General features: G+C 28.1%; 40 protein-coding genes, 2 tRNA genes, 1 other RNA gene and 2 pseudogenes. 36 read left to right on the top strand and 9 right to left on the bottom strand.

Annotated features, from left to right (window positions below; translation table 11 throughout):
- Positions 1-218 precede the first annotated feature (218 nt).
- Positions 219-947, bottom strand: coding sequence for a lysophospholipid acyltransferase family protein (locus tag ACQRD5_RS08945; RefSeq protein WP_294168525.1), 729 nt, complete (start codon positions 945-947; stop codon positions 219-221).
- Between the two features lie 165 nt (positions 948-1,112).
- Here ACQRD5_RS08945 and ACQRD5_RS08940 point away from each other — a divergent pair, with 165 nt between their 5' ends.
- The 8 genes from ACQRD5_RS08940 to ffs all read left to right on the top strand — a co-directional run bounded on the left by ACQRD5_RS08940 (position 1,113) and on the right by ffs (position 6,894).
- Positions 1,113-1,898 (top strand): staygreen family protein, encoded by a 786-nt coding sequence (locus tag ACQRD5_RS08940; RefSeq protein ID WP_294362262.1) that lies wholly within the window; start codon positions 1,113-1,115, stop codon positions 1,896-1,898.
- Between the two features lie 66 nt (positions 1,899-1,964).
- Positions 1,965-2,039: transfer RNA gene (locus tag ACQRD5_RS08935), tRNA-Arg, on the top strand.
- 218 nt (positions 2,040-2,257) lie between these two features.
- On the top strand, positions 2,258-3,625 hold the full coding sequence (locus tag ACQRD5_RS08930) for an MATE family efflux transporter (protein WP_294167477.1): 1,368 nt from the start codon (positions 2,258-2,260) through the stop codon (positions 3,623-3,625).
- A 108-nt stretch (positions 3,626-3,733) separates the two neighbouring features.
- Entirely contained in the window at positions 3,734-4,978 is a 1,245-nt protein-coding gene (locus tag ACQRD5_RS08925; RefSeq protein ID WP_294167474.1) for an HlyC/CorC family transporter, read from the top strand.
- A 175-nt stretch (positions 4,979-5,153) separates the two neighbouring features.
- Entirely contained in the window at positions 5,154-5,600 is a 447-nt protein-coding gene (locus ACQRD5_RS08920; RefSeq protein ID WP_291631028.1) for a nucleoside deaminase, read from the top strand.
- A gap of 13 nt (positions 5,601-5,613) precedes the next feature.
- Positions 5,614-6,378: a prolipoprotein diacylglyceryl transferase gene (gene lgt / locus ACQRD5_RS08915; protein WP_291631026.1), complete on the top strand. Its 765-nt coding sequence runs from the start codon at positions 5,614-5,616 to the stop codon at positions 6,376-6,378.
- Positions 6,379-6,539: 161 nt separating this feature from the next.
- Positions 6,540-6,629 (top strand) — tRNA-Ser (locus ACQRD5_RS08910).
- Positions 6,630-6,632: 3 nt separating this feature from the next.
- An RNA gene (gene ffs / locus ACQRD5_RS08905) (signal recognition particle sRNA large type) lies at positions 6,633-6,894 on the top strand.
- 189 nt (positions 6,895-7,083) lie between these two features.
- On the opposite strand, the gene ACQRD5_RS08900 is transcribed toward ffs, so the two are convergent.
- The 3 genes and pseudogenes from ACQRD5_RS08900 to ACQRD5_RS08890 all read right to left on the bottom strand — a co-directional run.
- Positions 7,084-7,575, bottom strand: coding sequence for a dihydrofolate reductase (locus tag ACQRD5_RS08900; RefSeq protein ID WP_291631024.1), 492 nt, complete (start codon positions 7,573-7,575; stop codon positions 7,084-7,086).
- Positions 7,575-7,877 (bottom strand): annotated as a pseudogene (locus ACQRD5_RS08895) (thymidylate synthase); the annotation flags it as partial. The pseudogene ACQRD5_RS08895 and the gene ACQRD5_RS08900, both read right to left, overlap by 1 nt.
- Positions 7,878-8,226: 349 nt before the next feature.
- Positions 8,227-8,724: pseudogene (locus ACQRD5_RS08890) on the bottom strand (thymidylate synthase); the annotation flags it as partial.
- A gap of 183 nt (positions 8,725-8,907) precedes the next feature.
- Between ACQRD5_RS08890 and ACQRD5_RS08885 the strand changes: the two are divergent.
- The 19 genes from ACQRD5_RS08885 to ACQRD5_RS08795 all read left to right on the top strand — a co-directional run bounded on the left by ACQRD5_RS08885 (position 8,908) and on the right by ACQRD5_RS08795 (position 26,343).
- Positions 8,908-9,183 (top strand): 50S ribosomal protein L7/L12, encoded by a 276-nt coding sequence (locus ACQRD5_RS08885; RefSeq protein ID WP_291629547.1) that lies wholly within the window; start codon positions 8,908-8,910, stop codon positions 9,181-9,183.
- Between the two features lie 320 nt (positions 9,184-9,503).
- Complete coding sequence (locus ACQRD5_RS08880; RefSeq protein WP_291629546.1) at positions 9,504-9,635, top strand: hypothetical protein; 132 nt, start codon at positions 9,504-9,506, stop codon at positions 9,633-9,635.
- Between the two features lie 122 nt (positions 9,636-9,757).
- On the top strand, positions 9,758-10,462 hold the full coding sequence (locus ACQRD5_RS08875) for an MFS transporter (protein ID WP_427746732.1): 705 nt from the start codon (positions 9,758-9,760) through the stop codon (positions 10,460-10,462).
- A 495-nt stretch (positions 10,463-10,957) separates the two neighbouring features.
- Positions 10,958-12,580: a DNA polymerase III subunit gamma/tau gene (gene dnaX / locus ACQRD5_RS08870; RefSeq protein WP_291629544.1), complete on the top strand. Its 1,623-nt coding sequence runs from the start codon at positions 10,958-10,960 to the stop codon at positions 12,578-12,580.
- Between the two features lie 187 nt (positions 12,581-12,767).
- Positions 12,768-13,112 (top strand): YbaB/EbfC family nucleoid-associated protein, encoded by a 345-nt coding sequence (locus ACQRD5_RS08865; protein WP_291629542.1) that lies wholly within the window; start codon positions 12,768-12,770, stop codon positions 13,110-13,112.
- A gap of 66 nt (positions 13,113-13,178) precedes the next feature.
- Positions 13,179-13,775: a recombination mediator RecR gene (gene recR, locus ACQRD5_RS08860; protein ID WP_291629540.1), complete on the top strand. Its 597-nt coding sequence runs from the start codon at positions 13,179-13,181 to the stop codon at positions 13,773-13,775.
- A gap of 13 nt (positions 13,776-13,788) precedes the next feature.
- A complete protein-coding gene (gene cls, locus ACQRD5_RS08855) occupies positions 13,789-15,324 on the top strand; it encodes a cardiolipin synthase (protein WP_291629538.1) in 1,536 nt (511 codons plus the stop codon).
- A 91-nt stretch (positions 15,325-15,415) separates the two neighbouring features.
- The gene (locus tag ACQRD5_RS08850) at positions 15,416-15,673 is read left to right on the top strand and encodes a DUF2508 family protein (RefSeq protein ID WP_291629536.1); all 258 of its coding nucleotides are present in this window, start codon (positions 15,416-15,418) and stop codon (positions 15,671-15,673) included.
- A gap of 40 nt (positions 15,674-15,713) precedes the next feature.
- Complete coding sequence (locus tag ACQRD5_RS08845; RefSeq protein WP_291629534.1) at positions 15,714-15,962, top strand: pro-sigmaK processing inhibitor BofA family protein; 249 nt, start codon at positions 15,714-15,716, stop codon at positions 15,960-15,962.
- A gap of 297 nt (positions 15,963-16,259) precedes the next feature.
- Positions 16,260-16,427, top strand: coding sequence for a hypothetical protein (locus ACQRD5_RS08840; RefSeq protein WP_291629532.1), 168 nt, complete (start codon positions 16,260-16,262; stop codon positions 16,425-16,427).
- A gap of 16 nt (positions 16,428-16,443) precedes the next feature.
- Complete coding sequence (mscL, locus tag ACQRD5_RS08835; RefSeq protein ID WP_294362246.1) at positions 16,444-16,887, top strand: large-conductance mechanosensitive channel protein MscL; 444 nt, start codon at positions 16,444-16,446, stop codon at positions 16,885-16,887.
- A gap of 204 nt (positions 16,888-17,091) precedes the next feature.
- Positions 17,092-18,168, top strand: a complete 1,077-nt coding sequence (locus ACQRD5_RS08830; protein ID WP_294167454.1) for a pyridoxal-phosphate-dependent aminotransferase family protein — start codon at positions 17,092-17,094, stop codon at positions 18,166-18,168.
- Between the two features lie 200 nt (positions 18,169-18,368).
- Positions 18,369-19,274 (top strand): D-2-hydroxyacid dehydrogenase, encoded by a 906-nt coding sequence (locus tag ACQRD5_RS08825; protein ID WP_294167453.1) that lies wholly within the window; start codon positions 18,369-18,371, stop codon positions 19,272-19,274.
- 21 nt (positions 19,275-19,295) lie between these two features.
- Positions 19,296-20,531 (top strand): DUF1015 domain-containing protein, encoded by a 1,236-nt coding sequence (locus ACQRD5_RS08820; protein ID WP_427746730.1) that lies wholly within the window; start codon positions 19,296-19,298, stop codon positions 20,529-20,531.
- A 232-nt stretch (positions 20,532-20,763) separates the two neighbouring features.
- On the top strand, positions 20,764-21,270 hold the full coding sequence (locus tag ACQRD5_RS08815; RefSeq protein ID WP_291629523.1) for a COG2426 family protein: 507 nt from the start codon (positions 20,764-20,766) through the stop codon (positions 21,268-21,270).
- 318 nt (positions 21,271-21,588) lie between these two features.
- Positions 21,589-23,088, top strand: coding sequence for a hypothetical protein (locus tag ACQRD5_RS08810; protein WP_291629521.1), 1,500 nt, complete (start codon positions 21,589-21,591; stop codon positions 23,086-23,088).
- Positions 23,089-23,106: 18 nt separating this feature from the next.
- Positions 23,107-24,957, top strand: coding sequence for an LTA synthase family protein (locus ACQRD5_RS08805; protein WP_291629520.1), 1,851 nt, complete (start codon positions 23,107-23,109; stop codon positions 24,955-24,957).
- 21 nt (positions 24,958-24,978) lie between these two features.
- Positions 24,979-25,935: a glycosyltransferase family 2 protein gene (locus ACQRD5_RS08800; protein ID WP_291629517.1), complete on the top strand. Its 957-nt coding sequence runs from the start codon at positions 24,979-24,981 to the stop codon at positions 25,933-25,935.
- A gap of 3 nt (positions 25,936-25,938) precedes the next feature.
- A complete protein-coding gene (locus tag ACQRD5_RS08795) occupies positions 25,939-26,343 on the top strand; it encodes a GtrA family protein (protein ID WP_291629515.1) in 405 nt (134 codons plus the stop codon).
- A 377-nt stretch (positions 26,344-26,720) separates the two neighbouring features.
- On the opposite strand, the gene ACQRD5_RS08790 is transcribed toward ACQRD5_RS08795, so the two are convergent.
- Complete coding sequence (locus ACQRD5_RS08790) at positions 26,721-27,413, bottom strand: 5'-methylthioadenosine/adenosylhomocysteine nucleosidase (protein ID WP_291629513.1); 693 nt, start codon at positions 27,411-27,413, stop codon at positions 26,721-26,723.
- Between the two features lie 229 nt (positions 27,414-27,642).
- Between ACQRD5_RS08790 and ACQRD5_RS08785 the strand changes: the two genes are divergently transcribed.
- Complete coding sequence (locus tag ACQRD5_RS08785; protein ID WP_291629512.1) at positions 27,643-28,401, top strand: tRNA threonylcarbamoyladenosine dehydratase; 759 nt, start codon at positions 27,643-27,645, stop codon at positions 28,399-28,401.
- 89 nt (positions 28,402-28,490) lie between these two features.
- On the opposite strand, the gene ACQRD5_RS08780 is transcribed toward ACQRD5_RS08785, so the two are convergent.
- Both ACQRD5_RS08780 and ACQRD5_RS08775 read right to left on the bottom strand, forming a co-directional pair.
- Entirely contained in the window at positions 28,491-29,363 is an 873-nt protein-coding gene (locus ACQRD5_RS08780) for an AraC family transcriptional regulator (protein WP_291629510.1), read from the bottom strand.
- A gap of 69 nt (positions 29,364-29,432) precedes the next feature.
- Positions 29,433-30,884 carry an arylsulfatase gene (locus tag ACQRD5_RS08775; protein ID WP_291629509.1) on the bottom strand — a complete coding sequence of 484 codons (1,452 nt, stop codon included), beginning with the start codon at positions 30,882-30,884 and terminating at the stop codon, positions 29,433-29,435.
- A 248-nt stretch (positions 30,885-31,132) separates the two neighbouring features.
- Between ACQRD5_RS08775 and ACQRD5_RS08770 the strand changes: the two genes are divergently transcribed.
- From ACQRD5_RS08770 to ACQRD5_RS08750, 5 genes are all read left to right on the top strand, one after another.
- Positions 31,133-32,473: a carbohydrate ABC transporter substrate-binding protein gene (locus ACQRD5_RS08770; RefSeq protein ID WP_291629507.1), complete on the top strand. Its 1,341-nt coding sequence runs from the start codon at positions 31,133-31,135 to the stop codon at positions 32,471-32,473.
- A gap of 74 nt (positions 32,474-32,547) precedes the next feature.
- Positions 32,548-33,438 carry a carbohydrate ABC transporter permease gene (locus tag ACQRD5_RS08765; RefSeq protein WP_291629505.1) on the top strand — a complete coding sequence of 297 codons (891 nt, stop codon included), beginning with the start codon at positions 32,548-32,550 and terminating at the stop codon, positions 33,436-33,438.
- Between the two features lie 10 nt (positions 33,439-33,448).
- On the top strand, positions 33,449-34,330 hold the full coding sequence (locus tag ACQRD5_RS08760; protein WP_291629503.1) for a carbohydrate ABC transporter permease: 882 nt from the start codon (positions 33,449-33,451) through the stop codon (positions 34,328-34,330).
- Positions 34,331-34,341: 11 nt separating this feature from the next.
- The gene (gene gnpA, locus ACQRD5_RS08755) at positions 34,342-36,504 is read left to right on the top strand and encodes a 1,3-beta-galactosyl-N-acetylhexosamine phosphorylase (RefSeq protein ID WP_291629501.1); all 2,163 of its coding nucleotides are present in this window, start codon (positions 34,342-34,344) and stop codon (positions 36,502-36,504) included.
- Positions 36,505-36,507: 3 nt separating this feature from the next.
- Complete coding sequence (locus ACQRD5_RS08750) at positions 36,508-36,675, top strand: DUF6903 family protein (protein WP_291629500.1); 168 nt, start codon at positions 36,508-36,510, stop codon at positions 36,673-36,675.
- 74 nt (positions 36,676-36,749) lie between these two features.
- On the opposite strand, the gene msrA is transcribed toward ACQRD5_RS08750, so the two are convergent.
- The gene (gene msrA / locus ACQRD5_RS08745) at positions 36,750-37,220 is read right to left on the bottom strand and encodes a peptide-methionine (S)-S-oxide reductase MsrA (RefSeq protein WP_291629548.1); all 471 of its coding nucleotides are present in this window, start codon (positions 37,218-37,220) and stop codon (positions 36,750-36,752) included.
- Between the two features lie 424 nt (positions 37,221-37,644).
- On the opposite strand from msrA, the gene ACQRD5_RS08740 reads away from it, so the two are divergent.
- Both ACQRD5_RS08740 and ACQRD5_RS08735 read left to right on the top strand, forming a co-directional pair.
- On the top strand, positions 37,645-38,583 hold the full coding sequence (locus tag ACQRD5_RS08740; RefSeq protein ID WP_291629498.1) for a GNAT family N-acetyltransferase: 939 nt from the start codon (positions 37,645-37,647) through the stop codon (positions 38,581-38,583).
- 28 nt (positions 38,584-38,611) lie between these two features.
- Positions 38,612-39,472 carry a BglG family transcription antiterminator gene (locus tag ACQRD5_RS08735; RefSeq protein WP_291629495.1) on the top strand — a complete coding sequence of 287 codons (861 nt, stop codon included), beginning with the start codon at positions 38,612-38,614 and terminating at the stop codon, positions 39,470-39,472.
- A gap of 107 nt (positions 39,473-39,579) precedes the next feature.
- Here the strand turns inward: ACQRD5_RS08735 and ACQRD5_RS08730 are convergent, their stop codons facing one another.
- Complete coding sequence (locus ACQRD5_RS08730; RefSeq protein ID WP_291629493.1) at positions 39,580-40,107, bottom strand: PTS sugar transporter subunit IIA; 528 nt, start codon at positions 40,105-40,107, stop codon at positions 39,580-39,582.
- A 478-nt stretch (positions 40,108-40,585) separates the two neighbouring features.
- Between ACQRD5_RS08730 and nagE the strand changes: the two genes are divergently transcribed.
- Positions 40,586-42,001: an N-acetylglucosamine-specific PTS transporter subunit IIBC gene (nagE, locus tag ACQRD5_RS08725; protein ID WP_291629491.1), complete on the top strand. Its 1,416-nt coding sequence runs from the start codon at positions 40,586-40,588 to the stop codon at positions 41,999-42,001.
- Positions 42,002-42,499 lie beyond the last annotated feature (498 nt).

Here is a 42,499-nt window from a genome sequence, read left to right as displayed (position 1 = left end):
AATTTATTTTGTAGGATTATAATAGCTTTATTTATAATGTTAAACAAGAAAACTATGGTTACATTCATGCTACTTATCGTAGCAAAGGCTTTTAAAAGAAATTTATGAGAAATTATAATAGATATTAAAATTTTTTTTGATAAATAAATAGATAAATTATTAAGATAAAAAAGAAGAGATACTTCATTAAGAAGATCTCTTGATGTAATAAGATATTTCTATGATTGTGGAAGTTTACTCTTAATTACATCATAAACCTTTGTAATTAAAGCATCTTGCTCTTCTTTATTTAAGTTAGCTGTTTCAATAGCAGGATGTATATATAAATCAACGTGAGTAGGTTTAACCATCCATTTCTTTTTATTACTTTCCATTATCTTATAAGAGCCATTCATTGTAACTGGAACTATAGGAACCTTTGATTTTGTTGCAAGTTTAAAGCTACCAGCTTTAAATTCTCCCATATTATCACCTTTACTTCTAGTTCCTTCTGGGAATATTACTAAAGAATGACCTTTTTTTAGTATTTTAATACCTTCAATAATAGCTTCACTAGATTTTCTTAAGCTACTTCTATCCATAAATACGCAATACATATATTCCATCCAAGTACGAACTCCAGGAATTTTTTTAACTTCAATTTTAGATACGAAACCTTTTAATCCAGGTATTTCACTCATATATATAGGAATATCAAAGTTTCCTTGATGGTTACCAATATATAATACATTCGTATCTTTAGGTATGTTTTCAACACCATGTACTGTAACTTTAACTCCAGCGATTTTTAATAAGGTTCTTGCCCAAGATGTGGTATTTTTATAAACAAGTTTATCTCTTTCTTCATTTAATCCTTTTTTGGTAAGAGTCTTAGTTCTTATCATAGCCGGAATTTTTAAAATAAGTGAACTAAAGAATACTATATACCAAACAATAGATCTAAGCATGCAAATCAAATCCTTTCGATAATATAAATATATAAATAAAGTATATAACAAAGTATTAACATAGAAAAGTTAAATAAAAATCTTTTACTCTTTATATGTCTAGGGGTAACTATATATAATTAATAAACATATATTGTAAATTATTAGTTAATTGAGGTGTTAATTTTGAATAAGGCAAATCCTTATAAATTAAGTATAGAGAGAATGGAAGATATATTAGATACTGGTCCAATTATACCAAGGTGCTATGAAGTTACTTACTTAAAATCTTCAAAGAAAATGAAAATAAATATAAATAAAGATGAGAATAAAAGCAAGAACATATATAAAGGTGAAGGATTATGTGGAAGATGGTGCTGTGAGAATGAAAAGTACATGCTTTTCTTTCAAATAAATGTAATTTCAAATGAAAATAGTTATGAAAAGGTAAAGGAAAAAGATAAAAAAATAAGAAAAGAGCTTCCACTAATGATTAATTCTATAATTAAATCTGAAGAAAAGTTTCTTAAAAAAAATAAAGATTTAATTGAAGCTGAGATATTTATAAAGTTTAACTCCACCTATGATGATTTTTATAAGGTAGAAAGCTTTGGGGAATTAAAAAATTATATAAATATAGAAGGATATGATGAAAAAGAATTAAAAGAAAAGGAAGTTAATAGTCAGCTAAAAAAAATAAAAAACAATGTGGATATTAATAAAAATCTAATTTTAAATCTAATTAACCCTCATATAGAAATACACTTAGCACCAGTGTATGGAAAGGAAGTTAAGTTTCTAATAAAAGAAATAGAACTACTAAGTATAAAAGAATTAGATAGTATTGATGGATACTCTAAGGAACATGAAATAGTTGTTTTGGTGAAAATATTAAGTGGAAATGATATAGAAGAGTTAATATTAAATATAAGAGTAAAACCAAATGTTTTAATAATTGAAAAGATAGGGTAATTCTAAGTTCTAAATCAAAATATTGACATATGGAAAATGTTATTATACAATTTATTTGGTACTCAAGTCTCCATAGTTCAATGGATAGAACAGTCCCCTCCTAAGGGACAGATACAGGTTCGATCCCTGTTGGGGATACCAGTAAAAACTCGTAAGCCTTTATATCAATAGGTTTACGAGTTTTTTATTTATTAATTGATGTAATAAAGATTTCGTTGTTTTAATATTATTGACAAACTAGTTGAATTATTAGAAAATATTTTATGTTTAAGAGCAGATGGGCAGCTAATTACCCATTGCTCTTTTTTTATGCAAATAAATAATAAAAGTAATCGTACTAATAAATGCAGGAGGATACAATGAAGAAAATATTAAAAGATAAAGCTTTTATTACTACAATGCTTACATTAGCATTACCAATCACATTTCAAAATCTTGTAACATCATCACTAAATCTTGTAGATAATTTGATGATTGGTAGATTAGGAGAAGAAGCAATTGCATCAGTTGGACTAGCTAACCAATATTTCTTTATATTTACTCTATGTCTTTCAGGTATAAATGCAGGGGCTAGTGTGTTTATGTCACAGTATTGGGGAAAGAAAGATGTTAAAAGTATTAAAAAGGTACTTGGATTAGATATATCTATAGGTTTTGTTGCTTCTATAATTTTTGGAGGTGCTGCCTTTTTCTTAGTTAATCCAATAATGTCTGTATTATCAAAAGATGCTAAGGTTATTGAACTTGGAGCACAATACTTAAGAATTGTTGCTATTAGTTGTTTATTTACTAACTTCACTCAAGCTTTTTCATCAGCTCTAAGGAGTTCAGAACAGCCAAAGACACCAATGTATGCAAGTATAATAGGAGTACTTTGTAATGCATTTTTAAACTGGGTATTTATATTTGGTAACCTTGGAGTAACACCAATGGGAGTTGCAGGTGCTGCTCTAGCAACAACTATTGCTAGAACTTTAGAAGTGGCCTATATAATTTTTATGATTTATGCTAAAAATAATATTGTTTCATCAAAGATAAGAGAGCTATTTTCTTTTGATATGAACTTTATAAGAATTTATTTCAATACATCTACTGCAGTTATTGCTAATGAATTATTATGGTCTTTAGGGATGACAGCTTATTCAATAGCCTATGCGCAAATAGGAACTAGTGCAGTTGCTACAATGCAAATTGCAACAACATTAAATAATATGTTTATGGTTTTATGTATAGGATTAGCATCTGCAGCAGCTATAATGGTTGGCAATAAAATAGGTGCCAATGAAGAAGAGGTTGCTATAGATTATTCACATAAGCTTGGGAAAGTTTCTCCTATAATAGGATTAATAATAGGAGTAGTAGTATGGATTTTAGCACCACAAATTGTTAAGCCATTTAATGTTGAATCAAATACTTTTAAAGACGCAGTTACTGTTTTAAGAATTATGGCGTTAATATGTCCTATAAGGTTCTATAATGTAGTTATGATTGTTGGAATTTTTAGAGGTGGTGGAGACACTCTTTATTCAACACTAGTACAATTAGGAACTATATGGTTCTATGCTGTACCTATTTCTTTTTTTAGTGCAATAGCTTTAGGCTTACCAGTAACAGTAGTATATTTTTTAATATGTACAGAAGAATTTATTAAAATTATATTTGAAAGAAGTAGATTAAAGTCAGGAAAGTGGATAAAAAATGTAGTGGAAAATTGTGAAATTGCGTAGAAAAATATAAATTTAAGGATACAATTTTTATTAGTTCTAATATTTTGAAATTTATATATGATATAATAAATAATAAAATATATTTATCATTTAGGAGAGTGAATTAATTTGGAGAGTTACACGTGGCAGATAATATTATTAATAATATTATTAATAATGTCAGGATTCTTCTCTATGTCAGAGACAGCCTTAATGGCACTAAGTAAGATTAGAATAAGACATATGGTTGATGAGGGAGTGAGAGGATCAAAATTAGTTGAGAAGTTATCTCAAGATCCGAGCAAATTATTAGGAGCAATATTAATTGGAAACAATATAGTAAACATAGGAGCATCAGCACTTGCTACATCAATTGCTGTTAAGCTTATTGGACCAAGTGGAGTAGGAATTGTTACTATAGTAATGACTATATTAGTACTTATATTTGGTGAAATAACACCTAAGTCTATAGCTAAACAAAATTCTGAAAAAGTATCATTATTTGTTAGTAAACCAATAGGAATTATAGTTAAAGTATTTAATCCATTAGTAATAGTATTTACTTCTATATCTAGTGTATTTATAAGACTTTTAGGTGGTGATCCTAAAGCTACAGAACCATTTATTACAGAAGAAGAGTTAAGAACTATGGTTGGAGTTAGTGAAGAAGAGGGTGTACTTGAAGATGTTGAAAAGGAGATGATTTTCAATGTTTTTGAATTTGCTGATTCTCAAGTAAAGGATGTAATGGTTCAAAGAGTAGATATAGTAGCTGTAGATGTTCATTCTACTTATGAAGAAGTTATTAGTATAATTAAAGCTGAGCAATTTTCAAGATTGCCAGTTTACAATGAAAATATAGATGATGTTATAGGTATACTTAATGTTAAAGACTTAATAATGGCATCTGAGTGTAAAGATAATTTTAAGGTATCAGATTATATGAGAGAACCTTATTATACTTTTGAGTTTAAGAAAATAGCTGAATTATTCAAAGAGATGAAAAAAACAAGAAATCATATGGCAGTAGTATTAGATGAATATGGTGGAAATGTAGGTATAGTTACTATCGAAGACTTAATTGAAGAAGTTGTTGGAGAAATTGAAGATGAATATGATGATGATAGAGACAGCGATATAATAGTGGTTAAGGAAGATGAGTATATAGTTGATGGTAGCGCAAGATTAGATTACATTGGAGACTTAATAGGAGTTACTATGGAGTCAGAAGAGTTTGATTCTATAGGAGGATTAGTAATTGGAGAATTAGGAAGATTCCCAGAACAAAATGAAGAAGTAAAAATTAATAATATTAAGTTTATAGTAGAGGATATCGATAAGAATAGAATAAAAAAGGTTAGAATATTTACTTAAGGTGCTATAGCATCAATATATAATGTGAAATTAAGGGGGAACTCCTTAAAGAGTTTCTAAAATAAATATATTTTTATTAATTTATTTCAAATTATATTAATAATTATATATTTTAAATTCTTAATAGGGGCTGCTAAAACAGCCCCTTTTAAAAATTTTTAAGGGGAAGTGTATTATGGACTACATGAATCTTGCAATAAAGGAAGCAGAAAAGGCTTTTTCAAAGGGAGAAGTTCCTGTTGGTGTAATAATAGTTAAAGATGGAAAAGTAATAGCAAAAAAACATAATTTAAAAGAAGAAATGAAGGTTACTACTGCTCATGCTGAAATATTAGCTATAGAAGAAGCCAGTAAAAATTTAGATAATTGGAGGCTAACTGGTTGTGAGATGTATGTAACCTTAGAACCTTGTCCAATGTGTGCAGCAGCCATAGCACAAAGTAGGATATCCAAGTTATATATTGGTACATTTAATAAGGATATGGGAGCTTGTGGCTCTACAATAAATTTATTAGATTATAATGTATTTAATTGGCAAGTTGATGTAAAATGGTGTTATAATCAAAAATGTAGTAATTTGCTTACATCATTTTTCGAAAATAGAAGAAAAAACAAATTATAGAGGAGGAAGTGGGATGAATCCAGTAGCTTTTGAAGTTTTTGGCTTAGAAATTAGGTGGTATGGAATAATAATATCAACTGGGGTTTTAGCTGCAATGTTATTAATGTACTTACTATCAAAGAAGAAAAATATTAATTACGATGTAATAATAGATGCTTTTTTAGTTACTTTCCCTATATCAATTATAGGAGCAAGATTATATTATGTTGCATTTGAATATCAAAACTATCATTCTTTTATGGATGTAATAAATATAAGAAATGGTGGTATGGCTATTCACGGAGGAGTTATAGCAGCTTTACTTTCAGGATATATTTTTGCAAAGTATAGAAAAATTAATTTTTTAGAATATGTAGATGTAATAATGCCAGGGGTTATTTTGGCACAAGCTATAGGTCGTTGGGGAAACTTTATGAACCAAGAAGCTCATGGAGGTCCTGTATCTCAAGAATTTATAAGTAAGTTCCCTGAATTTATTCAAAAGGGTATGTTAATAAATGGTACATATTATCACCCAACTTTTTTATATGAATCTGTGTGGAATTTATTAGTTTGCTTAATTTTAGTTTATATACTTTTTAAAAAGAAAGAAGGGAAAGATGGAATTGTTCTTGGAGGATATATGATTTTATATTCAATAGGAAGATTCTTTATTGAGGGATTAAGAACAGATAGCTTAATGTTTATGGGCCTTAGAACAGCTCAAATTGTAAGTTTAATTGGAATAATTCTAGGAATAATATTAATTATATTTGTAAGCAAGAAGAAAAGAGCATAAATAATATTGCAGCATTTAGAAGTACTGTAAGCTTTTAAATGTTGCAATATTTATTTGTATATGATAATATATAGCAGTAGTTCAAATTAAGTAACTATAAGAAAAATTAATAATAATTATATTTTTAATTTTATTAATAATTAATTTGTTTAATTTAATATGGAGAGATGTCCGAGTGGTCGAAGGAGCACGCCTGGAAAGCGTGTATAGGGGAAACTCTATCAGGGGTTCAAATCCCCTTCTCTCCGCCATGGCCGTGCTAGATGGGGAGTTAGCGGTGCCCTGTAACCTGCAATCCGCTATAGCAGGGTTGAATTCCTAGCCTAGGCTTTAGTCTGTAGAGCCTGCCTATGCAAGTGGTGTTGATGGCAAGGTCCCATACGACGTAAGTGCATGAACCTCGTCAGGTCCGGAAGGAAGCAGCGATAAGTGATTACTGCGTGTGATATGGATAAATCTTGTCAGAGCTAACTACATAGTAACGTCTATAGACTACTGTCGAAGCTAGGTGCACGGTTTAATTTTAGGCCTTTCTTGCTAGAAGGGTTTTTTTAATGTAAATATGAAATTTAAAAAATAATTATTTATAGGTTACTCTTCAATAGGATTAACATACAATAGGACAAAGAAAGCGAGGGCATTCCTTTAGGAAGACCCTCGTTTTCTTTGTTACTTAGAAATTTATAAAAAAGATTACTCTCATTTTTATTTTCTTGTTAAATTGATAAAATCAAAATTTAAGTTATCAGTTTCATTAACTTGAATTTCTGACTCATAATCAACAAACCAATCTTCAGGATTTATTTCAGGGAATTTAGTATCACCATTAAAATCCTTATAAACTCTAGTTAAGTAAAGTTTATCAGACTTAGGTAAAAGAGATTTATAGATTTCTCCACCACCTATAATAAAAGCTTCTTCAGTAGAATCTTGAAATCTATTAATAATAGAATTTATATCATTAACTACTTCAACCTCAGGTGAGTCAACTTTATAATTTTTATCTCTTGTAATTACAATATGATGTCTATTAGGTAAAACCTTTGGTAAAGATTCAAAAGTTTTTCTTCCCATAATTATAGTATGACCAGATGTAATTTCTTTAAATCTTTTTAAGTCTTCAGATATATGCCATAAAAGTTTATTATCACCACCAATTACATCATTGCTTGCCTTAGCCACTATAATTGATAACATTATACACTTACCTCCATTTTAATAGGATCATGATGCTTGTAATCTATAAGTTTTATATCATCTACAGTAAAATCGTAGAAGTTGGTAATTTTAGGGTTTATCCAAAGCTTTGGAGCTTCAAAATCTTCATTTTCTCTAGTAAGTTGAAGCTTCATCCCTTCAATTTGATTTTCATAAATATGAGCATTATTAATAACGTGAGTAAATAATCCTGGTTTAAGATTAGTTACTTGAGCTATTAAATGAACAAGTACTGCATATTGACTGGTATTAAATGGAACACCTAATGGTATGTCTCCTGACTAAGTTTTCAATAAGATTCGCTAGATCTTATCCGTTTCATTTAATGAAACTGCTGTATATTCCTATACAGAAAAGACTATATCATAATCTAATAAATTATCTTTAATAGATTCCCTGCTTTTCCCGTTACCTCACTTGTCAATGTGACCTCCGATAGCTTGAGGGGTACTCTACTTGCTTATATTTAATATCCTATAAAATATATTAAATATGCGTTCGATAGTCGTTAGGCATTTATTTATATATCATAGTATAAATGATATATAAATTTTTAGCACGGGATTATCCTATAAAAATGGATTTTCCCCGTTTAACAGGGTTTGCAAAAAGTATTACTACTTAATGGCGCTCATTTGAACGCTGGATTAACATACAATTTAGGTGGCCATCAGTTACATCCCATAAAGTTTGATAGCAACAAGGTTGTAAAGTCATCTCTGGTAAATCTTCAATGTTCCACATAGACATTATCATTCTTCTGTCTTGAGGATTAGTTTTTAAAGTTTCAATAAGCTTATCAACTTGATTAAATTTAGCTATTTGATATCCATAAGCCTTACCAATTGTATTATTTTCATCTACCCATTCATCCCAAATGTGTACATTTTGTTCTTGTAGTTTTGTAACATCATTGGATTGATCTCTATATATCCATAGCATTTCCTTTATGGCTGTTTTAAATGCAACCTTCTTAGTTGTTAGAATAGGAAATTCCTTTTGTAAGTTAAATTGCATAATTTGATGGGGCAGTTTGTATGTAGGCATTCCAGTTCTGTTATTATCATAATATCCGTTATCTAATATATCCTTAACTATAGATAGATATTTCTTATCGTATGAACTCAAATTATATCCCTCCTTTTTTTTGCTAAGATTATTTTACTATAAAAAAATAAATATAAGTAGAAAAATATTTAATGCATAATATGGTATAATATCCATTAATGGTAAATGTTAAAAGATTTTAATCCAGATTGGACAATTTTGATGATGTTTAATTGAAAATAAATAAAAGGAGAAGTGAGAGGGATGAGTGATAGTATAATTAGCATAATTTTATTAGTAATTATTTCGTATTTAATGATTGATATTTCTCAATTAAGAGAAGAAGTTAAAAGAAATAATAAAGTTTTAGATAAAATAGTTGAACATTTTGGGATAGAAATTTATAAGAATATAGATGATGAGTTGAGGGATATTATCTATAATAGCGGTAAAGTTAAGGCTATTAAAAGATATAGAGAACATACAGGGCAAGGGCTTAAAGAGTCTAAAGAATATATAGATAATTTAGATACAAAATAGGAGAAGAAAGTTTTGTTTTAGGTGCTTTTAATGACGAAAATCAAATGATAGGTGTAGTTGGGTTTTATAGTGAAAAAAGAGTTAAGTTAAGGCAGTGGGATTCGTAACTTACGGCAAAGAAAAAAATGCAATAAAATGTGGTAATAAATATTTTCATGAAGATTATATGGTGTATTTTGTAAAGTAAAAGGCATAAAATTCAGAAAAAGATATATAGTATTAAATACTATGTTTTCACCTGTGTTTTTTTGCTTGAAAATTTCTAGTAAATACTTTATTATATATTATATGATTTGGAAATAGAAAGGAGAAATAGAACTGTGGAATTTCTTTTGAATAAGTTTGAAAATCAAATTTTATCTAGTAGTTCAAGATCAAAAACAGCAACAGTTTTTGGAAATTGGATTACTATACCCTTTTTTAAAGGAATTTTGCAAGGATCTATTTCTTAACTTGCAATTATAGTAACTCCAATTAGACCCATTTAGTTATAGTGGGTCTTTTCTTATATCCAAAAATGAAAATAAATGGTTGGAGTTGATTTAAATGAATAAAATAATAAGTAATATAAAAAATGAATATTTATATAGATTTTTCTATTAGTTATATTACTGCAATTATTATAGGGATAATTTCATTAACTTTTTCCTTTAATTTTAAGGAAGTAGATATTAGAGATGATTTCGAAGAAAGAATTACAATAATAAATCATTTTAAAAAGTCTATGAAAGTTTTGAAAGATAACAGAAAATTATTAAATATAATAATGTTCTTTCCTATAGTATATACATTTTCTGCTATAGTATATTTCTATGGGCAACAGTTTTTAAATGATTTAGGGTATTCTAGATTAAATATTTCTATAATATTTTTATTTAATGGAATTCTTTCAGCTATTGGAGCTATATTAAGTGATAAAATTTATAAAAAATATAATGCCTCAGGCTGGTTATCTATATCTATGATAATTAGTTTTTTACTTATATTAATGGGGAATATAAGTAAAGAATTATCTATATTTACTTTTCTAGCAATAGGTTTTTTAACAGCAATACTTCAACCTATTAGTAGTAAATTAATAAATTCAATGGTTGAATCAAAACAGAGAGCAACTATAATTTCAGTTGAAAGTATGTTTTATTCACTAATGATGATAATACTATTCCCAGTCTGTGGATTAATAGGAGACTTACTTTCATTAGAACTATCGTTTGAAATTATTGGTATTATAGGAGTAGTAATTACCACTATTGAAATACTGATTTTAAAGAAAAAATAATATTGAATACAAGGAGGAACTCGGGATAACTTGAGTTCTTTTTTTATATTTAAAGAGGTATATATTTAAAATAAAAGTAATTAATATTCTTTTTTAGGCAAAAATATTTAATGTAAACGTATATGTATAAAATTTAACAAAGTACAATTACAATATTTGTATATTTTAATATATAAATATTGGCAGTTGATTTTATTGCAAGATTTTAAAATGTCACTTGCAAGATGAAAAAAATAATATGAAGGAATTGAAATTAAAACTTTCAATTCCAATATGATTACCAAAGAAATATATAATGGAAATTCTTTTTATAAGAAGGGAAATATAATTAAGTAAGAGAACTAATAGTGTTATTAAAAAAATGTAAAATGCATATTGGAAGAATAGTAAATAAGAATATAAGTTTAATTATGTGAAGTTATAGCTTTTAATTCTTCATTAATTCTATTCTTTGGTCTATAATATAAATAAAAGATAAATATAAGGAATGATTTTATGGGATATACAGCTTTATATAGAGAATGGAGGCCACAAAATTTTTATGATATTGTTGGTCAAGAACATATAACAACTACAGTTAAAAATCAAATATTAAATGATAGAATAGCTCATGCATATCTTTTCTGTGGTACAAGAGGAACAGGTAAGACTACTACAGCTAAGGTTTTTGCTAAAGCCCTAAATTGCCTTGATTTACATGATGGTGAACCATGTAATAAGTGTGAAATGTGCCAGAAGATAAATGAAGGGTTAGCAATAGATGTTACAGAATTAGATGCAGCTTCTAATAATGGAGTTGATAAAATTAGAGATATTATAGATGATGTTAAATATCCACCGCAAGAAGGTAAATACAAAGTTTATATTATGGACGAAGTTCATATGTTATCTACTGGTGCTGTTAATGCATTCTTAAAGACTTTAGAAGAGCCACCAAAGAATGTAATATTTATATTGGCAACAACAGATCCACAAAAGCTACCAATTACCATTCTTTCAAGATGTCAAAGATTTGATTTTAAAAGAATAAATAATAATGAAATTATAGGTAGGCTTAGAAAAATTGTTGACGATCAAAATGCTTTAGCAGATGATAAAAGCTTAAGCTTAATTGCAAGAGTATCTGATGGTGCTATGAGAGATGCTTTAAGTATATTAGATCAAGCAATTTCAATGGGAAATGGTGCAGTAGAATATGATGTACTTGTAAGTATGCTTGGACTTGTTACTAATGATAATTTATTTAATTTAACTAATTCAGTTATTCAAAGAAATGTTGAAAAGTCTATAAGTATAATAGATGAAGTAGTTTATGCAGGAAAAGATATTTATCTATTTATAAAGGATTTGATTAGTCATTATAGAAATATTCTTATGGCTAAGGTTACTAATAACCCTGAAGAAGTACTTGATATGTCAGAAGAAAATATAGCTTTAATTAAGGAGCAAGCTTCAAAAATTAGAGCGGAAGAAATTATGAGATATATTAGAATACTTCAAGAAGCAGAATCAAATGCTAAGCTTAGTAAGCAGGCAAGATTATACTTAGAATTAGCAATAATAAAAATGTGCAAAGTAGAATACGATACTTCAAATGAAGTTATATTAAGTAGGCTTAATAAGCTTGAAGAAGGTTTAAGAAATGGAAGTCTTAAAGTTGTAAGTACAGCACAAGCAGAAACCACTGTAAGTTCTACAAAAGAAGGCACTACAAGACAAGTGAATAAACAAGTAAAAACTCCTATTACTAGGAATCTAACTAATAATGAAAATTCTAAGGTTACTTTAAATGATATACAAAGAGCTTGGAAAGATATATTAGAAAGAATTAAGGCAAGAAGAAAAATGATAGTATATGCTGCTATGGTTACTGGAAAACCTATAGAGTGTAAAAATGGTGTACTAATAATTCAATATGAGGATTTATATAAATTTAATAAGGAACGATTGGAGAAACCAGAGAATAAGGTTGTCATTCAAGAAGTATTAGCAGAGCTATTTAGAGAAGATATAAAAATATTATTTGAAGTTGAAGAACCATCAAGCAATGAGAAATCAATGGAAGATATGTTAATAGAATCTCTAGGTGCTGATATGGTAGATATATTAGATGAATAATATCTACATAAGTGAGAATCTAAATTTTAATTTAGTAATTCGAACTTACAACGCTGACAATAGGAAGCGTTGTTACATTAATAATATAATATAAGAATAATAAAATTATTAATAACCTAAATATAGTAAAATAAAGAAAAATACTATATAATAGAGAATATATTTTTTATATAAGGAGGATGTTTTTATGGCAAGAGGAGGATTTCCAGGCGGATTTGGGGGAGGAAATATGAATAACCTAATGAAGCAAGCTCAAAAACTTCAAAAAGAAATGGAGCAAATGCAAAAGGACCTAGAAGCTAAGGAATTTGAAGTTTCTGTAGGCGGTGGAGCTGTAGTTGTAAAGGCAAATGGAAAAAAAGAAGTTGTTTCTATTAATATAAAACCAGAAGTAGTAGATCCAGATGATGTTGAAATGTTAGAAGACTTAGTATTAAGTGCTGTAAATCAAGCATTAAGAAAAGCAGAAGAAGAAAGTGCAAACAAAATGGGAAAATTAACTGGTGGAATGAACTTGCCAGGATTATTCTAAGAGATTTAAACTAAGGCGAATTTAATTTCGCCTTTTTATGTATTATTTTACAGAAAGGATGATTTTATGGATTTTTATCCGGTTGCTATAGAAAAGCTTATTGAAGAATTTGCCAAGCTACCAAGCATAGGGCAAAAAACAGCTCAAAGATTAGCATTACATGTATTAAATCTTCCTGAAGATGAAGTTAGAGAATTTGCAGATGCTTTAGTTAAAGCAAGGGGGACTATAAAGTATTGTTCAATATGTGGAAACTTTACAGATTCTGATCCTTGTGCAATTTGTTCTAATCCTAGTCGAGATAAAGATACAATTTGCGTAGTTGAGCAACCTAAAGATATAATGACAATGGAAAAAGTCAAAGAATATAATGGTAGTTACCATGTTTTACATGGAAATCTTTCACCAATGCAAGGAAGAGGACCTCAAGATATAAGAATAAGAGAGTTAGTTTCAAGAATGAGTGCAGATGTTAAGGAAGTAATTCTTGCAACGAATCCTAATATTGAGGGTGAAGCAACTGCTATGTATATATCAAGAATTTTAAAACCTCTAAATATTAAAGTAACTAGAATTGCATCAGGTATACCAGTTGGAGGAGATTTAGAATATGCTGATGAAGTAACACTTTCAAAGGCTCTAGAAGGAAGAAAAGAGATTTAAAAAAGGGGAATATATGACTAAGTTATTAAAGTTTTTATTTAGTAGAATGGTTATTATAGGATTACTTATTATTATGCAGTTAGGAATACTTATATTTACTATATGGAAGTTATCAGAATCTTTTGTGTATTTATATGTATTATTTACTGCAATAAGTATATTTTCTGTTATTTATATATTAAGCACAAAAGATAATCCATCTTATAAATTAGCTTGGGTAATACCAGTTCTTCTAGTACCTGTTTTTGGAGGATTATTATATCTGATTTTTGGATCAAGAAAGACAACTAAAAAATTTAGGGAAAGAATGATTAACATTTATAATAAAACCGCAAAGGTTTTACCTCAAGATGAAGAGATAATAAGGGAGATTAAAGAAGATGATAAGTCTTTTGCTAATCAAGTTAAGTATTTAAATAACTACGCAGGAAGTCCTATTTACAAAAATACTATAACAAAATACTTGTCACCTGGAGAAAAATTTTTTGAGGAGCTAAAGGAAGAATTAAAAAAAGCAAAGAAGTATATATTTATGGAATACTTTATTATTCAAGAAGGAGTTATGTGGAATAGCATACTAGAAATCTTGGAGGAAAAAGTAAAAGAAGGTGTTGATGTAAGAATAATTTATGATGACATGGGATGTCTTCAAACTCTTCCATATAAATATTATGAAAAGCTTAGAGAAAAGGGAATAAAGTGCTTAGTTTTTAATCCTTTTGTACCATTTTTATCTGTAATTATGAATAATAGAGATCACAGAAAAATTACCATTATAGATGGGCATACAGCTTTTACTGGAGGAATAAATTTAGCAGATGAATATATTAATGAAATAGTTAGATTTGGACATTGGAAGGATGCTTCTATAGTTTTAAGGGGAGAAGCAGTTTGGAATTTAACTATAATGTTTCTTCAAGCATGGGAATTTACCTGTGGTGAAAAAGATGATTATGAAAAATATAGACCAGCTGTTAATTACATTGGAGAGTTTGCAAGTGATGGATATGTTCAGCCCTATGGGGATAGCCCATTGGATGATGAAAATGTTGGAGAATTTGTTTATCTAAATATTATAAATAGGGCAAAGGATTATATTTATATAAATACGCCATATTTAATAGTTGATAATGAGTTAGTTACAGCTCTTACTCTGGCTGCTAAAAGTGGTGTTGATGTAATTATAGTAACACCTCATATAGAAGATAAATGGTATGTGCATTTAGTAACTAGAGCATATTACCTTCAATTAATAGAGGCTGGTGTAAAAATATATGAATATACCCCAGGATTTATACATTCAAAAACCTTTGTATCTGACGATAAAATAGGTGTTGTTGGAACAATAAACATGGATTATAGAAGTCTTTATTTACACTTTGAAAATGGTGTGCTTCTATATAAAACTAAATCAGTAATGGAGATTAAAGAAGACTTTATTGAAACATTAAAGCTTTGTCAAAGAATATCAATAGAGGATTGTCATAAGGTAAAATGGGCTAACAGGTTTATAACAGCTATATTAAGAGTATTTGCACCTTTAATGTAATAACACATTATCTTAATTTTATACTCAATTTGAATAATTTTATTAAAGTATGGACATTACTTTAATAGTAATTATTTGGGAGGAGTTTAAAATGAATAAGAGTGCAATTTTAGAATTTTTATTTAAAAGTGAAGAGAAAAAGAAGAGAGAGTATAGCGAAGAAGATATAGCTATATTAAAGGATATCCAAGAAACGATAAAGGAAATGGAAGTAGCTAGAGTTTTATTTAACTCAGTTAGTGATCCTAAATTAATAGAGTTAGCAATTCATGAAGAAGATGTAGCTAGAACAAGATTTGATTATTTAATATGTATGGCTAAAAGAAGAGGTTTAAGAAGAATAGAATAATATAGTAAAAAAATAATATTATTAAGTGGAGGGGATTTATATGGATATAAATTTAATATTATATGGTTTAATTGGGTTAGTATTACTTTATCTATTAATAAAGGTTTTGAAATGGCCGCTTAAAATACTAATAAATGGTGTAATAGGTATAGTATTATTGTATTTAACTAACTTACTAGGAGCTTATTTGGGTTTTTCCATAGCAATAAATTGGATAACAGCCTTAATAGCAGGGTTTCTAGGAATACCAGGAGTAATATTCTTAATAATATTTCAATTATTTTTATAGAATATAAGGAAAGAAAAAATATAATGCTAGTGTGACTTGAAGCCTTGCGGCTTAGAAACTAGCATTATATTTTTTATTTTTTATGGAGTAGTTTAATAAATCTCCTTTTTTGCACGAGAGAGGGAACAAAATAGTTCCCCAAAGTTTATATAGATGGGAGTTAGAAGTTTAAAAAAAATTAATGAGTGAAAAGCTTCTTATGAGATTAATATATGAGTATACAATAAAGAGGTTACTACTATTTTATAAATTATATGTTAAAATATCCATATAAAAGCATATAAAGGAGATGGTAAGGTGCCAGCAGGAAATGGAGTTAATTGTAATTATTGCCCAGAATACAAGAAAACTTGTAATGGAGATGATAAAAGTTGTTTATGTTATAAGTGTCCAAGGCATTTAGGGCAATGTAAATGTGTTAAATATTGCAGGGAAACAGAGTCAATATTAATATTTGAAGAATAGATAGGAGGAATATAAAATGACTAGTAAAGGGAAAAAATTTTTATCAGAATTTAAAGAGTTTGCATTAAAAGGAAATGTGCTAGATTTAGCTATCGGTGTTATTATTGGGGGTGCTTTTAATAAAATAGTATCATCTTTAGTACAGGATATAATAATGCCACCAATTGGAGCTATAGCAGGAGGCGTTGACTTTAAAGACTTAGTTTATGTATTAAAGCCAGCAGTAGGGGAAACTCCAGCAGTTACATTAAACTATGGTTTATTTATTCAAAATGTAGTAGATTTTTTGATTATAGCTTTATCAATATTTATATTTATAAAGGTAGTTGCAAAGTTAAATAGAAAGAATGAAGAAGTTAAAGAAGAGCCTGTAGTTGAAGAACCAAAGTTAACAGTAGAGCAAGAATTACTAACAGAAATTAGAGATTTACTAAAGGAAAATAATAGTGAGCAAGTATAGAATATTTGCATAAAATGATAATAAAAATATATTTTTATTTAACAAAAGAAAAATTATGGAAATCATTAATAAAAAACCAAAGAATATTCTAAATATTTAATAAAATAGTTGTTAATCTTACGAAAAAGTAGTAAAATTAACAATAAAAATAAGCAATAAGTAATAAGCAATAATTAATAAAAATTTATAATGGGGGAGAAGAATATGCATAAAAAATTATTTATTCCAGGTCCAGTTGAGGTAAGACCAGATGTATTAGAGCAAATGGCGAAACCTATGATTGGACACAGAAGCAAAGAAGCTTCTGCAATTCAAAGAAGAATTAGTGATAATTTAAGAAAATTATTTTTTACAGAAAGTGAGATACTTTTGTCAACTACTTCTGGTAGTGGACTTATGGAAGGAGCCATAAGATCGTGTACAGCAAAGAGGGCAGCTGTATTTTCCGTAGGGGCATTTGGAAAAAGATGGTATGAGATGGCAACTACTAATAATGTTCCAGCAGATTTATTTGAAGTAGAAATGGGAAAAGCTGTTACTCCAGAGATGGTTGATAAAGAATTATCAACAGGAAAATATGATTTAGTTGCAGTAACACATAATGAAACATCAACTGGTGTTATGAATCCAATTGCAGAAATTGGCGAAGTAGTAAAGAAATATCCTGATGTAGTGTTTATAGTAGATACTGTAAGTTCAGCAGCTGGTAGCAAAATAGAAGTGGACAAGTGGGGAATTGACGTATGTATAACATCTAGCCAAAAGGCACTAGGATTGCCTCCAGGACTAGCTGTATGTACATTCTCAAACAAGGCTAAAGAAAGAGCTGAAAAGGTACCAAATAGAGGTTTTTATTTAGACCTTCTAGCTTTATATAAATATATTCAAAAGAAGGATTATCAATATCCATCAACACCATCACTATCACATATGTATGCACTTGACTATCAACTAGACTATATATTAAATAAAGAAGGTTTAGAAAATAGATTTGCAAGACATATAGAAATGGCTAAGGTAGTAAGAGCGTGGGCTAAAAAACATTTTGAATTATTTCCAGATGAAAACTATTTATCTAATACATTAACAAATATTAAAAATACTAAGGGTATAGATGTTGCAGCTTTAAATAAAGAGTTAGGTAATAGGGGATTCCAAATCTCTAACGGATATGGAAGCTTAAAAGATAAGACTTTCAGAATAGCTCATATGGCAGATTGCCAAATGGAAGATATTCAAGAACTTTTAAGTAATATAAATGATATTTTAGGTTTAGAATAAATTTAAAATATATTAAGCAATAAGTATTAAAAGAAAATATAAGGAGCTGTCTAAGCAGCTAAAAAATTAAAGTTAAGAATTATTTATGTAACTTGAATAAATTTACTGAAAATATAAATTTAGAAACTCCTAAAGGAGTTTCTTCTTTAATTTTACATTCTACATTCTTAATTTTACATTGATTTTCAGGGGGTATAAAAATGAATAAGATATTAATTAGTGATGGACTACAAGAAAAGGCATTAAGCAAGCTTGTAAGCTTGGGTTTTGAAGTTATAGATAGACACTATAATAAGGAAGAATTAGGAGAAGCGCTTAAAGATTATGATGCTTTAGTTATAAGATCAGCTACTAAGGTAACTAGAGAGGTTTTAGAGGCTGCTAAGGGTGGAAGATTAAAATTAATAATTAGAGCAGGTGTTGGAATAGATAATATAGATTTAGTAGCAGCAAATGAATGTGGGGTAGCTGTAAGAAATACACCAAATTCTAGCTCAGATTCAGTAGCTGAACTTGCTTTAGCTCATATGTTTGCAGTCGCAAGATTTATTGGGATTTCTAATTTTACTATGAGAAATGGTGAGTGGAATAAAAAGAAATATGAAGGTATTGAATTAAGTGGAAAAACTCTTGGTATTGTAGGAATGGGTAGAATAGGTAGATCTTTAGCTAATAAAGCAACTGCTTTAGGAATGAAAGTAATATATAGTGATGCTTTTGGCAAAATAGATGGTGTAGATTATGAATTCTTAGATTTAGAAGATTTATTAAAAGAATCTGATTTTATATCTCTTCATGTACCTTATGATAAAACCAAAGGTTCATTAATAGGAAAAGAAGAATTGGCAATAATGAAAGATGGATCATATTTAATAAATTGTGCAAGAGGAAAAGTTGTAGATGAAGAAGCTTTACTAGAAGCTTTAGATAGCGGCAAAATTGCAGGTGCAGGAATTGATGTTTTTGAAGTAGAACCAACTACAAATGAAGCTTTAGTTAATCATCCAAAAGTTAGCTGCACACCTCATATTGGAGCATCAACAATTGAAGCTCAAGAAAGAATTGGTGATGAAGTAGTTTCAGTAATTAAGGATTTTTTTAACTAAGATAAATATAGGAGGAGTATTATGGCAGTAGTTAGACCTTTTAAGGCTATAAGGCCTATAAGTGAACTTGTAGATAAAATAGCTGCATTACCATATGATGTAATGGATAGTGATGAAGCTAGAGAGATGGTAAAAGATAATCCTTATTCATTTTTGCATGTAGATAAGGCAGAAGTAGATTTACCTGTAGATATAGATATATATGATGACAGAGTTTATGAGAAGGCAAAAGAAAATTTAGATAAAATGATAGATACTGGATTATATATTGAAGATAATAAGCCAAACTATTATGTTTATAGACAGGTTATGAAGGGTAGAAGTCAAACAGGGCTGGTAGCTTGTGCATCAATAGATGATTATAGTAAAAATATAATTAAAAAACATGAGTTAACAAGAGAAGATAAAGAAATTGATAGAATTAATCATGTTTATAAGTGTGAAGCTCATACTGGTCCAATTTTCTTAACTTATAGAGAAGATAAGAGAATTTCAAATATAGTAAATGAATGGGTTAAGAAAGAACCTGTGTATGATTTTATAGCTGATGATGGAGTACAGCATACTGTTTGGGTTATAGATGATGAAAGTATAGTAAATAATTTAGAAGAGTTATTTAAATCAGTAGAATATTTATATATTGCAGATGGACACCATAGATCAGCTTCAGCAGTTAAGGTGGGTCATATAAAGAGAGCAGAAATAGAAAATTATACTGGAGAAGAAGAGTTCAATTACTTCTTATCAATATCATATCCAGATAGTGAATTAGAAGTTTTAGATTACAATAGAACTGTTAAAGATTTAAATGGACTTTCTACAGAAGAATTTTTAGAAAAAGTAAAAGAAAAATTTGAAGTATCTGAAAGCAGTGAGCAAGTTAAGCCAGCAGTAAAGCATACTTTTGGTATGTATATAGATCATAAGTGGTATTTATTAAAGGCAAAAGAGGGCATATTTAATCCAGAAGATCCTGTAGATAGATTAGATGTATCAATCCTTCAAAATAGCTTATTAAGACCTATACTTGGAATAGACGATCCAAGAAAGTCTAAAAGAATTAAGTTTATTGGAGGTATAAGAGGGTTAAAGGAACTTGAAAGAAGAGCTAATACAGATATGAAAGTAAGTTTTTCAATGTATCCAACTACTACTGAAGATATAATGGCAATTGCAGATAGTGGAGAAATTATGCCACCAAAATCAACTTGGTTTGAACCAAAGCCTAGAAGTGGTTTGTTTATTCATAAGTTTTAGTTATTTAAATAAAAAATATATAATTAATTTTATTAAATAAGCTCAGTATATCTGAGTTTATTTTTTTACAGTAATAAATAAATATTATGTAGTATGAATTTTAAACATAAAAGAAGAATATTTCATAAATATTCAGAAAATATCTCTTGAATAATATGGATTTATTAGATAATCTTATATATGTATGAAAAATAGAAATTTATGAAAATAAATATAGTATAAGGAGTAAGTTATGGTAGATTCGTTAATTAATTGGTTTACTAGTACATTAAGTTTTATGCCAAAGGAGATGGTATCTTTTATAATATCAATGGTACCGATTTTAGAGCTAAGAGGTGGATTGATTGCAGCTTCATTATTAGGAATTGGAGTAGTTAAAGCAATAGTTATATGTATTTTAGGTAATATAGTTCCTATTCCATTCATTTTATTTTTTATTACACCAATATTTAATTGGATGAAAAAAACCAGTTTACTTAGACCTATGGTTGAGAAACTAGAAAGTAAATCAATGGCAAAAAGTGATCAAATTCAAAAATATGAATTTTGGGGACTTGCTTTATTTGTTGGAATACCTCTTCCAGGAACAGGTGCATGGACAGGTGCACTAATAGCAGCATTATTAGGAATAGAAATTAAAAAGGCATCTTTATCAATCTTTATTGGATTAATAATAGCAACAATAATAATGACCATTATATCTTATGGAATTCCATTTTTCATTCAAGTAATGTCTTAAATTAGAATGGCTAGTAGACTAAATGTTGAAGGTTATTACTTTTAAGAAAAAATATTAGATTTGTCGAGATTAGTTTATAGTTACAAACAAAAAGAGATATTAGCTTACTTAACACAGTATTATGTAAGTTAATATCTCTTTTTTATACTTTACTATCAGCACTAATACCATAAGTCATAGCAAGCATCTTTATTTTACAATAATATAATTTTATGTTAATATTTTATAGTATTTTAATAATAATTTAAAATAATACATATATAACCATAAAAATGATAGAATTAAGTAAATGTAAATTAATATTGGGGGAAGTTTTGAATGAAATTACAGAAAAATGATCAAAATAAATACACGAAATATATATTATGTATATTTATTATATTTTCAATTGGATTAATATATTATATATTATTTAAATATCCTCAAGTTGGAGTAGCAGATCAAGGGGATTTTGACAGAGTTATGAATTCAGTAGGATTGTCACTTCTAGAATCGGATAAAGCGAATCCAGATTTTAAAAGATTTTATCAGTATATAGTTACTGATTATAAGATAAATATAAATATATATACTTTATTAATCGGTATATTTGGTTCTAGTATGGGCTACCTAATTACCTTTATTAATTTTATCTGTAAGTTACTTGGACAAGAAGTGTTTAAGACACAATATATTGCAATTGCATATGCAATAATTTATATATCTTCAATAGCAATTATATTAAAGAATTTGAATGTAAAAAGTAACTATAAGCTGTTTATTATAGCTTTATTAAGTATTTTTGTATTTATGGATGGAAATTATATAGTTTGGTTTAATAGTTTATATGGAGAGCCAATGATGTTAAGTACATTATTGTTATTTTTAGCAGCATTTTTATACTATATTAAGTGTAAATATACTGAAAAGAACATTGGATTAAAAATACTTTTTGTGTATATTTCAGCATTTATGTTCTTAGGATCTAAAATGCAGGTATTAACTACGTTGCCATTTATAATAATACTCTTAGGTAAAATACTTTGGGATAATAGGAGAATTTTAGAACCTAACAAATTAAAATTGTTAACAGTATTTTTAATAATTATAATAATATATCCAATTCAAATAAATATGGTAAATAAAAATATAAGTAAAGATACACAGTATAATTCTGTATTTTACGGAGTTCTTAATGGATCTAAAACTCCAAGGCAGGATTTAATAGATTTAGGACTTAATCCAGACATGACTAGTGAGGCAGGAAAACACTCATATTTAGATGCAAGTGAATATGTAAAATATGTACCTAGAACTCCAATTACTGAAGAGGAGTTCTATAGTAAGATTGGTAATGGAAAATTAGCAAAGTTTTATTTGACTCATCCAAAAAGATTGATAGAAGGAATGCAATATACAGCTGGAAAAGCGTTTATAACAAGCACCTCTCTAGGTAAGGGTTATAGAGCTGACAGTGAAGAACCATTAATAGAATTTAACAGATTTACAACTTGGTCTGATTTTAGAGAGGATAAATTCCCTAAGAAATTATGGTTTATAATTACTGTCTTTATAAGCATATTTGTAGTTTCAGCAATAGAGTTTGTAAAAAATAAATCAAATAGAGAGGTAAAAGATAAGATAGTATTATTATGGGGACTAGTGTTGATAGGAGCTATACAATTTCCAATGCCCTATGTAGGTAATGGACAGGCAGATACTGCAAAGCAATTATATTTGTTTAACTTTGTATTTGATATTTTAATCCTTACAAGTACATTTTATATTCTTTTTAATCTCATTGATTTTATTAAGAAGAAAGTATTTTTTAGACATTAGGATTGGAGCAAATTTGATATGGGTATTAAAGAAATAAAGAATAAGTTTATTAAATATATTAGGAGCTATAGAAAAGGAATATTTTCTACTGAGATAAGTAAATTTAGATTTGCAACAATTATAGATATGTTAATTAAGTCACTTTTGTTTATGGCTTTATTAGAAGTAAATTCTGCAGATACAATTAAAATAAATAATATAAGTTTCAAATTCATTTTTGTATATTTAGCTTTTATATTATTATTTTATTCAATTGGATATTTGTTTCAAAGGAATAATCAACTTATTTATTATATTTTCGTTAATATATTTTATAGCGTCTTATTAATTATGGACTTATGGTATTTTAGAGTAAATAGAGATTTCTTAGGATTGAAAAATGTGTTTTATATAGGTACATTTAATCCTATAGGAGAATCTTTATACCAATTCAGAGCTATAGATTTATTATTTATAGTAGATATTGTTTTTATAATTATTTATGCAATTATCAAAAAACCAACAGGTAATGATAGTAGAAGAGTAAAAAGGTTTTTACTAACTAATAGTTATGCCATTATTATATTAATAATATCTTTTTTCTTAATAGATATTTTAAGCTTTGGAGGATGGGAAAATAGAATCCTTACAAAGAGATGGAATACATTAATGTCTGCAAGAGCATCAGGACCTATAGGATACCATCTTATTGAATCTGGTAGAACTATATCTAAAGTATTAAATCCATTGTTAACAGATGAAAAGTCAGAGATAGAAGATTGGTTATCATATAATAAAGAAGAATTAGAGCCAAATGAATATAGTGGAATTGAAAAAGGAAAAAATGTTATTTTTATACAAGTTGAGTCTCTAGAGAACTTTGTAATAAATAAGAGTGTAAACGGAAAAGAAATATCACCATTTTTAAATAAACTTGCAAGAGAGGGATTATATTTTACAAATATTTATGAACAAAATAATGCTGGGAATAGTATTGATTGTGATTTTATGGTTAATACTTCAATTTATCCATTGGGAGATAAGATAACAGCTTTGAATTATGGAGAAAATACTTATAGTAATTCCCTGCCTAGAATATTAGAAGGGGAAGGATATAATACAATATCATCCCATGCTGAGGAAATAGGTGAATTTAATTGGACTGAGATTCATAAGAATGGATTCGGAGTTAAAAACTTATGGGATATAGGTGATTATATATATGAAGAAACTGTAGGATACGGATTATCTGATAGAAGTTTTTTTACACAAGTAGCTAATAAGTTAGAAAATGTAGATGAACCTTTCTTCTTCCAATCTCCAACATTATCTAATCATGGGCCTTTTAATATTGATAAAAAATATAGGGAGTTGGAGCTACCTAAAGAGATAGATGAGAGTTATCTTGGAGGTTATTTTGAAAGTGTTCTCTACACTGATAAACAAATAGAGAGATTTTTTATTGAATTAGATGAAAAGGGAATCCTAGATAATACTATGGTTGTAATATATGGAGACCATGCTGGTGTTCATAAATATTATAATGATGATATAAAGGACTTAGATTATGAAGGGAATTGGTGGAAGGAATATGATAATAGAATACCACTAATTATATATTCAAAAGATATAAAATCTAATGTTATAAATGTAAATGGTGGACAAGTTGATATCCCAACAACTGTTTTATATTTACTTGGTGTTGATAAAAAAAAGTATATGAATACATCTATGGGAAGAGTGCTAGTAAATACTAATAGAGATGCAACAATTATAAAGGGGAATGAGATTAAGGGAAACGTGAAAAATAAGGAAGAAATGGAACATATGCTAAAGTCTTATGAAATAGGAGAAAAGATTATAAAGAATAATTACTTTGGAATAAAGTAAGAACTTTATGGAGGGTTAATAATGAGCAAAATTTTATATTTAGTAGTTCCTTGTTACAATGAAGAAGCTGTTTTATATGAAACTGCAAAAAGATTGTCTGATAGGCTTAAGGGTATGATTAGTAGTGGTTTAGTATCAGAAGAAAGTAAAATATTATTTGTAAATGATGGGTCAAAGGATAAAACATGGCCAATAATTGAAGCACTTTATAATCAAGATAATATATTTAGTGGAATTAATTTATCTAGAAATAAAGGTCATCAAAATGCTTTGTTAGCTGGACTTATGACAGCTAAGGAATATTCAGATATGGTAATATCATTAGATGCAGATTTACAAGATGATATTGAAGTTATAGATAAATTTATAGAAGAATATTATAAGGGGAATGATGTAGTATATGGTGTAAGATCTTCTAGGAAGACAGATACTTTTTTTAAGAGAGCAACAGCTCTTGGGTTTTATAGATTTATGAGTAGTCTTGGAGTAGAGGTAATTTATAATCATGCAGACTATAGACTAATGAGTAGAATAGCTTTAGAAGGTTTAAGTGAATTTAAAGAAGTAAATTTATTTTTAAGAGGAATAGTCCCTTTAATAGGATATAGATATTCAGTGGTAGAATATGAAAGATTTGCAGGAGAATCAAAATATCCTTTTAAAAAGATGCTTGCATTTGCTTGGGATGGAATAACTTCATTTAGTATTAAACCAATAAGGATAATTACAGGATTAGGTTTTTTAATATTTATACTTAGTCTCATAGCTTTAATATATTCCTTAATAGTTAAATTTATTGGAAATACAAAAGATGGATGGGCATCATTAACTATTTCAATTTGGATGATTGGTGGAATACAATTATTATCACTTGGTGTAATTGGTGAATACATAGGTAAAATATACAATGAAACCAAGCAAAGACCCAGATTCATTATTGCAAATAAGCTTATAAATACTGAAGAAAGAGTTAAATAGTTTATGGAATATTTAATTAACAAATTTAAGAATATATTTTTTTCAAAACAATTTATAATTTTTGTTATTATTGGAATCATTAATACCTTTAATGGAGTTATCTTTTCTTATATATATTCAATTTTTTTTAATGAAAATATAGCCTTTATATTTGGATATATTTCAGGGTTAATAATTTCATATATACTAAATAGTTATGTAACATTTAAAGAAAGATTAGATTTTAATAAATTTGTTAAGTTTACTATATCATATATACCTAATTTCGTAATTCAAAATATAATAGTTTTAATAGTATTTAATATTATGGGTATATATAAGCTAATTGCTTATGGATTAGCAGCCATTATTGGTGTACCAATAACATTTATATTTATGAAGTTTTTCGCATTTAATAAGAAAAGTTAGAAGATAAGTTATTATATTTAGTTTCTAGGTTAAAAATGTAATATTGCGTTGACTTGGAACTTGCGACGATTAAATAAAAGAAAAGATTATATTATAATCATATAAAAAATTACATACTAAATTTTCATAATTCCGAGGAATGAGGAATTATTACCTTTAGTGTAGAAAGAGATAAATATTATATTACTGCGACTTGGAGCCTGCGACGAAGAAATGAAAGAAAAGAATATAGTATAATATATAAAAAATTATATACTATATTTGTATAATTCCGAAGAATGAGGAATTATTACCTTCAGGATAAATAGGTAAAATAACATGGTGTCGCGACTTGGAGCTTGCGACGGAGCAGGCACTATGTTATTTTACCTATATTTTTAAAGTTTTTTAATCATGTTCATTAATATTTTAGTTGAATTACTAACAGCTATTGGAATAAATTTTTCATAATCCATATGAGCACCATTATTAGCATTATCTGAAATTGATCTAATAACTACAAATGGAATATTATTTAGATAGCAAACTTGTGCTATACTTGCACCTTCCATTTCACATGCCATAGCATTAAATTCCTTTTCAAACCATTTGATTTTATCCACACTTGAAATAAATTGATCCCCAGAAATTATTCTACCTGAAAAAGTATTTATTTCTTTAATTTCTTCGCAAGAGTCTAATGCAGCCTTAACTAAAGCATCATCACACTTAAAATCAAAGGTGTCTAACCTTGGAATTTGCCCATGAGGATCTCCAAAGGCTGTGGTATCCATATCATGTTGAACTAAATTAGTAGCAACTACAACATCCCCAGGATAAATATCTTTACCAATTCCACCAGCAACTCCAACGTTAATTATAGAATCTACATTAAATTCAGAAATTAATATTTGTGAGCAAACTGCAGCATTAACTTTACCAATTCCACAAACAACGGCAATTATGTCTTTATTTTCTAAACTTCCTCTATAAAAAGTCATGTTAGCTTTTTTAGTTTCTTCTTTAATATCCATATCCTTTAGAAGAAGCTCTAATTCTTCAGTCATTGCACTTATAATTCCTAATACCATAAATTATCCTCCTTAAATTTATGCTTTACATAACTTAAATCTTTTAATATCTTATCATATTATCTACATTATTTAAATAAAATATATAATTTGTTATTTTCACTTAAGATATATTAAATATTTAAAACTAAAAAAATATTGTTGTTAATAAATTAAGAATAGTCTAAAATAAGATATATTAAATTTAAATATTTTTGTAAAACACAAGATATATAAAGGAGAGAAATCAATGATACAACATCCATTTTCTAGAACAGAGCTTCTTGTAGGAGCTGATGGAATAGAAAAATTAAAAAATGCAAAAGTAATGGTATTTGGTGTTGGTGGAGTGGGAAGCTTTGCAGTAGAAGCTTTAACTAGAGCAGGAGTAGGTACATTAATATTAGTAGATGATGATACTGTATGTATTACTAATCTAAATAGACAAATTCATGCCACACATAATACAGTAAATAAAAATAAAGTAGATGTTATGAAGGAAAGAATACTTTCTATAAATAAAAATTGTAATGTGATAACTCATCAGATTTTTGTTACGCCTGAAAACTTAAAAGAATTAATTCCTGATGATGTGGACTATGTAATAGATGCTATTGATACAGTTACTGCAAAGATAGCATTAGCAGAATATTGTTATGAAAAAGGAATTAATTTAATAGCTTCAATGGGTACTGGTAATAAACTTGATCCAACTCAATTTAAAGTAGCTGATATATATGATACAAGGGTATGTCCTTTGGCAAAGGTTATGAGATATGAGCTTAAAAAAAGAGGAGTTAAAAAACTTAAAGTAGTATATTCAGAAGAAAAACCAATGAAGCCAAGTGGAGAGAAGATAGTACCATTAGAAGCAGAAGATACATCAAAAGATAGCACAAAGCTTGTTAAGACTAAAAGACAAGTACCTGGAAGTGTATCCTTTGTTCCTCCAGTAGCTGGAATGATTTTAGGAGGAGAAGTAATTAAATCTATATTGGATATAAATTAATATAATGAAATTATATTAAGTAATTTTACATTTGTAAGCTATAAATATTAATATTTATATAATAAGGGGCTGTGGTTGCAGCTCCTTTATTATATAGTTTTTTCTACACTTAAAAAATCATCTCTATATTTTTTAGGTGTCATTCCAGCAATCTTTTTAAACATTTGACTAAAATATGATGAGTTTGAAAAACCAACAATAGATGCAATATCTCTAATTGAATAACTTGTGGATGTAAGTAAGTTTTTTGATTCTTGTATACGTTTATTTATTGTATAATTAATTGGAGATAAACCAATTTGTTTAGTAAATGTATGAACTAAGTGAAATTTATTCATATAAGATATATTTGATAAAAAATCTAAGGTTATATTTTCAGAATAATGGGAATCTATATAGTTCTTTATTTTTATACATTCTAAATTTAACTTTTCTTTAGATTCTTCTGTAAACAGAAGTAAGTTTTTACTTCTAATAATGTATGTTATGAATATAGTTAATATACTTTTGCACACTACCTCATAATTAAAATCTTTATTTTCTATTTCCTTTATTAGGTTATTAAAATAATTTAAAATTATATCTTTATCCTTAGCAAAATTAATAATTTCGTATAATTTAATTTGTTTATCATTATCAGTTAAGCTATAGGATTCTGGAAAATTTAATAATAGATTATTTACACCTAAAACAATATATTCAAGTGGAACATCTGATAGGGAAGATTTTTCAGTATGTAAACAATTTGAGTTAATTATAATTAGGTCCCACTTATTAACAGTTACTATCTGATCATTTAAATAAAAAGCTCCTTTTCCATCAGTTATAAAAAATATTTCTGTAAATGGATGAAAATGAGCTGTACTATGCCAATCATTTTCAAATTTTGATTTACTAATATATAATAATTCATAGTTAGGGTTACAATTATTTTTACTAATAAAATATCTAGTATTGCTCATCTTAAATCTCCATTCTATATAGTTATTTAATTATAGTATAACATATAGGTCAGATTAATATTGGAATATCTATAATATGTGAGATAAAGAATTTAATGGAGTGCAACCATCTTTTAGATTAATTCCATCACTATAACCTTCTTCTCTTCCAACTAATTCTTTAACAAGACATTTTCTCAAATAATCAATACGATCTTTATAAGAAATATTATTTATTAAGTTGTGTTCTTCTCTAGGATCTTCTTTTAAATTGAAGTATTGTTCTTCATTCTTTTCACTATACCATATAAATTTATCTCTAGTAGTAACAATAAAATGATTTGATAAATTAGAATGGAAACTGTGTTCTCCATGTAAATATTCACGATTATTTTTTTTATTTCCATATATCTCTTGGGCTAGTGAGAAACCATCAACCCCATTAGGGATTTTAATTCCTGCAAAATCTAAAATAGTAGGCATAATGTCTCTAAGCTCAACAAGAGTATCACTTCTAAAAGGTGGTTTATGTTTTATATTATTACCCACATGAATAATTAGAGGTACATGAGTGCTTCCTTCATAAGGGAAAACTTTACGATATAGATTATTATCGAATAAAAGCTCACCGTGGTCAGATAGAAATAAAATAATAGAATTATCAAAGGTTCCATCCTCCATTAGAGATGTGATGAGCCTTCCTATTTGGTGATCAATATGTGTTATACAGGCATAATATCCACACATAGCTTCATGACGAAGATCTTTATCTTTACAACCATAAATTGAATCTTTTATATGCCCATATTTTTCTGTTAGGGTTTTATCTATCCAATCACCCATAGCTGGTTCTCTTAGAGTTTTATCTTTATACATATCAAAATAATTTTTAGGGGCATCAAAAGGCTGATGAGGGCGAACAAAGGAGCTCATTAAGAAAAATGGCTTTGTACGATCTCTAGTCTTTAAGAAACGGATACTTTCGTCTACTACCCAATTTGTTGGATGAAGCTTCTCTTCATATATCCATGGATGAGTAATCCAGGAATTACATTCTGGACCTGTTGCATTAAAATCAGCAGCTTGTCCTTCAATATTTTTTAAGTAATATAAATAATCATCTGTTACTTCTTGATGCTGATAGTGAGGTATTAAATTACTTCTATAATAGCCTAAATATCCATCATGAAGCTTAACATTATTGAAACCACAAGATAATCGTGGAGGATCTACATGCATTTTTCCAATACATTGAGTTTGATAGCCATTACTAGATAATTCTTCAGCAAGCATATGATCATAATTCCAAGGGATTCCGTCTTCATATCCAACTCTACCGTGATTTTTTTGACTTTTTCCAGTAAATAGAGCAGCTCTAGCAGGAATACAACTAGGGCAAGATGAATAAGTATTATCAAAGCTTGCACCTGTTGATGCAAGTGTATCTAAATAAGGAGTTTTAACATCAGGATGACCTTTAAAGGATAAACAGTCACCACGGAATTGATCGCACATTAATAATATAATATTCGGTTTTTTCATGTTTAAACCTTCCTTCTTAAAAAATAATTTCTATGAAAATGTTTTAAATTAATTATATCAAATTAATTACTTACACACAAATATGGAATAAAAGTAATTTTATTCTTTTTTTGTTAAAAGCAAGATGTTTATAAAACATGACAATATTGCTATAGATAAAACGTTTACCTAATAATATACTTAATTTGTAATAAACTTTTAATTTTATAAAAACACCAAATTATAAAAATAAAAAGGGGAATGAGTTTATGAAGAAATTATTATGTATGTCATTAGTAGCACTTATGGCTGCTACAACATTTGCAGGATGTAGTACTAAATCCACTGACGTAAGTAAAACTGAAGATGAAAAAAGGGTTTTAAAAGTAGCAGCATTTGAAGGGGGAAATGGTGGAGACATTTGGAGAAATCTTGAGAAGGCTTTTGAAGAGGAAAATCAAGATGTTGATATCCAATTACAACTTTCTTCAAAGCTAGATGAAGAATTACGTCCTCAAATGTTAGATGGACAATATCCTGATGTAGTTTACTACAACATGGGACAAAAGAGTGGGTTTACTGAAACAATGATTAAAGAAAATGCTTTAGCAGATATTTCAGATGTATTCACAGGAGATCTAAAAAGCAAATTGGCAGATGGATTTGCAGAAAATGCAATTACACAACCATATGGAGATGGAAAAACATATTTAGCTCCAATTTTCTATTCACCAACTGGTTTATGGTATGATGCATCTAAATTCCCAGATGGAAAGGTTCCAACTACATGGGATGAAATGTGGGCATATGGAGATAAGTTAAAAGCAGAAGGTAAAGCTTTATTCACTTATCCTCAAGCTGGATATTTAGATGGAACACTATTTGCAATGTTATATCAAGCTGGTGGATCTGATTATTACAAGAAGGCATTAGAATATGATGCTAATACTTGGAATTCTAAAGAAGGACAACTTGTAATAGATACAATTGCTAAATTAGCTACTTACACTTGGGATTTAACAGTAGCAAATGCAAACAGTGACGGTGGATTTAAGAAGAATCAACAAGCTGTAATTGATGGACAAGCTGCATTCATGCCTAATGGTAACTGGGTAGTTGGAGAAATGGCAGAATCTACTCCAAAAGACTTTAAGTGGGGCTTCATACCATTGCCAGCATATGAAGCAGGTGGAGATCGTTATGCTTATACATTCTTTGAACAAGTATGGGTTCCAAAAGAAGCTAAAAACCAAGATGATGCTAAAGAATTTATAAAGTTCTTATATTCAGATAAAGCAGTTGACCTTATGATCAATAATAAGGCTAAAAATAAGAAGGGTGAAATGGTATCAGCTCCGCTTGTTCAACCAGTTAAAGGAATTGTTAACAAGCTTAATGGTGATATGAAATTATTCTATAGCATATATGAACAAAAGGGCGTATTACCTGCTTTAGGAAACTGGGCTACAACTAATACAATTGAAGGATTAGACTTCAAGAAATCTGTATATGGTGCTGTAGATTCAGTAATTAACGGTTCAATGACTGCAGAACAATGGAAAGCTCAATTAAATGATACATTCAAAAAATGTAGAGAAAACTTAAAATAGCAGTATAAATAGTTAGGAAATTAAGCGGTGAGTAATAATAACTCACCGTTTATTTGAAAAGAGGTGTTAGTAAAATGAATAAAAGGAAGTCGCAGAGACGATTTATTATTGCTTGTATGACTCCAGCTGTAGTACTTGTAACAATATTTATGGCAATACCTACATTTAATGTGTTTAGAATGTCATTATATAAATGGGGAGGGCTTTCTAATAATAAAACCTTTCAAGGATTTAGAAATTTTGAGATTTTAATTAAAGATCAAAACTTTCTACAATCTATACAAAATTCAATATTAATTATTACTCTTGTAACAATTACTACTCTTGCTATTGCAGTGTTTTTTGCATCAATATTATCTAGAGAGAACTTCAAAGGAAGAGATTTTTTTAGAGTAATATTTTATATACCCAATATATTAAGTATTGTAGTTATTTCAGCTATTTTTGGAGCTATTTATGATCCACAAGCAGGACTTTTAAATAGTATGTTAGGATTCCTAAAATTAGATAACTTAAAGCAAATGTGGATGGGCAATCCAAGTATAGTAATTTACTCATTAATTTTTGCTTTAATTTGGCAGGCTATTGGATATTATATGGTAATGTATATGGCAAGTATTGCTTCAATTCCAGATAGTTTTTATGAAGCTGCAAGTTTAGATGGAGCAAGTAAAATAAAGCAATTTTTTGTAATTACACTACCTCTTATATGGAATAATATTCGTACAACATTGACATTCTTTGTTATTAGTACAATAAATTTAAGCTTTCTAATGGTTCAAATTATGACTGGTGGTGGACCTAATGGACAGACTGAAGTATTTTTAAGTTATATGTATAAACAAGCATATACGTCATCTGCTTATGGTTATGGAATGGCTATTGGAGTAGCAGTATTCTCATTCTCATTCATTTTATCTGCAGTAATTAACAAGATAACTGAACGTGAAGTGTTAGAGTATTAGGAGGTAAAATATGAAAGATATTAAAAAAGCAGGTAGAAACCAAAATATATACAAAATATTCATTTATATTGCCTTGATAATTCTAGCAATTTCAATAATTATTCCAGTTGCGTGGGTATTTATGGCGAGTCTTAAGTCTAATGCAGAATTCGTTGGAAAAGATGTTAATCCATTTGCATTTCCTAAAGAATTAATTTGGGAAAACTTTACAATTGCTTTTGGTAAAGCAAAAATGGGAGAGTACTTATTAAATTCAGTAATTGTTACTTCTGTAGCACTTAGTATTTTATTAATGGTAGCTCTACCAGCATCTTATTGTTTAGCTAGATTTGAGTTTAAAGGTAAAAAATTTTTAAGTACAGGATTTATGGCAGGTTTATTTGTTAATGTTAATTATATTGTTGTTCCAATATTTTTAATGCTAAGTGCTGCAAATAGATTTTTTGATGTAAGATTCTTTTTAAATAATAGATTGGTTTTAGCAATAGTTTATGCTTCAACTCATCTACCATTTACAATATATCTATTAAAAGGTTATTTTCAAACACTACCTAAGTCTTATGAAGAAGCAGCTTTAATTGATGGATGTGGATATTTTAAAACTATGATAAAAATTATGGTTCCAATGGCTAGGCCAAGTATTATTACAGTTATATTGTTTAACTTCTTAGCTTTTTGGAATGAATATATAATTGCATTTACATTAATGACTACAAATAATAAGACTTTACCAGTTGGATTACAAAATTTAATGGCCGTTGAAAAGACAGCAACTAATTATGGAATCATGTATGCAGGTCTAGTAATTGTAATGATACCTACATTAGTTTTATATATTTTAGTACAAAGGAAACTTACGCAAGGTATGAGCTTAGGTGGATTAAAGGATTAAGGAGGATTATTATGGCAAAGACAAGAGGGAGAGTTACATTACCAAGTGAAAGCAATTTTCTAAAGGAAACAAAGGAATTATTAGCACGTTGGGGTGCTGATGCTATTCGTGATAGTGATGGAACAAAGCTTAGCGATGATATTAAAAAGTTAGATGCAAAAATTTATACAACATATTTTGTTTCACGTGGACATAATGATTTTGCTGAAAAGCATATGGATGAATGTCAGCAAATATACTTAATGAGCAATTATAAACTAGCTACATCTAATACTTTAGAAATAAGTTTCTTAGAATCATATTATGATCAACAAATAAAAGCAGACTATAATCATGATCCTAAAATTTGGTGGGAAGTAATAGATAGAACTACTAATAAGGTTATTACTTCAGAGAATTGGGAGTATGATAAAAATAACAATGTAGTTAAAATATATAATTGTGAAAAATTCCATGAGTATACAGTTTCTTTCCTTGCATATATATTATGGGATCCAACACAAATGTATAATCATATTACAAATAATTGGGGAGATGTACCACATGATATACCATTTGATGTAAGGAAGCCAAATTCAAACAAATATATTTTTGAATATTTAAAGCAATGGTTAAAAGATAACCCTGATACAGATGTAGTACGTTTTACAACATTTTTCTACCATTTCACATTAATATTTAATAACTTAGCTAAAGAAAAGTTTGTTGATTGGTGTGGATATGGAGCAAGTGTTTCTACTGAAGCTATTTTAGCCTTTGAAGAAGAATATAAATATAGATTAAGACCAGAAGTTTTTGTTCAAAATGGGTATTATAATTCAACATTTTGTGTTCCAACAAAAGAGTATTTAGATTATATAGATTTCCAACAAAGGTTTGTATATAAAACAGCTAAGGATTTAGTTGAATTAACACATGAAGCAGGAAAGGAAGCTATGATGTTCCTTGGAGATAATTGGATAGGAACAGAACCTTATGGAAAGTACTTCTCTAAAATTGGATTAGATGCAGTAGTTGGAAGTGTTGGTGGTGGAGCAACCCTTCGTTTAATAGGAGATATTCCAGGTGTTAAGTATCATGAAGGAAGATTTTTACCATACTTCTTTCCAGACACTTTCTATGAAGGAAATGATCCTACAATAGAAGCTATTGATAATTGGTTAAGTGCAAGACGTGCTATTATGAGAAAGCCAATTGATCGTATAGGGTATGGTGGGTACCCAAGTTTAGCTTATAAGTTCCCTAAATTTGTGGATTATATAGAAAAAACTTGTGATGAATTTAGAGAGATTTATGAAAATATACATGATGTAGCTCCATATTGTGGGTTAAAGGTAGCTATTTTAAATAGTTGGGGGAAATTAAGAAGCTGGCATACTTATATGGTTGCTCATGCTTTATGGTGTAAACAAATATATTCTTATAATGGAATGTTAGAGTCATTAAGTGGAGCTAGTGTAGATGTAACATTTATAAGCTTTGATGAAATAAAAGAAAAGGGAGTTCCTGAAGATATTGATGTAATAATTAATGCTGGAGATGCACATACAGCTTTTTCAGGTGGAGATGTATGGAAAGATTCAGAATTTATATCAATAATAAGAGAATGGATTTATAATGGTGGAGGTTTTGTTGGAATTGGTGAGCCAACAGCAGTTGAAAATGGTGGACATTTCTTCCAATTAGCAGATGCTTTTGGTGTAGATAAAGAATTAGGATTTACTCTACATACAGATAAGTATTTCCATAATGAAGTAGAGAAACATTTTATTAAGGAAGATAAGGTAGAAGAATTTGATTTCGGTGAGGGAATGAAAAACATATATGCAACAAAAGCATCAACTAAAATAATTGCATATAATAATGGGGAAGTAAATATAGCGAGTAATGAATATGGTAGAGGAAGATGCGTATATATTGCTGGACTTCCATATTCAGAACAAAATACACGTTTATTAATGAGATCTCTATATTATTCTGCACATAAGGAAGAAGAGTTTAAAAAATGGTATGCAGATAATTTATATTGTGAAGTTCATGCTTATCCAAGTATTAATAAATATGCAATTCTAAATAATACAAATAAAGAACAAGATACTAATGTCTACGATGGTAATGGTAATATGGTTAATATTACTTTAAAACCAGGTGAAATTAAGTGGATGGTGATGTAATATATGAATAGCATAATAAGGATTGTTATTAATATTATTGTCTTTATAGTATTTTTATCAATGATTATAATAGGACAAAAATATATTGGAATACCAGGATTATGTATAATGCTAGTAGGATTAATAGGGCTTCTTACACAATTATTCTTATATAATAAAAGAAATAAGTAATTAAATATATAAATTCTTTAAAACGAAATTCTATGTAAAAATAAATAATTTACATAGAATTTCATTTTTTTATTTTATAATTTTATGTGACAATAACCATTTGGATTTTTCTTTAAATATTTTTGATGATATTCTTCGGCTTTATAATAATTAATTAGAGGAACTACTTCAGTAACGATTTTTTCAGAATAATTTTTTTGATTCTCCTCTTTACTTTTTAATATTATATTTAAATCACTTTCATCTAAATAATATATTCCAGTCCTATATTGGCTTCCTACATCAGGTCCTTGTCTATTTAAAGAAGTTGGATCTACTATGGACCAGTATTCTTTTAAGATGTTTTCTAATGATAAAATATGTTCATCATATACAACTAAGCAAACTTCAGCAAAGTAAGTATTTTTATAGCATACATCTTCATAAGTTGGATTTTCAGTTCTTCCATTGGCATAGCCAACTTCTGTAGAAATAACTCCATTAAGTCTAGATAAGAATTCTTCAACTCCCCAAAAGCAGCCACCAGCTAAAACTATTTTTTTCATCATATCACTCTCCTTACTATATGATTTATTATTTATTCTATATTATACATCTTAAATAAGGATTAAGTATATTTATTTAAATAATATATCAATAATTATATTATCACCAATAATTTGCCCAAATAAATTTGTAAGTGAGATCTTAGTGTTAGAAATAGGTTTATTATATATGTCTTTTTCACTAAAAGTAGCTTCATAGCTTTTATATACTTCTTCTTTTTTTATTTTTTTATAGGTCTTAAAATTATAATAAAATTTCCTCAATATATAATAATATTAAATATATGAAAAGATAATTATAATAATGAAAGCAATTAATTATTATGTTTGAATTAATTAGTCTAGTATAATATATTGTGTAAATTATGCTTTTATCGTTATAATAGATATAATAGTAAACATATTCAACTTAGGAGATAATATTATGAATGAAAATAAAGAAGTAACCATAGAATTAGTTAAAGGAAGTCTAAATGATTATAAAATCAAAGATAGAACTAATATATTTATAGGAAGGTTTACTATAGTTGAAATAGATAAAGATAATAAAAGATGTAATATTAAGTTAAAGTTCTTTAAAGAAAATAAACAGGATTTATTAAGAGAAACTATATTAACTATATTAAGAACTATTTTTAAGGACGGAACAATTTATAAGGCTAATATAATAGTAGATGAAAATATAAATTATAAGGTTTTCTTAGACTTAGGATTCACTTTAGAAGCTATATTTACTGAAAATATATTTTTAAATGGAGTATTTATAGATGAGTTGAGTTTTGGAATTAATAGGAGTGAATTTAATAGTAAACAAAGAAATTATGTTATTAATTTAAAAGGTAACAGAATAAATTTAAAGAGTTTTACTCCTGATTGTGCAGAAGAATTATTAGCTTATTATATAAAAAATAAAGAGCATTTAAGTTGTTATGAGCCTACAAGAGATAATAGCTTCTACACAATTGAAGCACAAAAGGATATACTTCTTGAAAGCTATAAAAATCTTATGAATGGTACTGGAATTGATTTAGGCATTTATACTGATAATAAGTTAATAGGTAAAATAAAAATATCTAATATAGTATACGGTGTATTTAAAAGTGGAATAGTTGGCTATTCCTTAGATGAAGATTACCAAGGAAATGGATATATGACAGAAGCTTTAACTTTAGTATTAAAGTATGCAGAAGAGGATCTTGATCTTCATAGATTAGAAGCTTCAGCTTTAATTGATAATGATAGATCTAAAGCAGTTCTTATAAAGTGTGGGTTTAAGCAGATAGGGATAAATGAAAAATATTTATTCATAAATGGAGCTTGGAGAGATCATATAACATTTTATAGGATATTAGAAAAGCTTTAAATTTAGCATGGATAGAGGTGCGTATAGTATGAGCAGAATAATATTAAATAATAATGCTAAAGTGGTAAAATCTTTTAATAACAACATATTACTTGTAAAAGAGAATGGAAAAGAAAAGATATTATTTCAAAAGGGGATAGGCTTTGGGAGAAGGCCAGGGGACTTAATAGAAAAGGGAATAGTAGTAGAAAAAGTATTTATTATAGAGGATGAAGATAATCAAAGAAATTTTAATGAAATATTAGATAGAGTAGATTCTAAGCTAATTGTATTAGTAGAGGAGCTAATAGCTGAAATTACTGATGAATTAGGTGAGGAGCTAAATGAAAATATTCATGTTGGATTAACAGATCATTTATTTTATGCTATAAGAAGATTAGAGGATAATGAGGAGATTCAAAATCCTTTCTTAGTTGAGATAGAAACTCTATATGGAAGAGAATTTAGTATGGCTTGTAGATTAGCTAACAGAATAAAAGAAGAGTTAGGAGTAGAAATACCGGAAGGGGAAAAAGGTTTTATAGCTCTTCATATTCATTCTGCTAGAAATAATGGTAAGTTATCAAATACAATAAAGTATAGCTTTTTAAGTAATTCTATAATAGAACATGTTGAGAAGAGATTAGAAATAAAAATAGATAGAAAGTCTCTGGATTATGCTAGATTCTTAACACATATAAGATTTGCCATAGAAAGAATAATAACTAATAGTCCAACAAAAAATGATTTAATTGATGTTATAAAAGTAAAATATAGATTATCTTATAAAATTGCTCGGGAAACTAAAGATATAATTTGTAAAGCACTAGATATTAATAGTGTATCAGAAGATGAGGTAGCTTATTTGGCTATGTACATAGAAAGATTTAGAGTAGCAATAGTAAAATAAGAAATTACAAGTTTAAAGAAGATTTCATATGTTGCAATAATTAATAAAAAATGGTGAGGAGTATTAAACTTAAATGTTTAATACTCCTCACCATTTTTTATAATTTTTTAAACTTCAAAATTAACAACTGTAGTTTTTCCAGCTACAACTTCTCCACTCTCAACAGGAGTAATTGATTTAGCTGCATCAACATTTGTTATAAGAACTGGTGTTGCAAGTGATAAACCTTTGCTTAATATAAATTCTCTATCTATTTTAATTAAAGGAGTACCAGCTTTTACTTTTGTTCCTTGTTCAACTAATTGTTCAAAACCTTCTCCTTCAAGAGAAACAGTTTCTAGTCCAATATGAACAAGTATTTCTAAACCATTTTCTAAAGTCATAGCAAATGCGTGCTTAGTTTTGAAGATTAAAGTAACTTCTCCATCTGCTGGAGCAACAACAGTGTCTCCTTCAGCAAATATAGCCATTCCATCTCCAGCTAACTTTTCAGCAAAAACAGGATCAGGAACTTCTGATAAAGGCATTGCTTTACCTGAAACAGGAGCAACAAGAATATTTGGATTAATATTTGTAGCTACGATTTCTTCATTTTTTGAATCTGAATTAAATAGATTTTTTAAAAATTTAAACATATTATTTCCTGAATAATCAGGAATCCACATCCTTTCTGTTTCATATTTGTTGGCTTATTTATAGTATTAATTAATTTGAAGTAATAAATACATAAATAAGTACGCCATTAATTAAAAATAAAAGGCATAAGTCCCTTTTCATTTTGGACTCATGCCTGATTAAACAGTAACACGTCTAAAATGATTATATATATACTTATTGATAAATGTCAATAAATAATAGAAAAAATATAGTATAGAAAGAAATTCTCAGGTCAATTTCCAATAATTTCTTTTAAAAATATATTGAAAGCAATAACATATAGTGGTAGAATAATCGAGTAATTAAAAATATATTAATTTAGGCGTGTTATCATTTATTTGAGCATGAGCCGAAAAGGGTTTTATAAGCATATAATATCCTTTTCGGCTTTTTTTATTCCAAAGGTATTATTTTATATTCGCTTAAATTAGTATAAAAATCTAAGGAGGAATTATCATGGGAAGTAAGGTTATAGCTTATTTACAAAGAATTGGTAAGGCTTTAATGTTACCAATAGCAGCTTTACCAGTAGCAGGTTTATTGCTGAGATTAGGCCAACCAGATGTTTTAGGAAGATTTTTTGAGGCAGGATGGATATCAGCAGCAGGAGGCGCTTTATTTGACAATTTACCTTTAATATTTGCAATGGGAGTTGCAGTGGGATTATCAGATGATGATAATGGTTCAGCAGCACTAGCAGGAGCTATAGGATACCTAGTATTAGTAAATGTAAGTAAATCAATATGGGGAATTAGACTTGGAGAAGAAGTTGCAAGTACATTAAAATTTGATACTTTAGGAGGTATTTTAGCAGGTATAGTAGGTGGCCATACTTATAATAAATTTAAAAACACTAAATTACCTGATTTCTTAGGATTCTTTGGTGGTAGAAGATTGGTTCCAATTATGACTTCTTTATTTATGCTTATTATTGGAGTAGTAATGGGATTTGTTTGGGAGCCTATTCAAGGAGCGATTAATTCATTTGGTATGTGGATGGTTGGATTAGGAGCTATCGGTTCAGGTATATTTGGAATATTTAATAGGTTATTGATACCAATGGGATTACACCATGTTTTAAATAATATATTCTGGTTTACTGTAGGAGAATATAATGGTAAAACAGGAGATATAAATAGATTCTTTGCAGGAGATCCAACTGCAGGAATTTATCAAGCAGGATTTTTCCCAGTAATGATGTTTGGTATGGTTGCTGTTGCCTTAGCTTTAGTGGTATGCGCTAAAAAAGAAAATAGAAAAGCAACTATTGGATTAGTTGCGTCACTTGCATTTACAGCATTCTTGACAGGTATAACTGAACCAATTGAGTTTTTATTTATTTTCTTATCACCACTATTATTAATTGCTCATGCATTAATAACAGGTATATCAATGTTCGTTACAGTATCATTAGGGGTTTTACATGGATTTAGTTTTTCAGCAGGATTTATTGATTATGCATTGAATTTTGGTATTGCTACTAAGCCATTATTAATAATCCCGATAGGATTAGGCATAGGTGCATTATATTTCTTTGTTTTTGTATTCTTAATAAAGAAATTTAATATACCAACACCAGGTAGAGAAGAAGATGAAGAAACTAAAAACACTAAAATAGAAACAAGTGATATGAATGAGTTAGCAGTAAGTTATATAGAAGCTTTAGGTGGAAAAGATAATATATTAACAGTTGATAACTGTGTAACTAGGTTAAGATTAAGTGTTAAAGATAATGGAATTATAAATGATTCGAAGTTAAAATCTTTAGGAGCTAGAGGGGTAATTAGGCCAACTAAGGGTGCTGTTCAAGTAATTGTAGGTACTAATGTACAATTCGTAGCTGATGCTATAAGGGCTAAATTAAAAAAGTAATGTAATATTAGTAAGGTGAGGAAGTTAACTTCTTCACCTTTTATGATATATAAAGGAATATATAAGGGGTTGAAGGCTTAATTAATGATAACAAAAGTTAACTTATCCTGGTGTATCAACAATAGAAATATGTAGAAATATAGAGAATAAAGTAGAAAAAAAGGAGTAATTTTATATAAGGAGTAATTTATACAATTACTATTTATGATTTAAGTGTTAAGATAAGTCTCGTTCCCGAGAGAAACAAACAAAAGGAACGAACAAGAAAAAAGATTTAAAAAGTCGAAAAATGTTGACAAACAAATTTTAAAGTGTTATAATGATTAAGTCGCTTGAGGGCGACGAAGAAAATGGTCTTTGAAAATTGAACAGAATATAAGTTAAGTATAAAGCAAACCAGCAATTCTTTTAAGTCTTAAGTGAGAATCTAAATTTTAATTTAGTAATTCGAACTTACAACGCTGACAATAGGAAGCGTTGTTACATTGTAAGACTCAA

It is taken from the genome of Clostridium sp. SGI.024, assembly GCF_050315195.1.
Taxonomy (GTDB): Bacteria; Bacillota; Clostridia; order Clostridiales; family Clostridiaceae; genus Clostridium.
This window is presented reverse-complemented; position numbering and strand designations above follow the sequence as displayed.

What these genes read in the sequence shown, in the direction of transcription:
- ACQRD5_RS08805 (WP_291629520.1), top strand. Translation starts at nt 23,107, where the DNA reads ATGGGTATTAAAGAAATAAAGAATAAGTTTATTAAATATATTAGGAGC.
- ACQRD5_RS08770 (WP_291629507.1), top strand. Translation starts at nt 31,133, where the DNA reads ATGAAGAAATTATTATGTATGTCATTAGTAGCACTTATGGCTGCTACA.
- ACQRD5_RS08790 (WP_291629513.1), bottom strand. Translation starts at nt 27,413, where the DNA reads ATGGTATTAGGAATTATAAGTGCAATGACTGAAGAATTAGAGCTTCTT.
- ACQRD5_RS08735 (WP_291629495.1), top strand. Translation starts at nt 38,612, where the DNA reads ATGAGCAGAATAATATTAAATAATAATGCTAAAGTGGTAAAATCTTTT.
- ACQRD5_RS08730 (WP_291629493.1), bottom strand. Translation starts at nt 40,107, where the DNA reads ATGTTTAAATTTTTAAAAAATCTATTTAATTCAGATTCAAAAAATGAA.
- ACQRD5_RS08800 (WP_291629517.1), top strand. Translation starts at nt 24,979, where the DNA reads ATGAGCAAAATTTTATATTTAGTAGTTCCTTGTTACAATGAAGAAGCT.
- ACQRD5_RS08740 (WP_291629498.1), top strand. Translation starts at nt 37,645, where the DNA reads ATGAATGAAAATAAAGAAGTAACCATAGAATTAGTTAAAGGAAGTCTA.
- dnaX (WP_291629544.1), top strand. Translation starts at nt 10,958, where the DNA reads ATGGGATATACAGCTTTATATAGAGAATGGAGGCCACAAAATTTTTAT.
- gnpA (WP_291629501.1), top strand. Translation starts at nt 34,342, where the DNA reads ATGGCAAAGACAAGAGGGAGAGTTACATTACCAAGTGAAAGCAATTTT.
- ACQRD5_RS08930 (WP_294167477.1), top strand. Translation starts at nt 2,258, where the DNA reads ATGAAGAAAATATTAAAAGATAAAGCTTTTATTACTACAATGCTTACA.
- ACQRD5_RS08780 (WP_291629510.1), bottom strand. Translation starts at nt 29,363, where the DNA reads ATGAGCAATACTAGATATTTTATTAGTAAAAATAATTGTAACCCTAAC.
- ACQRD5_RS08830 (WP_294167454.1), top strand. Translation starts at nt 17,092, where the DNA reads ATGCATAAAAAATTATTTATTCCAGGTCCAGTTGAGGTAAGACCAGAT.
- ACQRD5_RS08850 (WP_291629536.1), top strand. Translation starts at nt 15,416, where the DNA reads ATGAATAAGAGTGCAATTTTAGAATTTTTATTTAAAAGTGAAGAGAAA.
- ACQRD5_RS08945 (WP_294168525.1), bottom strand. Translation starts at nt 947, where the DNA reads ATGCTTAGATCTATTGTTTGGTATATAGTATTCTTTAGTTCACTTATT.
- ACQRD5_RS08845 (WP_291629534.1), top strand. Translation starts at nt 15,714, where the DNA reads ATGGATATAAATTTAATATTATATGGTTTAATTGGGTTAGTATTACTT.
- ACQRD5_RS08785 (WP_291629512.1), top strand. Translation starts at nt 27,643, where the DNA reads ATGATACAACATCCATTTTCTAGAACAGAGCTTCTTGTAGGAGCTGAT.
- cls (WP_291629538.1), top strand. Translation starts at nt 13,789, where the DNA reads ATGACTAAGTTATTAAAGTTTTTATTTAGTAGAATGGTTATTATAGGA.
- nagE (WP_291629491.1), top strand. Translation starts at nt 40,586, where the DNA reads ATGGGAAGTAAGGTTATAGCTTATTTACAAAGAATTGGTAAGGCTTTA.
- ACQRD5_RS08825 (WP_294167453.1), top strand. Translation starts at nt 18,369, where the DNA reads ATGAATAAGATATTAATTAGTGATGGACTACAAGAAAAGGCATTAAGC.
- ACQRD5_RS08815 (WP_291629523.1), top strand. Translation starts at nt 20,764, where the DNA reads ATGGTAGATTCGTTAATTAATTGGTTTACTAGTACATTAAGTTTTATG.
- recR (WP_291629540.1), top strand. Translation starts at nt 13,179, where the DNA reads ATGGATTTTTATCCGGTTGCTATAGAAAAGCTTATTGAAGAATTTGCC.
- msrA (WP_291629548.1), bottom strand. Translation starts at nt 37,220, where the DNA reads ATGAAAAAAATAGTTTTAGCTGGTGGCTGCTTTTGGGGAGTTGAAGAA.
- ACQRD5_RS08820 (WP_427746730.1), top strand. Translation starts at nt 19,296, where the DNA reads ATGGCAGTAGTTAGACCTTTTAAGGCTATAAGGCCTATAAGTGAACTT.
- ACQRD5_RS08750 (WP_291629500.1), top strand. Translation starts at nt 36,508, where the DNA reads ATGAATAGCATAATAAGGATTGTTATTAATATTATTGTCTTTATAGTA.
- ACQRD5_RS08920 (WP_291631028.1), top strand. Translation starts at nt 5,154, where the DNA reads ATGGACTACATGAATCTTGCAATAAAGGAAGCAGAAAAGGCTTTTTCA.
- ACQRD5_RS08885 (WP_291629547.1), top strand. Translation starts at nt 8,908, where the DNA reads ATGAGTGATAGTATAATTAGCATAATTTTATTAGTAATTATTTCGTAT.
- ACQRD5_RS08865 (WP_291629542.1), top strand. Translation starts at nt 12,768, where the DNA reads ATGGCAAGAGGAGGATTTCCAGGCGGATTTGGGGGAGGAAATATGAAT.
- ACQRD5_RS08795 (WP_291629515.1), top strand. Translation starts at nt 25,939, where the DNA reads ATGGAATATTTAATTAACAAATTTAAGAATATATTTTTTTCAAAACAA.
- ACQRD5_RS08760 (WP_291629503.1), top strand. Translation starts at nt 33,449, where the DNA reads ATGAAAGATATTAAAAAAGCAGGTAGAAACCAAAATATATACAAAATA.
- ACQRD5_RS08875 (WP_427746732.1), top strand. Translation starts at nt 9,758, where the DNA reads ATGAATATTTATATAGATTTTTCTATTAGTTATATTACTGCAATTATT.
- lgt (WP_291631026.1), top strand. Translation starts at nt 5,614, where the DNA reads ATGAATCCAGTAGCTTTTGAAGTTTTTGGCTTAGAAATTAGGTGGTAT.
- mscL (WP_294362246.1), top strand. Translation starts at nt 16,444, where the DNA reads ATGACTAGTAAAGGGAAAAAATTTTTATCAGAATTTAAAGAGTTTGCA.
- ACQRD5_RS08765 (WP_291629505.1), top strand. Translation starts at nt 32,548, where the DNA reads ATGAATAAAAGGAAGTCGCAGAGACGATTTATTATTGCTTGTATGACT.
- ACQRD5_RS08810 (WP_291629521.1), top strand. Translation starts at nt 21,589, where the DNA reads ATGAAATTACAGAAAAATGATCAAAATAAATACACGAAATATATATTA.
- ACQRD5_RS08775 (WP_291629509.1), bottom strand. Translation starts at nt 30,884, where the DNA reads ATGAAAAAACCGAATATTATATTATTAATGTGCGATCAATTCCGTGGT.
- ACQRD5_RS08900 (WP_291631024.1), bottom strand. Translation starts at nt 7,575, where the DNA reads ATGTTATCAATTATAGTGGCTAAGGCAAGCAATGATGTAATTGGTGGT.